Below are 56,292 nucleotides of genomic sequence, written 5' to 3' on the forward strand. Positions count from 1 at the left end.
GCTGGACAGCTGGACACTGAGTTGCTCAAGCGCGCCTTCCTCGGATGGCTGCGCGGCGAGCCGAACCACTGCAGCATGGCGGCAATCCCGTCGCAGGATGATGAAGATGCTCGCCGACCGAGCCGCGAACGGGAAGCCCTCGTAAGCGAGTGCACGCGCATCGCTCAGCGTCACGCGGGCTGCGGCCCGCCTCGGCCTCGGGCAATCCGCCATGAGCCACAATCTTGCGCGCCTGCGTGCGCTGTTCGGCGACGAACTCCTGACCCGAGGGCCGCAGGGCATGCGTCCCACCCCCCGCGCCCTTGCCCTGATCGCTCCGGTGCGGATCACACTTGGGCAGATTGCGAGCCTCGTATCCCAGGACGTCAGCTTCGATCCCCGGACGGCCGAGCGGCTGTTCCGGATCGGACTGCCGGACGGCGCGGAGGTCATGCTCGGTCCGGCGTTGCTCGCCTGCATCTGCGAGGCCGGCCCCGGCATCCGGCTGCGTCTGCAGCCCGCCGATCAACTCTTTGATGAGCTCGACGCCGACCGCCTCGACCTCGGTATCGGCTTCGGGCCGCTTCCGGAGGGGCGGACGCACCACAAGCGGCGCGTGCTCGCCACGGACAGCTGGCTCTGCATGTTCGATGCCGACCGGCTCGGGATCACGTCGCCGAGGACTATGTGCGGCTGCCGCATGTGCTCACGAGCTTGCGCATGGGCGAGCAAGGCGCGGTCGACGAGGCGCTCGCGAAGTTTGGCCTCAGGCGATGGGTCGCGCTCACCACAACGCGCTTCGTCGCGGTCCCCTTTCTCGTGGCGGGCGCGCCGGTGATCACGACCATGCCCGCCAGGCTTGCCCGCTTGTTTGCTACGGAGCTCGGACTGAGCCTCAGCCCGGTGCCCTGCGCTTGCCGGAGCCAGTCGCCGCGCTCGTCTGGCACGCCTCCTACGACCATGACCCGGCGCATATCTGGCTACGAGACACTGTGGCGCGCGTCGCTGCAGACGTGGGATGGGAACGCCTCTCGGCGTGACGTCACGCTATTCGCAGGAACGACCGCTGCGATGCTGGGCAAGCACCGACTTGTTCGGGGAGCGCCGAACTGACCAGGCGCGAATGTTTGCTTTCGGGCGGCAACCCGACGTCCGCTCCTGGCGGATTGCGTTGAAAAAGTCCGACCCAACCGAAATGGAAGTCACTCCAGCATTCAACGGAGAATATTGTTCCCCGCTAGTTCCTAGAGTGCCTCTTTTGGCAGCCGATTACGCCCGCGCGAAGATGGAATATCTCCATTTCGGACGGCCGAACCCGCACCAAGTATTGCCGCGGACTTCTTCAACACAATCGGCGCGAGAGCGACGCGACTTCGGGTTCGCGGACTGCAACGGTAGAGCGCAATCTCAGTTCGAGGCCACAAGCCATCCCCTCGATTTTGGTAGAGGTCCGTCGGTCATCAGCCTGATCGTCATGTCGGCGCGCTCGTGGTTGCGGAAGAACCATAGCCCCATCGACAACGAACTCTCGGTCCCAAATACGCTTGGCTGAACCTGCCGCACATGGGCTTACCTCGTTCGATTGCCGTTCGGCCAGCCGCAGCCGCACCGTCGACCCTTGCGGGAATGCGTGGAGGTCGGGTGGCCGGCGCTAGGCTTGCACATGCCCCCTCTCGCAGTGTCCGCTAGCAACCTTCTCCCGACCCCATGCGTCCTCAAGGCCACGTAGCTCGGCAATTCAAGCGCGTTCCTCGAATTGTCCAATGCTGCCACGCATGCATCGCTCCTCTCTTGTACTTGAGGGTAGCAACGCCTTCCGAGAGGAAGGAGCCCCCGCCGTAGGGCAATCCGAGCGAGGCTATAGGCCGCGTGGCCTTCGAGGGCGGGTGGAGAAGGCCAGCACGCCGACAAAACGAATGAATCCGTAGCCAGTTCCAGGATCCGCAGCCGCTTTATCCCGCCTTAAGGTTCTCGGCACAGGCTTTTCCCGAGCGTTGGTCCGGCACAACCTCGTAATCGATTTTTTGTCCGTCGCGCAGTTCTCGCAATCCCGCACGCTCCAAGGCGCTGATGTGGACGAACACGTCCTGACCGCCATCATCAGGTTGGATAAAACCAAACCCCTTGCTGGGATTGAACCACTTCACAGTTCCCGTCGCCATGGATGTCTCCTCCTGACGGTGGATGATGCTAAAGCGATTACCTATCGCCGCATGCCTTCTGAGGCTTCCGACCGCCCGCTACTCAATCGCAATGACCGATGTGCTGCCCCGCCGCTCGCGAAAGAGCGACGGGGCGTTAGGCCGTGCAAGAGCGTTCGCGGCGTCCTTGCACCCGTCCGAAACCCTGCGGCCGTTTCTTTGTTCCCACGACCGAGAGATAGCGGCACGGCACGGCGACGTCCGCCGTCGGCCGTCGGCTTGCGACCGACGGTGCACCGTTGGGTTCACCGGAAATCACGCGTCTTCACCTTGATTGTATCGAGATGCAGGTCGGGAATGTAGATGTCGCGGGTTCGAAGCCCCTTCGGAGGAAGCCCACGCGGATCCGGCGCCAGCGAACCATGGTGGAACTCGTCCCCCCGGCCATGAGGCAGCGGGAAGGCATCGTCGCGCTCTCCGACGCTGGCGAGTTCTGCCGACAGATCGGTTAGACGCTGCGCGACCAGATGAACGACCTCGCCCTCGCGCTGGACGCGGCCACGCACCGCAATCATACCGGCGGAGAGGATGGTGCGGCGATTTTGCTCGAACACCTTTTGCCAGACCACGAGGTTGGCGATGCCGCTCTCATCCTCGAGGGTGATGAACATAACGCCCTTGGCGCTGCCTGGCCGCTGGCGGACGAGGACGATCCCAGCAGCCTCAAGCCAGCGGCCATCACGAGCTTCCATCGCCTCGGCGCAGGTAACGATCCGTCGCCTTCGCAGATCCCGTCGGAGGAAGGAAACCGGGTGGCTGCGCAGCGACAGGCTGACATGGCGGTAGTCTTCGACCACCTGGCTACCGGCCGTCATCGGCCGGAGGGAAACAGCCGGCTCATCCACTTCGGGGATGATCTCGCTCTGCCGAGCAGACGCCGCCGCGAAAAGCGGTAGCGGCTCATCGCGCAGTGCTTTGATCGCCCACAGCGCTTCTCGACGAGCTAGGTCAAAGCACGGTCGGAAGCCATCGGCCTCGGCTATGTGCGTGAGCGCAACCACAGGAACTCCGGCACGCCGCCAGAGGTCATCGACCGAAGCAAAGGGCTGATCAGCCCGGGCCGTGACGATGGCTGCGCCATGTGCGTTGGCGAGGCCCTTCACCATGCACAGACCCAACCGGACCGCGAATCGGCCGTCGTCGCGGGTCGGCTCCAGCGTCGAGTCCCACCTTGAGGCGTTGGCGCAGACGGGACGAACCTCGATCCCATGTGCTTGCGCGTCCCGGACGATCTGGGCCGGAGCATAGAAGCCCATGGGCTGGCTGTTGAGGAGTGCGGCGCAGAAGATGTCGGGATGCCAGCATTTGAGCCACGCCGAAGCGTAGGCGATCAGGGCGAATGATGCTGCGTGGCTTTCAGGGAAGCCATAGCTGCCAAATCCTTCGAGCTGCTTGAAGGTCTGCTCGGCGAACTCCTCCTCGTAGCCGTTGGCGACCATGCCCGCGATCAGCTTGTCCTTGAAGGACGATACGCCTCCGGAGAACTTGAAGGTCGCCATTGACTTCCGGAGCATGTCGGCCTCGCCCGGGGTAAAGCCGGCGCATTCGATCGCCACGCGCATGGCCTGTTCCTGGAACAGGGGCACACCAAGGGTCTTGCCCAGCACCTTCTCCAATTCGGGCTTGGGATAGTGGACCGGCTCCAGTCCTTCACGCCGTCGAAGGTACGGGTGGACCATGTCTCCCTGGATCGGGCCAGGGCGAACGATCGCGACCTGGACCACGAGGTCGTAGAAGGTCCGCGGCTTCAACCTCGGCAGCATCGACATTTGCGCGCGGCTCTCGATCTGAAAAGTGCCGAGCGTGTCTGCCTTGCGGATCATGGCGTAGGTGCGCGGATCCTCGGCGGGGATCGTTGCGAGGTCGAGATTGATGCCCTTGTGTTCGGCGAGAAGATTGAGCCCCTTCTTCATGCAGGTCAGCATGCCAAGTGCCAGCACGTCGACCTTCATGAACTTCAGGGCATCGATATCGTCCTTGTCCCACTCGATAACCTGGCGATCAGCCATGGCGGCAGGCTCGATCGGCACGAGATCGTCGAGCCGGTCATGGGTGAGGACAAATCCACCGGGATGCTGGCTGAGGTGCCGGGGCGCGCCCATGAGTTGACGCGCGAGGTCGAGTGTCAGCCGAAGCCGACGGTCCTTGAGATTGAGGTTCAGCTCTTCGACATGGCGCGGCTCTACGCCACCTTCCGACCAGGCCCAGACCTGCGAGGACAGCGTGCCGATCAAGTCGTCCGGCAGGCCAAGGGCCTTTCCCACATCCCGCAGCGCGCCCTTGGTGCGATAGCGGATGACGGTCGAGCACAACGCAGCGTGATCGCGACCATAGGTGTCGAAAATCCACTGCATGACGATCTCGCGCCGCTCATGCTCGAAATCGACGTCGATGTCCGGCGGCTCTCGGCGTTCCTCGGAAACGAAACGCTCGAACAGCAAATCATTGCGGCCCGGGTCGATCGACGTAATGCCGAGCACGTAGCAGACAGCCGAGTTCGCCGCCGAGCCGCGGCCTTGGCACAGAATGTCCTTAGATCGGGCGAAGCGAACAATCGAGTTCACCGTCAGGAAATATGGCGCGTAGCCCAGCTTCTCGATCAACCGAAGCTCGTGCTGAAGCGCCGCATCGACGCTCTCGGGAATGCCTTCGGGATAGCGTTCGGCGGCGCCTTCCCAGGTCAGTTTGTCCAGGGTCTGCTGGGGTGTGAGCGCCGGATCGTCTCGCTCCTCCGGATACTGATAGGCCAGCTCACCAAGCGAAAAGCGGCATCGATCAGCAATCTGTAGCGTCCGCGCCAACGCCTCGTGGTAGCGGCTGAACAGCCGATGCATCTCTTCCGGCGGCTTGATGTAGCGATCGGCATGCCGTTCACGCCGGCCGCCGAGGGCGTCGATCGTGACGTTTTGACGGATGCAGGTCACCACGTCCTGGAGAATGCGCCGCGCGGGTTCATGGAACAGCACGTCGTTGGTGACGACGGTCGGCACGCCCATCCGGGCCGCGAGGTTCGACAACTCGTGAAGCCGAAGCTGGTCGTTCGGACGTCGGCGCAGCGTCAGCGCGAGATAGGCACGGTTGCCGAACGCATCGCGAAGGCGCCGAAGGTGGAAGGCACATTCCTCGTCGGCCTGATCAGGCACGAGGACAGCGATCAGCCCCTCGCCATAGGCGACAAGATCGGGCCACTCCAGATGGCACTTTGCCTTGCCGCCGCGCTGCTTGCCGAGCGAGAGCAGTCGACACAGCCGCGAATACGCCGGTCGGTCAATCGGGTAGACGAGCACAGACATGCCGTCGACGAGATCGAGGCGGCAGCCGACAACGAGGCGAACACCGGTTGCCTTGGCCGCCTCATGGGCGCGGACGATCCCGGCCAGCGAATTGCGATCGGCAACGGCGACTGCTTCGAGGCCTGCGGCCGCCGCCTGCGCGAACAGTTGCTCACATGAGGAGGCACCGCGCAGGAAACTGAAATGCGAGGTGATCTGAAGCTCGGCGTAACGCGAACCGCTCATCCGAACACCCCGTGCAGAAACCAGCGATGGGAGCCGGTCGCAGCGTGCTCACCGTCACCGGCCCGATAGAGCCAGTAGCGCTCGCCTGCATCATCCTCGACCCGGAAATAGTCGCGAACCGCAGCCAGCTCGGCATCCCGCTTCCACCATTCGCCGAAAACTCGCTCGGGACCGTCCGCGCGCTTCACTCGCCGACGGATCCCCCGCCAGGTGAACCAAACGGGGGGCTGGTCAGGCAGCAGCGCCATGGTCTCGACCGGTTCGGGTTGAGGCAACAGACGGGATGGCCGCGGCCAATGACCCGGCCAACTCGCCCCCGTCTCGGCCGCCATCGCCGGGATTCGGCAGACGGAACGTTCAGGCACATCGCTTGCGACCGGAGCCAGACGATAGACGGCCCGCTCCCCAACACGGTTCGCCAGGGTGTCGACCAGGTCAGACACGTCCGGGAAGCTCGCTTCGACAAGCGAGTTGTGGGTTTGCTTGCGTTCCAGCGGTTCGGCGATGGTCGCGGCCAGAGTCATCACCTCAATTCCGAAACCCGGCTCGATCGTATCGATCTTCTCGCAGAGGAGCCGCGTCAGTCGCTTGACGTCGCGAACCGGCGTGGCCAATCCGACCCGAACCGCCTCTGCACGATTGTCGACGCGATGGCAGATGAGGTCGAGACGACGTGCGCCGAACCCACGTTCCTCCAGGCGCTCGCAGAGTTGCCCGACGAGCTTGGCGATATAGCGCGCGATCGTCTCCGCGGCGCCGATGGGCTCGGCGAAGGCTTGGCGAACCTCGATCAGGTCGGGCGGCCGAATGGCCTTGATCGGCTCCGCGAGGTCTCCAAGCGCCTGGTCGATGCGGCGGCCAATCTCCGGACCAAAACGCAGAGCCAGAGGAGCCCGCGGCTGAGCCAGCAAGTCACCGATCCGCTCGAAGCCCAAGGTGCGCAGCCCGGCACTAACCGAGGACGGAAGCCGCAGAGCCTCCAGCGGCAACGGGGCGATGATGGATGGTCCATGCCCTGGAGCGGCGACGATCGTCGAACGTGTCCGGTAACGAGCCAGTGCGTGAGCGGCGCCCCACGTATCAGCGATCGCCGCCCGAGCGACGATCCCCGACATGGCAAGGCGACCGATCACCCCGTCGAGCATAGCGTTCTCGCCGCCGTGCAAATGGTCTGCCCCGGTCGTGTCGATGACGATGCCGTCCGGCGGATCGGGTGCGACGACCGGTGCGATACGCTCCAGAATCCAGACAGCCAGCCGATCGAGTCCTTCGGCGTCAGCGGCCGGATCGGCATCCTCGACGATCAGACCCGGAACGAGTACCTGCGCCTTTGTCACGGGCATGCCAACGCAGAGACCGGAAGCCTGAGCCGCAGCATCTGATGCCAGCACCACTCGCCTGTTTCCGTCGCGGCCTATGAGGACGAGCGGTGCCTCAGGCGGAGGCGCTGCGTCGCCAGCCTTCCGCCGCGCCCGGTCGGTGGACCAGGTCGGCAGGAAGAGCGAGACAACCCGTGTCATCGCACGCCTCCAACTCGAAATCTGCACTATCGCCGGCGCGGGCCCGGATGAGCTCGACCAGCCAGCGAGGCCGACCGACGCCGGGGACCGGCAGCGCTGAGGATGGCATCACCGAGACGCGCCAGCGCGTCATGGCGGCTGTTGGCTGACCGAAATCGGCGGCCTCCGTCTGACGCCGCCAACGGCGAAGGGCAATTCCGACCGACCCGGTCCCCTCCGCGGCCAGTTGCAGCCGACGAGAGGCGGTCATGGATAGGCGGGCAACTTCCCCGACGACGGATCCAAGCCCACCGTGGCGCAGCCCTTCCTCCATGCAGGAAAGCACGGTCTTGTCGTCGCAGGCTTCCACATAGATCACCCGATCGGCGGCTAGTCCCGCTTGCGCGATGGCGGGCGCGAAGAGATCCGGCCGCGTGATGCACCACAGGACCCTCCCCCGGGTGCGGGCTGCGACCCCCGCGCTGAACAGCGCGGCCGCGGCACCGTCGATCGCACCGTTGCCGCCGCCAGCCACTTCATGCAGCGCCCCGAGCGCCAATCCGCCGCCGGGGAGGCGCGAGTCCACCTCGGCGATTCCGAAAGGAAGCACCGATTTCGCGCGCCGGTTCGTGCCTTCGATCCTTGCGATCTGCGCGCGCAGAGAGTGTATGGCGAGCTCGGGCCGCACAATTGTTGGTGTCCTCTGAAAATGGGCGGGCCGCCATGTTCCTCTTTTGTTCCTATTTCAATGCCCGGGAGTCAAGATGAGAGCATCAATGCGATAGCCGCCTCGCTGACGGATCAGAGTGGTCCGACCACATCCGGGTTCATGGCGATAAAGAGTTCAGCCTGACGCTGAAACAACGTCCATGCCGGATCATTCTCCGACCGTCCGACTTGGCAGTGCATGACCTTGAAGATCGCAACCCCTCCGGCTGGCTGGTCGGGGTCTATCCGCGCGGCGCGACACATCGCCCTAGCAATTCTCTGGATACGCGGATCACCCGAATAATCCGCGGCGGTCACCGGTGCGTCCACCGGGTCGGCTTCAAATGTCAGAGACATAGCGGACCTCCACGACTCGCCCCAACCTCAGCCAGTGGCCTCAAACGATTGGATGGACCTGCCCCAAGGTTCGTTCCGGTAAAATGCGCGTCGTCCGCAAGCAAAATGACGCACTCTCGGCATTAGAGGATCATCGAGTGGGTGCCCCGTCGGCTCAGGCCGGCGGGGCTTCTTCACTGCAATAGCTACTGCCAAGTCTGACGGCCGTACCAGTTATCGACGTCCGACCGAACCTGATCCTTCGCGAGACCGTATCGCTCCTGGATTTTTCCCTCAAGCTGATCGCGCTTTCCCGCGATCACGTCGAGGTCATCGTCAGTGAGTTTGCCCCACTGCTCTTTCACCTTGCCCTTGAGCTGCTTCCAGTTTCCTTCGACGCGATTCCAATCCATGGGACCTCTCCGTTGGCGTGAATGGGATAGCGAAAGAACGCACGGGCCGTGTTTTTGTTCAGAGACACTGCGGGTCTCCGCGCATCTGTCTGCCGGTGACCACCCTTGCCACTGCGATCGCTTCCCGCGCCTGTAAACCCGAAAACCGCGGACTGTCCGCGCAACCTGTTCGAGCTTGGATTTGTTAACGGTAGGCGACCTTTGGAGGGGAGAAGCCTTCATGGATCTCATCATCAAGCAATCGAGCTCGACAAGGTGGGACCTGATCGACTTGCTCGGCCGTAACGCGGGGCATGTCGAACTGGCCTTGTCCGGGTGCTTCCGCATAATTCCGTCGGGCCGAGCGGTGGGTACTATGGCAACACTCTCGCCGGGGCCATATTCCTCGTTAGACGCAGCGCTCGCCGCAATCGAAACTCATACGCGAGGCGTGTGCAGACGCGAGCCAGAGGAGCGCGGGCAACAGACGCCTATTGGCCCGGGCAATGAGGACGCCTGAGGGCTTGTCTGCCCGCGGCTCTACCGCTTCGCTGGCGGAATCCACCTCCCGATGATCTGCGTGCGTGGCGGAGCCCCTTGAGGCGGCGATCCTACGAGATGCAGGGAACCCCCTCGCCAACGCGACGTTCACCAATCACTGGCCGCAGCTTTCGCACCGTCGAGCTGCATGCCGTACGCGCTGGCCGGATCGTCAGGACGGAGGTCTACTTCGGCTGGAATCTGCCCCACCCCGCCCGGCCGGGAGGCTTCGTCGAAAATGACCGAGCGGGCCGCGCCGGAGCGTGAGTTCCTGCCCGATCCGATTAGCGCGCGCCCCGAGAAGCACCCTTGCGAAGGAGCCAACATGTTTCGCAGCGTCAATCCTGCAACCGGCGACGAGATCGCCACCTATCCCGAACTGACCGCGCCGGAGTTGGAGAGCAAGATCGTCAAGGCGGAGGCGGCCTTCCGGCACTGGCGTGCGAGGCCGATCGCGGAGCGCGCCGCATTGCTGGAGAAGATCGCCGAGCAATACGAGGCAAACAGCGAGAAACTTGCTGTGATGGCGGTCCAGGAGATGGGCAAGACCCATGCGTCGGCCATCGCYGAGGTGCAGAAGAGCGCCGCGGCCTTCCGTCACTACGCGCAGAACGGCCCCGCGATGCTKGAGCCGACCGAGATCGCTATGGCGAGCGGCGGCCGCGCAGAGGTGCGCTACCTGCCGCAGGGGCCTGTGTTGGCGATCATGCCTTGGAACTTCCCCTACTGGCAGGCCGTCCGCTTCCTTGCGCCAACGATCCTGGCGGGCAATGTCGGCCTGCTAAAGCATGCCAGCATCGTCCAGGGCGTCGCCGGGCTGATGGAGGAGATGGTGATCGCCGCCGGAGCACCCGACGGCGTGTTCCAGAATCTTGCCATCAAGTCCTCCGCCGTCGCCGGCCTCATTGCGGACAGGCGCATCGTCGCGGTTACGCTAACGGGCAGCGAGGCAGCGGGACGCGCAGTGGCCGAGCAGGCGGGCGCGGCGTTGAAGAAGGTCGTGCTGGAACTCGGGGGATCTGACCCCTTCATAGTCATGCCCTCGGCCGATCTCGACACGGCAGTGAGGCAAGCCGTAACGGCTCGCATCCAGAACAGCGGCCAGTCGTGCATTTGCGGCAAGCGGATGATCGTCCATGCCGACATCTACGAAGCATTCCGGGAGAAATTCTCGGCGGCGATGCAGGCCGTGAAGGCCGGCGACCCGATGGATGCGGCTTCCAACATGGGCCCACTTTCGAGTTTCGAACAGCGCGAAACGGTCCTCGACCAGCTCGCCGCGGCGAAGGCGGTCGGCGCCAAACTACTATTCGGCGGCCAGGCGCTGCCCGGCAAGGGCGCCTACATGTCAGCGGGGATATTGGTCGACGTGCCTCTCGAGGGCGATCTCATGAAAGAGGAGATCTTCGGCCCCGTTGCCATGCTGTTCAAAGCTGAGGACATCGGCGACGCGATCCGGATCGCGAATGCCATTCCCTATGGACTGGGCTCGTCCGTCTGGACGAATGATCCCCAGGAACAGGAGCGGTTCGTGCGCGAGATCGAGGCTGGCATGACTGCGATCAACCAGATGCTCGCCTCCTCGCCCGAGGTGCCATTCGGCGGGATGAAGACGTCTGGTCACGGCCGAGAGCTTGGCACTCACGGTCTGCACGAGTTCATGAACCTCAAGTCAGTCATGCGGCCGAACTGAGCCCACTTCGCTCTTTTCATCGATGAGCATTCCGGCACGGGACCGATAGGTAAGGCCCACGCGCCCGCTCACGCTGTCCTTTCAAGACCGCGGCGTCCGCGACCACCGGCGCACTCTTCCGTCCGCTGCCGGGCCATTCAAACTCTTCGCGTCAGGTTCCGAGCCTGTCGCGCTGGATGACAAGCTCGATGACAACACCCAGCGGGTCCCAATCCCTGCTGACCCGACCAAGCTGACTGGCCGTCGCCTTGATCAACCGGCTGCCGAAGCCGTCGCTTCGTGTGATCGTCGGCGATGGTCCCCCGCGCTCACGCCAGACGAGTACGAATTCGGACGATCGATCCGAGCATGTGATCTCAACCTTGCCATCCGCGGTGGAAAGACTGCCGTACTTTGCAGCGTTGGTTGCAAACTCGTGGAGCAGCAGCGAGAGCGATGTGACCAGAGCAGAGGGCACTGGAATATCGGCACCGCTAACCTCGCTGCGTGGCCGTTCACCGACGTCATACGGCGCGAGTATTGCCGCGATCAGGGCGTGCAGCGTGGTGGCCGCCGGTTCGCCACCAGCGGCCATGGCTGACATCGTAAGCGCGTGGGCGCGTGACAAGGTCGCGAGTCGCTCAGATACCGTTGCGGCGAGCTCAGCCGGGCTGGAAGCCGAACGCGCGCTGAGATTAACGATACCGCTCGTGAGCGCGAAGACATTTTTGACCCGGTGGTTCATCTCGCGCAGGAGCATTTGCTGCTGCTCCTGCGCGCGCTGTTGATCGGAAATGTCGCGGGCGATCTTGGACGCACCCACGATCTCGCCCCGGGCGTCTTTGATCGGCGAGATGGTGAGCGAGATCGCGACAGGCGTTCCGTCCTTACGTCGGCGGATCGTCTCAAAATGCTCGATTCGCTCTCCAGCACGAATGCGCGCCAGAATTTCTGGCTCCTCGTCCCGGCGGTCCTCGGGAATGAGCAATAACACCGACTGGCCTAGGACCTCCTCGGGGCGATACCCGAAAAGCCGCTCGGCGCCCGGATTCCAGTCGGTAATAAGGCCGTCGAGATCCTTGGCGATGATCGCGTCTTCAGACGATTCGACGAGCGCCGTCAGACGCCGGGTCGAGGCATCGTTGCTATGGCGTTCGATAGCAAAGCCAAGCTGGCGCGCAATGATCAGCGCGAGATCGCGCTCGTGATCGGTGAAGACCCGCGGCGTATCGTAATAGACCATGAACTTGCCGACCAGCTTATCGGCCCCGGCGAGCGGAATGAAGGCCAGGGCATGAATGCCTTCGCCGATGACGGTCTCAATCAACTTCTGAGGCTCTCCGCTGAGAGCGACGTCCGAAACGAAGATCGGGTCGGCCTCGCGGTCCTGACGCTGCCAGGGCGAGTGGCCGTCGATGGCCGCACGATATCCGTCTGAAAGTCCGCGCCAGGCGACGAAACGCATCGTTCCGCCCTCGTCGAAGCGCAGGATGGAGGCACGGGGGCTCGCGAGCGCTGCGCAAATGGCGTCGAGGGCCGCTTCATAGATATCGACGAGCGTGCGAGCGCGAAACAAGCGATCGGTGAAGTGGAAGAGTGTGGTCTGTTCCCGGACCTGGCGCGCCAGGTCGTTCGCGGCGTCCGTGGTTTTGCCCCAAACCGCGGCGCTGGGATGACGGTCAGGGCTTCTTCGCACCATCGGCGGCCTCGCAGCGTAGCCAGTTCAGATCATCTCACAACGAGAGATCCCGTCTGGCGAGCCAATCATTCGAACATCAAATTCGGCTGGTCTCAATGTCAATTGTTCATAGGCCGTCGCATATTTTGACCCGAGTTCTGCGCAGCGCCTATGGGAGTGAAACGGGCCAGCGCTCCTAATTCCGACCTGCTCCGGCATCGTCCTCGACCGTCGCGGCGTTCGGCAACTTTTTTGAGTGCCCGAAGTTCCCTCGCTTTGGGAGTGACCGAATTGCGCGCTCAACGTCTGCTTGCCCAATTGTCATTGGCGGCCCTGATCGGGGTTGGGGGATCGATCATCGTCAGGCAGTTCGAGGGGCGCGCCAAGGGGCCCGCAAAGGGTGGCGGACACACGGGATTTCGCGACGGGGGAGATGCGAAGACACCGACCGAGATTCCCCCTGGGGGCTGGGCAGCGATCCTCCGACGGACCTATGACGAGGTCGGGAAGGACCGGGTGCTGGCCGTAGCCGCCGGTGTCACCTTCTATGGGCTGCTTGCGCTGTTTCCGGCCATCACCGCCTTCGTTTCGCTGTATGGGATCATTGCCGATCCGGCCACTGTCGCGGGTCAATTGGCAATGGCGGAAGGCCTATTGCCATCCGGCGCCCTCGAGGTCGTTCGCGATCAGATCACCCGGATCGCCACAGGCGATGAAACGAAGCTCGGAATAGCGTTCCTGATCAGCCTCGGTCTGTCGGCATGGAGCGCGAATGCTGGTGTGAAGGCGCTCTTCGATGCGTTGAACGTCGCCTACGGCGAGGAGGAGAAGCGCAGCTTCCTCCGCCTAAACCTGACCACGCTCGGCTTCACACTTGCAATCCTCCTCTTCGCCTTGCTGGCACTCGGCGCCATCGCCGCCGTGCCCGTGTTGCTGGATTTCCTGTACTTGGGTCCGGCAGAGGAATGGATTCTCTGGCTCGGGCGCTGGCCGGCCCTCATCCTCGTCCTGATGCTCGGGCTTTCAGCTCTCTATCGGTTTGGACCCAGCCGCGACAACGCACGTGGAAATGGGTCAGTCCCGGCGCCATTCTGGCCAGCGTGACCTGGCTGATCGGCTCGCTCGCGTTCTCCTGGTACGTCGCGACTTTCGAGGATTACAACAAGACCTATGGCACCCTCGGCGCAGTCGTCGCGCTGCTGATGTGGATGTGGCTGTCAGCGACGATTGTTCTGGTTGGAGCTGAACTGAATTCAGAAGCCGAACGCCAGACCTTGCGGGACACGACCAAGGGCCCGCCGGAGCCAATCGGGTTTCGAGGTGCTGACGCAGCGGATAACAAGGGGTGACGGCTACCGCGAATTGGGCCACGAAAGTTCCGAAACGACTCTTGGCCGTCACGTCTCGCGGGTCAATGTCGTTCCATCTTCAGTGATTTCAAAGGTGTGAACGTCAACGAGACGCACGTCCCGTCCATCGGCCAAGCCGTATGATATGAGGCCTCGTTCAGCGCCATCGCTTTTGAATGAGCGGGTTAGGAGTGGAAGCTTTCGCCTGACGATGACGATGAGCAACCGCCCTCACCCATCACGGCATTCTACCCGCTAGACTTCCTTCATACCGACTCTCCTCGGCAGCCTCCCACGCGTTTCCCTTAGCGGTCCGCCGGTCCGCTGCGTTCCAGTCTCCCTCGCGGATGATCCGGGTGAAGGTCGGGCCGAGCGTGGCCCGCTGCCGGAGCGCCAGGGCGACGCCCAGCGCTCGTCGATCAGCGGAAAGTTCGCGACGCTGGATGGGCTACCTGATATGGATAAGGCGGGGCTGTGTGATCGACAGTGGTGGTCGTGATGCGCGAAGAGTTTCCAGCTCATCCGCACCCTCATCGCAGGCTTGCGGCTATCCTCGCGGCGGACATCGTTGGTTACAGCCAGATGATGGGTCACGACGAGGAAGGAACGGTTCGCCGGCTGAAGCAGGTTCGCCGCGAGATCGTCGATCCCACACTTGAAGAGCACTACGGGAGGCTCATAAAGAACACCGGCGATGGCTTCCTCGCTATGTTCGAGAGTCCGCTCGAAGCCGTGAGATGCGCGATTGTCATTCAGCAGTCCGTGACGGCAAGGAATACCGATCTTCCGCGTGAACACAGGCTTCAATACCGGATAGGGGTGAACCTAGGTGACGTTATCGTTGAGCCGGACGATGTCTTCGGCGATGGCGTCAACATCGCCGCCCGCCTGGAGGCGCTAGCGACGCCCGGCGGCGTCTATATCTCAGGCGGCGTCTACGAACAGATCAAGAATAAGCTGGTCTGCGGATATCAGTCGCTTGGCGACGAGAAGCTGAAGAACATTACCGATCCTGTTCGCATCTATCGGGTGCTTCCCGATCCAGCTTCCTTCACTCGCGCGACGAAAAAAAGACGCCTATTTTTGATACCTGCGGGGATCGCGGCAGCATTTGCGCTGCTTGCCGCAGACCTCTACTCCGCCGGCTACTTGGTCGGCGGAAAGCCAAGTCTGGTGTCAGTCGAACAGCGCCCGCAATGGGTGCCCGTCCCCCTCGTCACCGTGACAAACCAACCTACCCGTCCCCCACGGGTTGAGCCGCCGGCAAGCAACAATGCGGATGCGGCCAGACCTTTGGCCCCATTGGCGGATCCCACGCCTGGCGCCCCAGCTTCAGATCCGCAGGTCGCGATTTTGACTCCGAACCTTCCTGCGGCACGGATGATCCAAACCGCTTCCGGCTTCCGGGACTGCGAAACCTGCCCCGAAATGATCCGCATACCCGGCGGGGCTTTTCGGATGGGTAGCGACGAAGACCCCTCAGAACAACCGATCCGGACCGTGACCATCTCGCCGTTTGCAATCGGTCTGTCGCCCATCTCCGTCGCCGAGTGGAACCGATGCGCGGCCGCAAAGGGCTGCAACTTCTCGCTCGACGGAAGCGACACAACGCCAGCCCGCAATCTGAGCTGGCTCGATGCCAAGCGATATGTGGACTGGCTCGCGCAATTGACCGGTAAGCCATACCGTTTGCCGAGCGAAGCGGAGTGGGAATACGCCGCAAGGGCGGGCACCTCGACCCGCTTTTGGTGGGGGCGGGAGCTCGAACCCGGCAACGCCAATTGCAGGGACTGCGGCGGGCCTCAAGATCCGAAGGCTCCGATGCCGGTCGGCAGTTTCGCACGCAATGCATTCGGGGGTGCCGATTTCGGAGGCGGCGTCGCGCAGTGGGTGGCCGATTGCTGGCTGCCCAACTACCGGGATGCGCCGTTGGAGGGCTCCCCTCGGACGGCTGAGAATTGTCGCGAGAATGTCTTGAGGGGCGGCTCCTGGCGAAGCAACGCTGCCTCGGTGAGGCCAGCGAGCCGGACCCATTACGATACGGGCGTCCGTTACCCTGCACACGGATTCAGGATAGCTCGCTCGCTCTGACAGGAGGGTTCCATGGGCCGATCCGCCAGCGGCATCTTTCTCGCCTTTGCTGTAGTCAGCCTTTTCACGCTCGAAGCCTTGGCGCAGACAGCGCCGGCCCCAACACCCTCCACACCGCAACGCGCGCCATCTCCGGATGCGCGCCTTTACATCATCTATCCTTGGGACGGAGCGCAGATCCGCGGCGAATTCTGGGTGCGGTTCGGCCTACGAAATATGGGCGTGACGCAGGCCGGCAGCTCCGCTCCGAATGCCGGACATCACCACCTTCTGGTCGATGTCAGCGATGAAATTGTTCCGGACGAGCCGCTTCCGTCAGACAACAAGCATCTTCACTTCGGTGCGGGGCAGACGGAGGCGAGGCTTGAGTTGCCGCCTGGAAAACATACCCTCCAATTGGTGCTCGGCGACCCCGACCACCGGCCATTCAAACCAATGCTCATCTCGAAGAAGGTGACCATAACCGTGTTGCCAGCGGCGCCGGCGAAAACATCGAAGAAGGCCATTGGAAAGGGTGCTTAAGGTGAAGGGAGCCCACTCCTGTGCTCCGGTGGCCCCATCCGCGACCCGCACTTCTTTTCATGGTTCTGGTGGTGGGCGAACACAAACTCGAGCCCTCGGCTTCGAATTCCAGATGGCCGAGGGCCGGCACGCCGGACATGTCATTGTTCCCCTGACCGCTGCTCGCGAGCCAACAATACGCGCTTGCGCCGGACGCCCCAGCGATAGCCGGAGATCGAGCCGTCCTTCTTGATGACGCGATGGCATGGGACGATGACCGCGATCGGGTTGTTGGCGATGGCCTGTGTGAGGTCTCGCGGGTCCCGCGTGCCGAGCTTGGCTGCCAGCGCACCGTAGCTGGTCGTCTGACCCGCGAAAATCTCCCGCAGCATCGTCCAGACAGTCACTTCAAAGGGCGTTCCCCGCATGTCGAGCGGGAGATCGCAATTACGTGCGGGATCGTCGATGACGCCCGTCACTGTCTTGATCGCGTCAGCCAGCTTGTCCTGATGAGCCTGCAAATCGGCGTCCGGAAACCGATCTCGCAGCGCATCTTCCATCAGGCTGCGCGATGCGCCGAATTCCAGCGCCACGATACCCTTGTCGGACATGGCGAGGATAAAGTCGCCGAGGGAACCGTTCCCCCACGCAAAGCGGATGATTTCATGCATGTTGTTTGCCTTCGTAGCTTCCAACACGAGGAGGTAGACGGCAACAGGATCACATGCGCTCCGATCCTTGCTTTTGAATTGGAAATCGGAGTTCCGGAGCTAACGAACCCGCCCCCCGGGACGCCGAGCGCAAAATCCAACGGGCGTCCTTCATTTTCGAGTTTGAAGGCCAAAGCCGGAGTGTTGTTCCCCGTGCGCTCATACCTCGCGGAAATGGTGAGCATGCAGGCGACAGAGCCGCGCTTAAGTCACTCCGCAGCTTCACGCATGTTCCATTTCTTCTTGGACAGGTCGTGACGCGCCGCGTCGCCGACATAGTCATTATAGGTCATGTCCTTGCGGATCGGATGCTGGGCGAGCTCCAGATGGGGAGTAAGCGCGCCGTCCCTGAACACCGCGCTGCCGATGCCCGTGCCAAGCGTCAGGACCACTTCGAGAACCTCGTCCGGCGATGATTCCCAAACCCTGTACCTCGGCATCGTTGAGCAGGCGCGCGGGCTTGCCGAAATGACGGGATATCGCTGGCCAATCCGCGTTGGAGCCACGTCTCGGGTGCCACCATCCCTGTGACCGGTGGTCATCCGATCATTTGACTGAGAACGGCTCAGTCCTTCCTGAGCTTCCCGAGATTGCCCGGCAGCCCCGAAAAGGGAAGATCGTCCGGCGTGAGCAAGCTGTGGGACGGGGCCGGCCCGTGACTGTTCTCGTCCTTGTCCGCCTCATTCCAGCGGCGGATCTCAGCGGTGAGCTGACGGAACTCGGCCGCCTGCGGAGATCCTTCGGGCGCGTCGCTCAACGCGGCGGCGCGCTGTACGGCAGCCTCATATTCCTCGTGGTTTCTGAGCGTCATGTCCGGGAATCCACTTGAGAGTTGTCGCTGGCGGCATTCTCGTCGAGCAGGCCTGAGGCTGCGCGCAACAGCGTCTCCGGAGGTGCGATGTCTTCTTGAAGATGCCATTCCACGAACTCACGACTCTCTCCCGACCGTTCCGCCAAGAGAGCAACCCAATCGCGGCGCGGGAACGCTGCATTCATGCGCAGCGCAAGATCCTGGCCGGAAGCAACTGGCTCTGAGGGTCCCATGTGAGCCTCCCGTGTTTCCTGAGATGAAGGGGGCCTCGCGAACGAGCACGGCTTCGTCAACGACTTCAATGAGTTCGCGTCCATCCGTTTTGCTGCGTGAGCCCATGCGGCTGAAGCAGTCACGGGGAACGGCCTTCATGTCCCCCGCCTCTCGCGCGGGGTGACCTCAATGACCTGCCGGCGGCCATTGCGCAGCAGTCCCAAGGCGGTGGGCCGGCCGATCTTATCCTCGGCCAGCAGGCGCACGAGGTCGTCGGCGCCGGAGACACGGGTGCCGTCGACCGCCACGATGATGTCTCCTGCCCGTATGCCGGCCACATCAGCCGCGCCTCCGCCCTCCACGGAGTCGACCATGACGCCAGCCGCCTGATCCACGTCAGCCGCAACCTGGATGCGACGGGCGATCACGGCCGGGTGCGCCGCGATGCCGATCGAGGCCCGGCGGACCCGGCCGTGGCGGATGAGGCCGCCCATCACGAAGCTCGCCGTGTTCGACCCCACCGCGAAGCTGATGCCTTGCGCGCCCATGATCATGGCGCTGTTGATGCCGATGACCTCGCCCCGCGATGACACCAGCGCGCCGCCCGAATTGCCCGGATTGAGCGCAGCATCGGTCTGGATCACATCGTCGATCAGCCGGCCGTTCTTGGCGCGCAGCGAGCGGCCGAGCGCCGAGATCACGCCGACCGTCACCGTCGCCTCGAACCCGAGCGGGTTGCCGATGGCGACGGCGATCTGTCCTCGCTTCAGCAGCCCGCTGTCACCGAGACGGCCCGTCGGCAGGCTCACGGGCGGTTCGGCATGGACGAGCGCCAGATCGGTATCCGGGTCATCGCCGATCAGACGCGCATCGAAATGCCGTCCGTCTGGCATCTGCACCCCGACCCGCGCCGAGCCTTGCACGACATGGCTGTTGGTGAGAATGAGCCCGTCCGGCGACAGGATCACGCCCGAGCCGGAGCCGGAGGGGCGCCCGTGCCTGCGGACATCAAGCCTGACGACGGCCGGGCCCACCCGCTCCACCACGTCGGTGACGGCAAGCGAATAAGCATCGAGCAGCGCGCCATCGCTTGCTGGTGAGAGCGGAGGCGTGGACGAATCGAAGTCGTCCTCGTTGAGGACGAAGCGAGGTGTAACGTCGAGCATTGGTGGAACCGCCCTGCGTTGTTTGCCAGGATATGGCGACGCGGCCCCCGCCGAAGAAGGGCTGAGCCCGGCCAGGTCCCGGACACGAGGAACCATGGAGCGATACCGCGTGAATTCTTACTTTCCGCCCGGACCAGTCGAACGGAAAATCAATGCAATCTCACCAGCAGGCGGCTCCGTTCGCACGCCCAACCGGTAAGCCGCCCGCTCCCGCCCTCGCCTGCCCATATGGCTAGTGGACGAGATCCAGGTCCCGGCGCATCTCTATTCCATGCCCTTTCGCCAGCATGCATTCCGGAGGCCCCATGAGCACAGACATCCAGGATGTTTCCACGGCGCTGGAAGGAATCGTCCAGCGTCTGGCGTCGAGCCTCGTTTCGGTCATATCTCATCGCACGCAGGCATCAGGCTTCGTCTGGCGCGACGGCCTCATCGTCACGTCGAATGGCTCGCAGTCACCCCCTATCGGGATTAGCCGACACCTTCGGCTATGGGGTGCGGGCGGCCCGAGCGCGACGATACTCGCTCGGCAACGGACCAAAGGCGTGCCTGAACTTCCGACCAAAATGAGTCATGTCTGAGAACCCCCATGCGTAGGCAATCTCGCTCACCGAGCGATGGGCTTGGGCCGGATCTTCCAGCGCCTTTCGGCAGCGCTCAAGCCGCCTCTCCTGGATCAGGCGCGAGATGGAGGTATGTTCGTCAGCCAGGACGGAATTGGCATATCGCACCCTCACGCCTGCGGTCGAGGCGATCGCTGACGCGTTGAGCCGTGGATTTTGCAGACCCGCTTCTATGGCCGCGCGCACTCGCATGCGGGCGAGCAATCGTGCCGTAGAGGCATTCGGAGGCAGGTCGCCCATTGCCGTGCCGATAGACAGTGCAACGAGGTCAAGGGCCTGATTTCTGACCAGCCCCTCCGCCAGCGAATCAAGCCGCCCCACATAATTGGGCACCGCGGCAAGAAATTCCCCGGTCAAACCGACCGTCGGCTCCGTTGAGCGGAGATTGTACGCAACGATGGACCGCATCGAACCGATGCGCCCCTCGAGTTCGCGTCGCGGCGCCTTGACGACCAGCAGGTGCGAGTTGGGCGAGAATTCCGCGACATAGGGCGAGCGCGGATCGAGAAGCGTGATGTCCCCTGGTTCCAGCAAGACCTGACGACCTTCCTGCTCCACAATCAAGCGGCCCGCGCCCTGTCTACAGATCAGAACCTCTTCAGGATCCGCCTGCGCTGCATGGCCGGCATTATGGGCGACGGTCATCGCAGCATTGCTGAATTCCACGAGCTTGAAGTCAGCAAGCTCGCCCGCTCGCAGTTCGGCGTGAAATCTCGGCCGGCAACTGGGACTTGAATCGTGATTGGTCACGTTCTGGCATGCAACGCTGTGCCAGTAGTCAAAGCGATCGCGACCGGGGACGTCCGTCGTCGAGAAGACCAGCTTCATTCGTATCTCCCGGCAATGCCGAATTGCCGATCATCAGTGCCTGCCAAGCCGATTGCCCGGAACCTCTCGCGGCTAAGGTCCAGAGCGAACGATCCGGCGAGAACAGGTCCGCATGAGCCATTCACCGCTAATCTACTTCGGCAAACTCATTCGATTAACGAAGTGCCGAGCCCCTCGTCCAACCAAAAGATCCCCTGGGCGGTGGTCAGGAGCGTGATTGATCTGTCGCCGGATGGCGTCCTCGTCAGCGATCTGGGGGATAAGGACTGCGGGTTGACCTATGTCAATCGGGCATTCGAGCGCATCACCGGCTACTCCAGCAGCGAAGCGATTGGAAAGAACTGCCGCTACCTACAGGGCGGCGATCGCCTACAGCCCGAGATCCGGGACATCCGCCGGGCAATCGAACGTCGTCGCAGCATTTGCGTGACTCTTCGCAACTACCACAAGGACGGTACGCCGTTCTGGAATGAGTTGAGGCTCGAACCGATCAGTGCCGCAAACGGCCAGCCGACACATTATCTCGGCCTGATGCGTGATGTGACAACGCGCAAGCGAGCCCTGGACAAGATCGAGCGCAGCGCGCGCTTCGATCTGCTGACCGGATCGCTGAACCGCAATGCTTTCGCCGAGGAGGTGGCAGGCCTCGCTGCCACGGGCAAAGGTCCTGTGCTGATCGCAAAGCTGGATGTCGCGGGCTTTCATGACATCAACTCCGGCTATGGCTTCGACGTCGGCGATCAGGTTCTCGTCCAAATCGCCGAACGCATAGGCAGCGCCGGCATCGGCGTCGTGGGACGCATCGACTCGAATGAATTTGCGCTGGTAAAGCCGCTCGTGAGCTCCGATGAAGGCCCTGAAATCATCAAGAGGGTGATCTCTGCATTGTCGGCCACCTTCGTCGTTTCCGGAGCGACGATCACCATTCGGTTTGCCACCGGCTTCGTGGTCGCCGAGGCCGGCTTCGACACGAGGTTGGTGCTCGGTCGGGCCGGAGCCGCCCTCCGGCGCTCGAAATCCTCTCCATCCCGCGAGGCGTGCGAGTTCAGGGCCGAGGACGAAATTCAGAGTCGCAACCGCATTCGCCTGACGAACGAAATGCAAAAGGCGCTGGCGAACGACGAGTTCGGATTTCAGTATCAGCCCAAGGTTGATCTTTGCACAGGTGCGGTCGTTGGCGCAGAAGCCTTGCTGCGCTGGCGGCACGGATTGTTCGGCACGCAGTTGCCTGGCCGCTTCATCAACCATGCCGAGGACACCGGCCTGATCCTTGAGATCAGCGCCCGAGGCCTGGGTGACGTGGCGGCGCTTGCCGCGCAGATGAACGAGCGCCGTGCCGAAAAGCTCCATTTTTCAGTCAATGTCTCCCCGGTCGAGTTCAAGTTGCGCGACATGCCAACCTTCGTCGCTGAGATCATCGCGGCCAGTGGCATCGACCCTAGCTGGCTCACCCTGGAGCTGACCGAAGATCAGATGACGGAAAATTCCCCAGCCATGATCACGGTCATGAAGCGCCTACGCGAGCTTGGCGTCGGCCTGTCGATCGATGATTTCGGGACTGGTTACGCGAATTTGCGGTATCTGGAGGACTTCCCGATCACGGAGCTTAAGATCGATCGCAGCTTTGTTCAGGGCCTGGATCAGAGCCGGTCCAAAACCATCATTGTCGAGGCTATCGTTCGTCTCTCGCAGGAACTTGGCTTCAAGATCGTCGCCGAAGGAATCGAGACCCAGGAGGAGCGTATTCGGCTGAGGGACATGGGCTGTGAACTGGGACAGGGGTACCTGTTCGGCAGGCCGATGGATTCCGAAGAATTCGCGAAAATCGTTGGAAGTGAAGAGGATTAAGCGCCATTTCGGACGAAAGATTGCCGCACAGAACGCTTAGGACCACATTCACCGAACATCCTCAGTGAGTGATCGGCGAATGGCGCTCCCACCCAGACCATAAGCATTGCGATCGCTCCGCGATTGCCGCTGCCGCGCGAACGTTCAGCTCAGAAACTTGTTCCAAGTTCAGGGCAGCGTACCGATGATAGCGTCAGGCCGGCGCGGCGAAGGCCAAAGCCAAAATGATGGAGTGACTGGCTAAATTGCCGAGTGAGGCCGGGCCATGACCGCGCGCCTCACTCCTTGTTCGGTTGGCAGGCCTACCCTGCCGAACCCTACTTGGGCTCGATGATAAACGGACTAGTCGAGTGTGTCGGCTTTCGTGTTTCCAGATGCGCCAGCAGCACCATTGGCCTTCTTCCCAGCCTTGGCTCCAGCACTGCCATTCCCGCTGACGCCTGCCTTGGTGCGTGGGGCCACGACCTCAGCATCGACGCCGGCATTTCCGCTGGCCGACGTCGCGGGACCGCCGATTGTGCCTTTTGTCTTGCCGCGAGTCTGGGTATCGACCGAGAGGCCCTGCGCCAGTGCAGGCCCCGCAAGTGCGGCAGACATCGCAAGTACAGTCACGGACAGTTTCACGCCATTCATAGGCTTCTCCTAGTCTGATTGCGCGACGGTATCGGGCAATCTCAAACGCCACTCGCCTCGAACAATTGGACCGCCGCGCTAGGTCGGAACGAGCGACGCAGACCCATGCAAACGGCGCAGCATGAACATTCTTCGGAGTTTCTGAGGTGATTTCGCGAGTCTTGTGCCGTATTGCGGCCCCGCATGTGGCAATCATGAATGCGTAGCCCGCAAGAGGGCCGGCGCTTCAGATTGTCACCGTTCGGATAGTCCCTTTCCGAAATGGCTATGCGGCTCGCGACGCCGCATAGCCAGGATGCGCGCCATACGGCGGTCAGCTCGCCCGTTTCGCAACGATGGTCAGCTCGCCGTCTTCATCGAGCTGGGCAACGACCACGTCCCGTGAAGTGAAGCCCTTCGCCGCAAGCGCCGATTTCAGCTCCGGCTCATTCTCTATAGCCGCTTGCATTTTCTGGATCTCGTCTGCCGAACGGTTGGTCACGACCTGATTCACCTGCACTTGGGCCGCAGCCGGGAGTGCATCGAGATCGACGACGCTCACCGTCTTGATAGTTGCACCGTCCCGCTGCGGTGATGTGGTTGGAGGCGTGGATTGTGACAGACCCTGCGCATTCGCGCTCCCTGCCAGAATGAATGTAGCGCCGACCATAGCTGTTATGAACTTTCGCATCGGATTTCTTTCCATGAGCGGTGGATAGTCGAATAATTCCACAATGCGAATGCGGTCAGAGACTGAAGCTGATCTGATAATTTAGCGACCATATGGTGGCAGATTTGCGATTCTAGGAACTATCTATCCTTCAAGGCAGGCCTCTAGCCGTGTTGATGCCAAGAACTCGTCCGATGCCTCGCGCGGCTTCGGCGAGGAGGGCAACGAATGCCCGGCGTGGTCGGGTCCAGTCCGCGGAGGGTCGATGTCGATCCTTAGGACAGCTACGCCGCGTGGGTCCGCCTTCGAGCGGCGAGCCAGAGTCAGCTCCTGGAGCTCCTTGCGCATGACCGAATGGCGCGAGGCAACGCAGCAACTACGTTGGTAGGATGACCAAGTGAAATTCGGCGACTTCGGTAAGACGTCCGCCGCGACGGGAACCTTCTCCTCAACCGGTTGTTGGTATTGATCTGTTCGCTATGAGCGGACTTACGAGGCGGCTGTTCGCGCGTCAGCAGAATGGACACGATCCTCATCAAGATCTTCGCCACGGCGCTTACGTTCAGCCAGGTTACTACCCGGCCGGATGCGGTGAAGACCGAGTTCGACACCGTGAGCGGCCGCGCCGAGGTGGCGCAGCTCCTGAATGCCGGCTGCGTCCACATGCGCAAGGCTTTTGACATCGAGGACATCAACCTCGACGATTTGATCGCCACCGCGACGGATGACAAGGAGGACCTGAGCGCGGAGATCAAGGCGCTCAAGGGCTTGAAACTGGCCGACCTGCACGGGGCCTATCGGCAGTTCTGCAAGCTCGAGAACGTGGAGAACTCGTCCGTCGATCTCGGTCAGGTCATCACCTTCTACAACGACTCGGTCAAGGACCTGCCCGACGTTGCGCAACTCAAGCATCTTCAGCCGGGCATGAGCGTGATCCTCGGCAGCAAGGGCGAGCGCTTTGCGGAGGTTTACACGCCGAACAACCGCCGTCTCCCGGTGCCGCTCGTCGAGATCCCGGACGTAGTCCGCAACGCCTTCATCGCCGCCGAAGACAAGCGCTTCTATCAGCACGCAGGCATCGATGAGCGCGGGCTGGTGCGCGCGTTCATCGGAAATTTGGCGCAGCCGGGACGGCCGCAGGGCGGCTCGACCATTACGCAGCAGGTCGCCAAGAACCTGCTTGTCGGGAACGACGTCACCTACGAAAGAAAATTGCGCGAGATGATCGTCGCCTCCCGCATGGAGCGCGCCCTGACCAAGGCGGAGATTCTCGAGCTCTATCTCAACTCGATCTATCTCGGTCGCGGAGCATGGGGTATCGAATTGGCTGCGCAGAGCTATTTCGGTAAACCGGCGAAGGCGCTATCCGCAGTCGAGGGTGCGCTGATCGCCGGGCTCGCCAAGGGACCGAACGCCTTCAATCCCGATCGTCACCCCGCGCGTGCTCACGCGCGCATGGCTTACGTGCTAGGGCGCATGCACGAGGACGGCATGATCGACGCCGCCACGGCGCAGGCGGACTTGCCGCAACTTGTCGCATACAAGCCGATGCGGCGGGACCTGGGGTTCCACTTTGTCGACTACGTCGCCCGGGAGGCAAAGGCGGCCGCCAAGCTCGATACGCTCACACAGTCGTCCTACACGGTGCGCGCGACCATCAATCCGGCCTTGCAGCGTGTCACGGAGTCAGTGTTGCAGGAAGGCCTCGCGCGGTACGAGTTGAGCACCGTTCGTTCCAAATTCACGGGACCCGAGGCGAACATCTCCGAAGCCGTCCGTCTTGTCGCGGCGGATCCGACGCTCGTGGAGCCGGCCTGGCTCGCGACGCTGAAGACGACAAGACTGCCGCTCTACGATGTTCACTGGGAATCGGCGGTCGTGCTGGACAATACGTACGGCAAACGCGGCAACGCGATCACGATCGGCCTGATCGACGGACGCATCCTGCCGCTGAACACCTGGAGCGCCGCGATTCGGCGCAATCTCAAACCGTACGACGTCGTCTACGTGCAGGTGCCCGACGCCAGAGGCAAGCAAACGGCACGGGCCGATCTCCGCGTTCGGCCGGGTGTGCAGGGGGCGGTGCTCGTGCTTGAGAATCAGACCGGCCGTATTCTCGCGATGGCCGGCGGCTTTTCCTATCCGGCAAGTCAGCTCAACCGTGTCGTTCAGAGCGCGCGGCAACCCGGCTCGACCGTGAAGCCCCTGACCTATCTTGCCGCTCTGCAAAAAGGCTTGCAACCCAATACGCTGGTGATGGACGCACCCATCACGCTGGCGCCGATTGGCGCAACGGCCGACGCGCGCCAGCGCGGTTTCTGGTCGCCGAAGAACTACGATGGCGGCGCTTTGGGCGCCATCACGCTGCGCGGCGCGCTGGAAAATTCCCGCAATCTCGCTACCGTGCAACTGCTCGCCACCGGCCTCGCCGACAGCGCCGAGCACGGCCTCGACCGCGTCTGCGAGCTTGCAATGGAAGCGCAGCTCTACAAGGACTGCATGCGCTACTATCCGTTCGTGCTTGGTGCCCAGGCCGTACGGCTTATTGATCTTGCTGCGTTCTATGCGGCAATCGCCAATGAAGGCGCCCTGCCCCGTCCATATGCTATCGAAAGCATCGAACAGGGCGGCCGCCCGATCTACCGGCACGATTCGAATGCCCCGACCTGGATCGGCTCCGCCGATCGAGCCTCGTTCTACCAGTTGAAATCGATGTTGCAGGGCGTCCTCGCACGTGGAACTGCGCGCGTAGTGAAGCATCTCTCACCCTATGTCGGCGGCAAGACCGGGACCACCGACGACACGGCCGATGCTTGGTTCGTCGGCTTCAGCAACGACATAACTATCGCCATCTGGGTGGGCTACGACAACGGCGACGGCGAACGCCGCACGCTCGGGCGGGGTCAGACCGGGGGCAAAGTGGCGCTGCCGATATTCGAGCCGATCATGCAGGCGGCCTGGGAGGTGCAGGCCCCCAAGACGGCGTTGCGGGGACCATCGCGCGACGCCATGCGTCAGCTCGCTACCTTTGCGATCGACCCTTACACTGGTGATCCGGCGCCGGCCGGCTCCAAGCACGCTTTCACCGAGTATCTCAGGAGAGACGCGTCAGGCAGAATCGGTGACACGCAATTCCAGATCGTCTCCCGCGCAGAGAGCTACGCCCGACATCGCAGCGACGACGGCGAAGACCATGAGCCATTCGAGCAATGGTCCCCCGACAGGCCTCGCTACGGCGACAACCGCCCGTTCCCGATCGCGCCTTGGCGTCTTGTTCCACGCGAAAATCCCCCTTGGGGCGGATATTTCGATGACGATGACCGGCTTCCGCGACCGCCGCGACGCGTTGACCCCGACTATTTCTGGCGGCGGCTCCAGTGAGCATTGCCATGAGAACCAGCCGCACCGCTCTTCTCCTTACCGCCTGGCTGGTCGCGCACACGGGCGCGGACGCGCAGGAGTTATGGCTGGAAGATGTACCGGCCGTCGCCGGCGTTCCAATTGCTCATATCAAGCCGCGCAGCGTTATCTTTGCCGACCAGGGCGACGCCAAGCTCGCCGATCCCTCGACCGGTCTCATTGCCTTCGAAGCGTGGGCGCGCGCGCGCCCGGTTCAGCAGCGCTTCCTCTCGCTTTTCCCGACCTTCCTCGAGCCCACCGGCAACGAGCAGGCAAAACTCAGGCTTTCGATTTACCTGGCGGAAGCCCGCTTTCGACTAACGAGACCGGCGGCGGCGCTGGATCTGTCGCGCTATGCCAATATCGCGTTCCTCGAGCGTGTCGATCCGGCGGTCAAGCACCAGCCGATCGCGGCAGCCGACGCCATTCCCAATAAAGCCGCGGGCGCCGCACGCAGCCGCCCGCCCGATCGCCGCTGGTGCGAGGAGGCTACGGCGACCTGCACACAGTCTCGCTATGTGTTCGAAGGAAAAATCCCGGCTGGCATTCAGCTCGCCAACAAGCTGCGCGAGGAGAGCAAGAAACCCATTCCGGATTTCGTCGAGTTCCAGAGCGAGATCAGGATCCTCGCCGGACCGGACCTCGCCGAACTGCCGAGCCTAACCGGGCTCGATTCGCAGGTTACCAGTGCCCTCGAGCAAAACATCTTTTGGGCCAACCAGGTCATGCAGTTCGGCAAGCTTCTCGCCGTGGTGCAACAGCATCCAACCGAGCCGAACGCCGCCATTGCGACGGTCTACATCGTGGTCGCGGTCAGGAACGACGTGCTGAACAAGCAAAGGGAATACAGCAAGACACCGGTCCTTCGGAACCTCGTGCCCGGCCAACTGCTCATGGGCAACAGCTCCTTCAACAGCGGCAACTCGCTGAGCGCCGGTCTGCCGAAATACGCAAGAACCCGTATCAAGGCGATCGCCGACATGCTGGATCGGGAATGAGCGGTTGAGCCACCGATACATGCCACCACTGCTGGATCCGCGGCTTATTGGTCCTCGTCCAATTTCTTGTTCAGCTCAGGATCGAGCTTGTTTCGATCGACCGACTGATAGAACGCCACAGGTCTGCATCGCCCCTCGACATCCGCCAGGACAATGGCCGTCCACGGACCCGTGGTTTCGCCCGAACTGTCGCGCGAGTCGGGGCGGGCGTCCGGCATGACCTTGCGCGGAACGATCACATACCACGCGCGATTATCCGCTGCGGCCTTTGCCGCTGCCGCATACTCGTCCAGGATTGCGCGCAGACTCTTGCGCATTTCTTCTTCAGTTTCCCCGCGCAGGTATTTTCGGGCGGATTTTCCGGCCTCTCCGTACTCATGGTGAATGTTCAACTGGAGTCGCGCGTCATCCACTTCGATCTTCGTGGCCAGGATCACCGCTCCGCCCTCGCGAAGATAGTCCCGAACCCGCACGTCGCAGGCCAGAAATCTATCTGCGGGAGGTTGCGCGGCGGTCGCTGCGGGAGGGACGGCGGTAAGAGGCCGGGTCTTCCTTCTTCGGGCGGCATCCGCAGGCGTCGCCGCCACGGCGACGCTCAGAACCGCCCCGATAAGCACAACCGGAAGAACGGCTTTCATGATTGTGCTGCCCATGCCCGTGTTGGGCATAAACGCGCTCGGCATGCCCCTGGTTCCACGGCCTGAGCAAGCAGAAATGACTACGAGATCCTAAGGTATCAGCGCCGGGATGACCCAGGACAACCGTCGTTAGAGCGTGAGCAACTCGCGGGCAGCATTTGAGGATTATGAGGACGAATTCGAGTTCATCCGACGGGTGCCCCATCCGCGGAGTGGCTCGCGGCCACGGCCCCGCCTCATGGGCCAGCGTCGCCCTGTTCTCTTCCCGTCGAGGGAACGTCACAAATGCCGATATCGACGGCCGAGCGCGGCAAGAGGCCTAGGTGATATAGGCATCGTGGGAACCGCAGCCGCCGTCGGCCAGGCGATCTTTCACGCGATTAGGCAAATGTGTACGCAGCCTGCCGATCACGATCGACAAGCTCATGGCCGAGTGAGGGTCCGGGTCTTCTTGGAATGTGCTTGGCGCCGCCTCGGCATCCTGATTGTGGCGCCCGGTTGTAGGCCGCAGTTTCCAGCAGCAGTGCGCCACTCAAGATGATGCCTATCTCACGGTTCCGTCTTGCGGGGCACCGTCTGCCGAAGTTGAGAGGGGGGAACTGGCGTTAGCCACTGGCTACTGAGCGTCAGCTTCGCTGCAAAAATGGGGGTTCCATCGGCGTAGCGGATTCTCATATCCACTCTCAGGTCGTCACTGGCCTGGATATGCTCGGCGATAATGTCGCCGAGACTTGAAAGCGCCGAAAGACGCGCGGCGACGTGATCTTCAAGGTCTATTCCTTCGTCGTCTACGACCAGTTCGGTGTTGATCTCGATGTCGAAAAAATACTGGGCCATGCATTCTCATCCGTGACGACGTCGCCAAGTTCCCGATCCCATCGGCACATACATTCGTGGCCTTGCGCCCACCGCTGAGAAGGTGATCGATCGAGATAGCGGCGCGGGGTGGCAGGCTGTTGGTGCAAACTCCTAGACCACCAGCCGCATGCAAAATTGCTGAAGGAGGCCCCGTCATTGCTGATGGGGGCTCCTGGTCAGTTAAATCGAGGGCCGCACATACGGCGGAGCTTCGGGATCGAACTGTGTCCAGCCCTCCCTCTCATAGGCAGCGCGCCGGTCGATTGTGTTGATGGGTGTCGCGCCGTCCATGATTGCCACGACCGTAGGTGCCTGTTCGTCGGTTGCCCGCACAGCCACAACGCTGCCGCCTCGCCTCACCGCCTCTGCGTAGTAGTGGGCGTCCTTTTCATTGACGCCCGAACTCGTCAGGGCGCCCACAAGCCCCCCGGCGACGGCGCCGGTCGCGGCTCCCGCGGCGGTAGCAGCAAGCCAGCCAGCGGCCACCACAGGGCCGATGCCGGGGATCGCAATCAGGCCGAGGCCCGCCAGCAATCCGGCGGCACCGCCGATCAAGCCGCCGACTCCAGCCCCCTCGCCCGTGTGGCTTTCATCGACATCGGCGTGGCGGCCGACAAGGCTGATATCGGAATCCGCGACGCCAGCGTCCTTCAGCTTTCGCACCACGGACTCAGCCTGCTGATAGGTATCGTACGAACGCGTGATTGTCTGGGTCATCTGCGAGATCCTCAGTTGCGCGTAATGTTGCCGCGGTAATCAACGCTCACGTTGACCGGCTGGCCATCGTGCGTCGCCCTGCCCTTCCAAACGCCGTTGTCGTCCTTCTTCAGTTCGGACACTGCGGTGTAGCCGTTGGCCTCGAGGCGGCTCTTCGCCTGGCCTTCGGTGAAGCTATTGGCACCGGGCAGCGGCGCATTCGCATCGGCGGGCGCATTTGGGGAAGGAGTAGGTGCGGTCGTCGACGTCTGCGCCTGAGCAGCCAGGACCGTCGCCCCGTAGAACGCAGCGGCGATGATCATTCGTTTCATCGGTATCTCCCTGAAACAGTTGCCATATATGCACAATCAAACCGCGCGCTCGGGCACTTGTTCCAGGGACGTCGACAGGTGCTGGCCTCCGGGCCGCGGAGGGCATGACGTCGGCGCGCGAAGCTTGGATTCCGCGGCCAGGTGCGCCACTTAGGCTCGGCAGCGAGTTCAGTGAGGCGCAAACCGAGCGCCTCGTCGACGAGAAGGCTTCCGCCGAGCTGGCATGACGGCCTTGCCGCCTCAAGATCGATGAGGAAATCGTGCCGACGATCGCGTCGTTCGGCGCGTGATCGCAACTAGTTTGGGAGGCCGATCAATCGAGCGTACTCGCACTCAGCCGCGCCGTAGGCTTTACCCGCAAAGTCTTCGAGGCCTGCACGATCTCGGAGGCTTCGCATGGAACACCTTAGACAGATGAATCCGCCTGCATGACGGCGAGGCTATGCCACTTCAAATCGTGTCTGCCCGGGGCAGGATTTGCTCCTAAGGGTAGAATTGGCCCGATCTGAATTCTCCGGCGGGCCAGCCTCACGGGAAGAGTTCTCGGTACTCTCTGGCGGCTTGAGCAGGTTGCTGCTCGCGGCGCGCCGGGGGCGGGTCCTATCGCGATTGCGCGGAACCTCGGCTTTCCAAATACGTTTCCCAGAAGGACTGCCCATGACCCCTGACTTGGCCCGCGAGGACGTCGCGGGCCTTTTTTGTTCCTCTATTGTCATTTGATGGAACAGCGAGAGGGATCTTCTACTTTTATCTGAGAGCCCGTACCCTGGGGCGCTGCCCTCGCCGGGGAGCAGGCGGATGGACCGTTCCGAAGTCTCAGAGACGTGGATTTACTACGTCGTAATCCCGATCGGGGATAGCCAGTTGCTATCTCGACTTCATGTAATGGATAGCTGGCTGAGCGAGTGGCAAATCCCTTACGAGGTCCTTTCTTCATTTGATTATTCCGCCCTACTGATCCGGTTTCCAACCGAACTCTTCGCGCATGCGTTCATCGCTGCGGACGATGCAGGGGGCACGAGTTTTCCTACCAGCCAACAATAAACACCATCCCTCACGGTTTCTCAGGGAAGGAGAGCCAGCAGAGCCAGCAACTTCACCAACTCCGCCTGACGCCGAGTACTGGTCTTGGCGAAGACCGAGGCCAGTTGCGAGCGAATGGTAGTTCGGCTGACGTTGCAGCTTCGGGCGACATCGGTGGGCTGATCGCCGCGCGCCAATTGAAGCGCAATTCGGGTCTCGGCCAAGGTGAGCCCGAACATGCGCTGAAGCATGTAAGGATTGGGTTGCAGGTGAGCCTCAAGATCGACCAGCATCACCACGCTGATACCGGGTGTAACAGCATCTGCGGGCTGAGCCTGGTTTAATATGAACGGCGCATCGTCCTTGTTCCCGATGACGATCCAGCTCATCGACCCGAGGGCCGGTCGGTTCGGCGCCCGCGCGATCAATCGCTTGAACGCGCCCATGAGTTCCGTGAGACTCTGAACTGAGCCCGTCTCGCCGCCGAGGATCAATCGGGCCGTGGGATTTGCCTCGATGATGTGCCGGTGTTCCTCTATGGCGAGGTAACCACAACCGAGGCGGTCGAGCATGCTCAAGGGCACAACGCAGTGACCCCTGTGGTGCGATGTTGCGCCCTCCTGTTGATCGAGTGCTGCTGCGCTCCAGGTTTCAGCCTTCCTTGTGATCATCGATTTAGCCCAGCCTCGTATTGTCTGTGGCAGCCCCCAATTTTCCGACGCTCTGCGAGATAAAACTCATGCGACGCCCCCCTGTTCCCTTGTTCGGTTTCCATTGCGAGCGCCGCCACGCCGTCATTAAACCGTTATAGACGCCCCCAAAATTCGGGAGTGAGCAATATGTTCCCTCGGCCGCGTGCGTCGCTGGGGTTTGCCCATTTTCCCTCCGGTGCTAGCATTCGCGGAGTCACGCCCGCCCCCGGAGGCGGGGCACTGAACGGGCGGGTTTGCAGGTGCGGTCACCGAGGCGCCCTTCGATGGCTCCTGCGCGTCCTGGCTTCGTTCGGGACTGGACATCACGCGCATCTTTGCTCAGACGACGAGGGCGGGCAGGCAGCGACGACAGAGGCTTGGCAATGTGATGAGTGCATTCCCGGCTGAAGGCTCCCGAGTGTGGAAATACGAGATCCTCATCCCCATCGGTGGGCCAGGTTTTCTATCTCGCCTTGACGAAATTGATGCGTGGCTCACTGAAGGGGATGTCGCCCATCAGGTGAAGATTATTGTTGGCTCCGGAATCGTGATCCGTTTCACAGACGAGGACTTCGCCCGGGCTTTTGCTGAGGCTTTTGCCTTGGACCCGCGCAAGCTTCGCGATGTGACGCAATCGACGGACGCGTGCCGCTGCTATCCTGACGTGGAAGATCACTGAACGGGGTCTATGCTGCTCCTCACGCCGCGAGCAGCTTGTCGACGGTGATTGGCAGGCTGCGGATGCGTTTGCCGGTCGCGTGATGAATGGCGTTGGCGATGGCCGCCGCCGTGCCGACGACGCCGATCTCGCCCAGCCCCTTCACGCCGATCGGATTGATCAGGTCGTCATGCTCCTCGACAAAGAGGACCTCGATCCCGCCGATGTCGGCATTGGCTGGTACATGATACTCGCCAAGGTTCCTGTTCATGAACCGGCCGAAGCGATGGTCGGTCAGCGTCTCCTCGTGCAGGGCCATGCCGATGCCCCAGACCACGCCGCCGATGATCTGGCTGCGCGCCGTCTTGGGGTTGAGAATGCGCCCGGCGGCGATGGCGCTCACCACCCGGGTGACGCGCACGATATTGAGCTGCTCGTCGACATGGACCTCGGCGAAGACGGCCGAATGCGTGTAGGAGGCGCGGCGCAGCGGCGCGATCAGACCGGGGCTGGCGGTTTCCTCTGCCTCGATCCGCTCGACCTGCGCGGCACTCAGGGCATCGACGATAGAGACGGCGCTTGATTGCTCCTGGCGCAACCGAACGAACCCGCCATTGAAGACGACGTCATCGATCCTGGCGCCGGACAGTGGCGATCCTTCGATGGACTTTGCGTGTTTCAGCAGGGTCTCGCACAGGCTTCGGCAGGCTACCGTTACCGCGCTCCCAGAGGAGGCCGCCGTCCAGGAGCCACCCTGGATCGGGGCTGGTGGAAGCGATGAATCGCCGAGCTTCACAGTGACGGCCTCGAGATCGAGCCCGAGTGCATCGGCCCCGATCTGGCTGAGGATCGTGTAGGTGCCCGTTCCGATATCGGATGCGGCGCAGGCGATCTCAAGCCTGCCGTCGCGCGTCAGCGTCGCGCGGGCGGAGGATTTCATCATCATCGCTTCCCAGACGCCGCTGGCCATGCCCCAGCCCACCAACTCCTTGCCACTTCGCATCGAGCGCGGCGCCGGCGTGCGCCTGTGCCAGCCGAAGCAAGCGGCGCCTTCGGCATAGCAGGCGCGCAGTTCCTTGGAGGTCAGCGGCTTGTCGTCGTTCTCGTCCCGTGTGGTGTAGTTCCTGAGCCTGAGCTCGATCGGGTCGATGCCAGCGGCACAGGACAATTCGTCCATGGCACTTTCCAGCGCGAACAGGCCTGTCGGCGCACCGGGCGCCCGCATGTCGCCGGGCGTAGGAATGTCCAGCTTGGCGAGTTCGTAGCCGAGCTTCGTCGTCCCGCTGTGGTAGAGCATGCCCGACCAGTTGACGACGTTCTCCTGATAGTCCTCGTAGGCTGAGGTCGCGGCGACCGCATGATGCCGTAGCGCGCGAATATGCCCCTCGGCATCGGCGCCGATCGCAACAGAATTGATCGTCTGCGGACGATGCGCATGGCTGAACATCTGGGCGCGGGTCATCTCGACGCGCACGGAGCGCTCAAGTGCCAGCGAAGCCATCACCGCGAGGAACAATTGGTGGTGCGGCCGCAGCGCGGAGCCAAAGGCGCCACCGACGAAGGGAGAAACGACGCGGACATCCTCGGTTGCCAGGCCGAAGACCGACGTAACATAGCCTTGCGTGTTGAGCGCGCCCTGCGTCTTGTCGTGGACGGTGATCTTCCCGTCGCCCTCCCAGACCACCGTCGTCCCGTGCAGTTCCATCGGATTATGGTGCTCGGTCGGGACGCGGTACTCGGCGCTGACCTTGATCGGGGCGTCTGCGAAGGCAGTTTCCGCGTCGCCTTTCGGATCGGGCGGCCGCGCGATGCCTGCGCGCTTCTTCGGCGGCTCATAACTGTCCCGGCGGGCGCGCTCGAGATCGGTTTCGTGCGGTTCTCGTTCATAGGACACGCCGACTAGGGAGGCTGCGTCACGGGCGGCCTCGAAGCTCGACGCGACGACCAAGGCTATCGGCTGGTCGCTGTGCTGGATGGTGGCGTCGTGGAGCGGGCGGAGCGGCTTGCCGGGCGGGGCGACCTGGTCCCGGTAGCTGCTGTCGAACCAGGCGGTGTGAGCGCGGTTCTCATGGGTGAAGATCGTCACCACACCCGGCACGGCAAGCGCTGCCGTGAGATCGAAATCGCGGATCTTGCCGCGCGGAATCGCGCTGCCGACGATGCAGCCATGAAGCAGGTCCGGAGCAACGAACTCGGCTGCATAGGTCGCGCGGCCGGTGACCTTGGCTACGCCGTCGACCCGGCTCCGCGGCGAGCCGACATGGGGATCGTTGCTGATCATGGCCGTGCTCCCTCAGGCGATGCGCTTGTCGGATTGCGATTGCGGCGTCCCGGCTGCGGCTTGGGTCAGTGCGCGAATGATGGCGCGGCGCGCGAGCTCGATCTTGAAGGCATTGTGCTCGCGGCCCTGTGCTCCTTCCAGCAGAACGTCCGCCGCCGCGGCGAAGCTCGCATCGTCGGGCTTACGGCCAATCAGCACCTCTTCTGCCTGCGGCCGACGCCAAGGCTTGTGAGCAACGCCGCCAAGTGCCAGCCGCGCATCGCGGATCGCACCGCCACTGCCCATTTCCAGACAGGCCGCGACGGAAACCAACGCGAAGGCATAAGAGAGCCGGTCGCGCAGCTTGAGATAGCTGTGGTGCTCGGCAAAACGTTGCGCCTCGGCGGGCAACTCGATGCCGGTGACGATCTCGCCCGCGCCGAGCGTCGTGTCGCGATCCGGTGAACCGTTCGGCAGCCGATGATAATCCGCCATCGCGATCGTCCGGGTGCCCTGCGGCCCGGCGACATGGACGCTCGCCGAGAGTGCGGCAAGCGCGACGCACATGTCGGAGGGATGGGTTGCGATGCAGTCGGTGCTCGCGCCGAGAATGGCATGATTGCGGTTCACGCCCTTGATCGCCGGGCAGCCGCTGCCAGGTTCGCGCTTGTTGCAGGGCAATGCGGCATCGTAAAAATAATGGCAGCGGGTGCGCTGGTTGAGATTGCCGCCGGCCGTCGCGGCGTTGCGAAGTTGTGGGGTCGCGCCCGCCAAGATCGCGCTTGACAGCAGCGGGAAAGTCCGGGCAACCAACGGGTGATAGGCGATCGTCGTATTAGAGACGAGCGCCCCCACCAGGATGCCGCCGTCCGCGGTCTCGGCGATCGTATCGAGATCCCCGAGGCGGGTGATGTCGATCAGGCGGTCCGGCTGCTCAACATCATATTTCATCAGATCGAGCAGGTTTGTGCCGCCGGCAATCAGTCGGGCGCCGGGGTCGGCTGCCAGCGCGCCGAGCGCGCCTTCGAGGCTCTCGGCCCGGAGATAAGAGAAGCGGTTCATTCTGCGGCCTCCCGCACGTGCCCTGTCTGCTGGGCGATGACGTCCTCGATGGCGTCGACGATGTTCGGATAGGCGCCACAGCGGCAGATATTCCCGCTCATCAGCTCGCGGATCTCGTCGCGGCTATGGGCGCGGCCTTCGGCGACGAGCGCCACGGCCGAGCAGATCTGTCCCGGCGTGCAATAGCCGCACTGGAATGCATCGCGCTCGATGAAGGCGCGCTGCATGGGATGCAACGCGCCATCCTCCGCCAGGCCCTCGATCGTGGTGATATCGCTGCCGTCCAGCATCACCGCGAGTTTCAGGCAGGAATTCATGCGCTCGCCATCGATCAGCACCGTGCACGCGCCGCATTGACCGTGATCGCAGCCCTTCTTGGTCCCGGTCAGTGCGAGATGGTTGCGCAAGAGATCGAGCAAGGTCGTTGCGGCATCGACCTCGATGTGAACGGGCCTGCCATTCAGGCCGAGGGTGATCTCGATTTGTTCGTCGGGAGCGAGCGTGCGGAGTGTCACGGCGATCTCCTTGGGCGCATGGTTCCGGGCGTGGTTCTGGGTGGCGCGGGCGCGCAGGTTCATCTCGACGACAACGGCTTGTGAGCACGATGTGTTCCTTCGAACAGGAACGGTTTGATCAAGCCCTAAGTTCGGCTGCTGCTTCGGGGCGGACCGTGCACCTGACCAACCCTTATGAGGCCTGCGCGCGGCGACCGAAGCGTCATGGGGCAAGGCAGGAAGCAGGCTGGAACCAACCGGCCGGCGCGTTGCAGCCTCGACCGCACTCGAAACGGGAGCTCAAACCATGATGTTCGTAGATCAGATCCGGGAAGGCCTCGAAGTCGTCGGCTCGGACCGCGGCCATGTCGGCACCATCGATGGGCTGGCGGGACAATTGCTCAAATTGAAGAAGAACGATTCCGCATCGGGTGGGACGCACCACTACCTCGATCTCGGGCTCGTCTCCGGCGTCGAGGGAAACACGATCACGGTGCTCGTACCTGCTGCTGAGGCGATGGAGCGATGGTCCGCAGAGAGCGACTAGCTCTGCTGACTGTGCAGGAACTCGATGGCTGCCAAACTGGCAGCCATCTCTCAGAGAAATTGAACTGGCTTACTCGGCCGGACGCCCGGGATACGTCCGACAACGGGGTTTGCCATTAGTGTTCACCGCCTGACGAGTTCGATCTCGCCCGGCTTCCAGGTCTTGTTGAACCACGGCTCCAGCGGGCCGTAGAGGCGAAGAATCATGAACCAGCCCTTGCCCGGAATCGTCTGCACCCAGTTGTTCTCCATTCCCGCCGGGGCCTTGGGTCCGAAGTAGACATCGACCGAACCATCCGCATTGACCTTGCCCCCCTTGTCTTGGCTGCTGACGCTTGGGGCTTGCTGGTCGGTTTGCACCATCGAGCGGGTCTGGTTGTCGTAGGCGATGACCGACCAGAAATCCTCGACCGGGATATTCGGCGGCAGGCGCAGCTTGTAAGTGTTGCCGCCATCAAAGGGATTGCCCTTCGAATCCTGAACCGAGCAGGACATTCCCAGTCGATTTGGACAGAGTCCGAGAAGGGTCGAGAGCCGGCCTTGAGCAGATCAATCGGGTATGTCCGCTTCCGGGCGATGGGCCAGAGTCGGCTTTTGGCGCCAGGCGGACGGGTAGCTGCATTGCGAACGCAATGATCGAGATGGGTGGCTTCCGGATATGTAGCGACTACCGAAAACCGGTCGCTGCCGCCAGAATAGCAAAACCGTCAGGTTTGCCTCACACCAGGACCCAACTTTGCGCGGGGCATCATGCGCTATCGTTTCCCAGTGCTAACTCTGCTTCTGTGGGCGACATTCCCGGCTTGTGGGGCGGGAGCGGCCACTCCAGTGGTCGTTGGATGCGGCAGCGGGGCCACTGATCCTGTCGCGGTCTATGCACCTTTCGGCGCCGGCCCGCTGACGCTTGCGAAGGTCCATTGCCTCCGATTTCCGCTAAGCAATTATCCCGTGTCTCCGCCGACACTGTCGCCGGACGGGAGCGCTGTCTTCGTTTTCAACAGCGTCAATGGTTTATGGCTCGCTGCTATGGAGGATGAGCCCGTTCTCCAGCGCTTCGATGGGCGCGTGACCGGCCTCATTCCCGGTGGCGACCTGCCGTTCGCGTGGTCGGAGGACGCGCGCTCGGTCCTGGGTGTCAGACAGGAGACCTCGAAACCTGGCGGCTTCGCCCTGGGGCCGCTCAAGCCTTTCCTCTTTTCGGTGGACGGCACGACGCGGCAACTGCCGGACCTCCTGAGCCCGGCCGGCCCCCTCGACGAGCTATACTGGGCGGGGCAAGCTGGAATGGCCGTGGCCGCTTTCGGGACCAGGGGCGCCTACTACCAACCAGAGCATGCTGATCCACAACCGACCATCGCGTTCGTGAATGCGCGCACCGGGCAAGTCATACAATCAATCGAGAAGAATGCTGTGCCCGGCCTCAGCGGGAATGCCAGAACCAATGCGATCGCTTCGGTTCTGGGCGCCGATGGCCGTATCCATGCCCTGATCGCCTTCTCACCCAATCAATGGGTCCTGTGGGTTCAAGGTGAGCGGCCCCAGATCGTCCCTGTCGGCGTCACGATCTGGCGGACAGAGTTCGCGCTCAGTCCCGACGGCCGCAACGTGCTTGTAATGAAGAATTTGCGCGCATTCGGCGGAAACTGCGATCGCAGCGGCTCGGACTGTTCCCAATGGACGCCTGACACAGGCACCAGCGCCGAACTGCGTGAATTGCCAAGCGGAAGGCTGATCTGGTCCGTCAATGGGACAGCAAAGGCATCGTCGAGCTACGGCGTGCCTGCGATCAGCCGGGATGGCCGATACGCGCTGATCTTGATGCTCACAGAAGATCGAGGACCAACCGCTGCCCTCATTTCCATGGAAACGGGCGAGGTGCTTCAAGAGATACCCAGCCCTGGGATCAGCGAATGTGCGATTGGCTTTTCGCGGGATAGCAGTGCTGCGTGGATCAGCTGCCGCTCACGTCTTGTGATGTATGACATCGGACCGTGATGGCCCTCCGCACAGACCTTCGCAACTTTCGCATCGGTTCCTCCTCATGACCATGCAGCGGGCTTTGGTAAGCACCAATACTCCCGCTGCTTGGTCGCCAGGCGTCAGTCGCAGATGCGCATCCGGCGCTCGACAAGCTCGCCATAGCGATTGACCCGACGCTTTATGACAGTGCGGCAATCGTCATCGTCGAGAACAGCGTGGCCTCGGAAGCCACGCCGTTCCCCGGCAAAGCGGTAGCCACGGGGCTCGTGATAGCGCGGACCATCATAGCCCGGCCGGTCGATTCCGAACTCTAACTGGACCTGCGCTTGCGCCGGAGCGCTGAAGGCGGCGGTAGCCGCGACAGCAGCGGCGAACAGGATTGGCCGTAACATGGCGCTGTCTCCTTGGTTGATCAGTGTGAACCCGATCGAATGGAGCCCACCCTGTCGGGGGTGGGCTCCATTCGATCATTCGATGATCTGCACGATCTTGCGTGTCTTCGGCTCGACCAGGACGGTCTGGTCATTGACCACGGTGTAGCGATACTCGGTCTTGCCGTAGCGAGCCGGAACCTCGCGATAGGTGACCGTGTCTGGCAGCGTTGCGCCGACCACCACCTTCTCGCGATAAGCCACCGATGGCACCTTCTGTTCCCTCACATAAGTGCGGAATTCGGTGCGCTGGTCGGCCGCTATTCCGCCGACAATCGCGCCCGCAGCAGCGCCGCCGACTGCACCCACCGCTGCCCCCGCAGGTCCGCCGACGATCGCGCCGCCGACCGCACCTGTGGCCGCGCCGCTAGCGGCTCCACCGGCCGCGCCAGAGTTCGACTGCGAGAACGCGGTCGCCGGAACGACGGCGAGCGCGGCGACCAGAACAAGATTCTTGATCATGGTTCTTCTCCCTTGATGGCCCCCGCCGCAAATCTAAACGGCTCGCCAGATCGCCTGTTCCATGAATAGTCGTTCATAAATAAAGGAATTAGAGTGTATCTACGCACACAGACTTGCTTAGGGTTGTGCCGCCGCCGCGTTGTTTCTCGTTATGCGAGCGGATGCTGGCCAGCGGAACCTTGTTTCGGCCGCGACGCATCGATTGAACTAGGCATGGATTTGAAAAGCCGCAATGATTTCGCATTATTATAGCGCTGGTTAGTGGTGATCGTGCTCGGTCAACCACAGGTGGGGCTTGCGAAGCCAACGCGATGAGCACCAATCCGGCGTGGTGCCGTTAGCGCAAATGCCGTGCAGCCCCCAAGCCGACCGCCGCCACGGCCAACATCCAGACGAAAACAATGACCGCGGCCGCTACGACGCTGCGCGGACGATCCGCACGTTCGTCGGCCTGCCTCCGGAAGTCGGCCATGATTGCCGATGGGATCAGGTGGACGGCCAGGGCAATACCGGCCGGTACGATTAGCAGGTCGTCCAGATAGCCAAGTATCGGGATGAAGTCAGGAATTAGGTCGATCGGGCTCAGGGTGTAGGCCGCCACTGCTGCTGCAACCACCTTCGCAAACCACGGTGTTCGCAGATCGCGGGCAGCAATCCATAGCGCGACGACATCACGCTTTAGCCGCCGAGCCCAGTGCTTCATTCGTTCCAACATGAGGTCCCAACTGGCAAGCGTCGGTCGGCATGCGTCCCGGAGCCTGGTGCCCACCGTTCGGGCAAGTGATGACGGATATGAGTTGCGTCATGTGGATCGCATCAGTCATTGCGAATTTAAGCGACTACCGTTCCAGCCCCATTGATCGCCTGCGCTCGCCGCCCTGCCGATGCCGGCGAAGCCAAGTATGCGCCGTGCGGCCCGAGACGCCCGCCGCCAGTGCCGCCGCCTTGACCGACCAGCCCCATTCGACCCGCTCTGCCAGCAGGGCTCGACCGCAAGGCGTCAAACGGGCATTCTGATGGACGTTCATCCGGGCACCTCCGGCGCAGGCGTTGGAGCTTCGCAACCCCCGCCTCTCAGCACCGGCCCGGATGAACAACCTTCATAGCTTCGACACCTAGGTCACGGGCCAGATGGGCGATGAACCATTTCTGCAGTCGTCATGACCTTGTCGCCGATCTCAGGGATGCTCGTCGGGTGGTGAAGGACGCCAAGCACGGAAGCGGGGACCTCAATGCCGCCCAAGCCGCGGTCGAAGCAGCCAAGGTTGCACTTGGCGAGCGAGGCCCGGTCTAGCGGGACGACGACGGCGGTTCTGACTTTATTCGGCCCTTGGCCAAGAACACCCCGGCAACTTGAGCGCCTCGATTGAGCAAGTCGGCAGAGAGGGCTAAACTCATGGGAGTTCGTCCTGTGGCGTAGGAGGGCGGCATGCAGAAATTAGACGTCGCTATGGGGCTCCTGGGCACCGCGGGCTCATTGTCGATCGACCTCCCCCTCGAACCTCTCATGCTAAACGAACGCCTGTTTGACATCGGGCTTTGGTTGATTGAACGCAAAATTCCTCATCATGCTCGCATTGTCATGCAGCCCGAGCACCGACGGATCCGCGTCAGTTTTCCCGATGCGGAAGACGCAACGGCTTTCAGGGAGCGGTTCGGCCCGCGTTTGAACTAGTCGTCTCTGCCCCAACGGAAGAGTCCTGATTGGAATTCCGATCGGACGCTCCAACACGAAATGGCCGACCGGCATCTCTATATCCGTGAACAAAACCGCAATGTCGTTGCGGGCTTTCAAAATGGCGATCGCCTCATCGGCGTGGGCGGCTTCGATGAAGTCGACCGCGTTCATCCGGAGCAGCGGCTCATCTTCGACGACCACGACAACGAACTTCGACATGACGTGCTTTCGGGTGTGACCCTTGGCTAAATGCCGCTGGCGGCATTTGTTGCGTCCGATTGAAGAAAATTGTGCCCATTATCCTTAGCGCTTCGTTACCCATGTCCGCCGGCCTGCTGACATGCTGCCGCCATCCATCGAAGTCCTAGGAAAAGAACCGGATTGGCCGGAAATGCGCGAGTTCGGGGCGTGGTTTGCCACTTATGATCTCGTCTGCCGCCATCGCTCCGAGCGCAGGCGAAAGCGTCGCACCGCTATGGGTGACCATGACATAGTAGCCTTCGAGGTTCGGTACGGGGCCTATAGCTGAGAGGCCGTCCTTTGGAATGGGACGCTGGGTGACGCGGCTCGCTTCCGGTTTCACCGGCGCGATTCCGGGCAGGATCCGTGTCAGCCGCGCGACGAGATCGGCCGCCTGGTCGAGGCCGGGACGGTTAGTGACCTCGGGCGTAACCAGGGCATCGGCCGGTCCCCAGTGCAGCATCAGCCTGCCGGCGCCATCCGGACGAAAATCGCAGACCGGTGTGGCCACGACGCGCTGGATCGAGGCAGGAACCGGGGGCGTGAAGACCAGAAATCCGACAGTCGGCGCCAGCGGCACATTCGGGGCCGTTCCGGCAATCGTGTCGTTCGACCAGCGCCCGGTGCAGTTGACCACGAGATCGGCCATCAGGGTGTCCCCCGCCTCGGTGTGCACACCCTTGACCTTGCCGCCCTGCACAAGCAGCCCGGTAACCTTCGTTTGGGTATGCAACTGCGCGCCCTTGCGGCGTGCAGCGCTCATCATCGCATGGGAATAGACGACAGGATCAAGCCATCCGTCCTCCGGATACCAGGCGATTGGGGCATCGCCCACCGCGGCAGGATCGATATCGGGCTCAAGCTCAACCAGCTGCTGGCGATCGATCCATTCAACCGCATAATCCCATTCCTTCAGGCGAGCCACCTTGGCGCGGTGTTCCTCCCGCCCCGCCTCGTCCCTCCATTCGACCCGGCCGCCGGCATGCCACCACGGCGTCGCACCGAACTCGTCCTTCAGCGCCGCGTGCGCCCGCATGCCCGCGACATTCAGATCGTGATAGGGGCGCGGCGCCTTATTACTGGAATTCGTCCAGGCGAAGCTGATGCCGGAGGTGCCGCCGCCGACGCGGGTCGCTTCCAGCACGGTGACCTTCGCGCCCGCGAGCGCAAGACGATAAGCCACCGACGTCCCCAGGACGCCGGCACCGACAACGATGATCTCAGGCATAACCGTATTTCCGATCGAATGAGGGGCGATTGGGATGGCGCCGGAACTACTTCGCCTGCGACGCGGACCAGCCGTCACGAACCAGGGTCTTGAGCTCGGACAGTGACATGGTCTCGAGCCCGATATCGTTGAGCAGGTCGTTCTCGGCCGCGAAATCGCGGCCGTAGAGGGCCGAGAAGACGTCGATGCCAGCCTGGTGCAGCGTGGCGGGCCGATCGGTCAATTTGCCGAGCAACACGGTCGGATGCAGGCCGAAGGGCGCATCCTCCAGCACATAGCGCGTGTCGATGCTGTCGGGGCCATTGCCGCCATTGCCGCGCGCGGCGAGCGTGCGGGCCATCTCGCCGACCGGTCCCGGCTCGACATGGAAGGATAGGTTGTAGTGCTCTCGAATGGTGCGCACCTTGTAGCCGGCCGCCTCGGCGATCGCGAGGCGTTCGGCATCGAGCGCTTCGAGCAGGCGGCCGACAGAGTCGGTGTTGTTTTCGTTCTGGCCCCAGGTTTCGCCGTGCTCCATGCGCGTGAAATTGCATAGCGCGATGCCGAGATGGTTTTGCGGATTGAGGTTGGAGAGAGAAATCGCCAGTGCGTCGGAGCGCTCGACGAAGCGGTCGCCGAACAGCTCCTGACAGATTTTCAGCCCGCGTGCGCCAGCCGAGGCAGGGATGGTCGCGATATCGACCTTGGAACGGATCGTCGAGACATTCACACTCGCGTCCCCGGTGCGGCGCCCTGCCGTCACAGTGGTCCCCCAGACAACGACAGGGATATCGAGCCCGCGCTCCGCGATCTTCTTGGCGATATAGAGGCCGCTGAACGAGGTGTGCGAGCTGATGATGACGATCTGACCGCTGGCAAGGTGGGGAGCGGCGGCATCCATCGCCATGCGATGGCCATTGGCCGGCAAGGCCAGCAGGACGGCGTCAGCGCCGGCAATCGCATCACCCGCGCTGGTCGCCATCGTGACCTTGAACGAACCGTCGAGCGAGCCAGTCGCCGCTAGTGGCCTGCCCGCTACGATGCTTTGCCCGGTTTTGCCGGAGGGCGACCACAGCACAGGCTCATGGCCGAGTGAGGCGAGCAGCGCAGCATTGCCATAGGCTATTGAGCCTGCACCGAGTATTGCGACACGCATCGTATGATTCCTTGGGAATTTTAAGATTTTCGGAGCGCCGGACCAACAGCCCGGCGCTGATGGCGACATCGAAATCAGTATTTGTAGCCGGCCTTTTCCATATATTGCTTGGCGAGGTTCATGTCGTAGGCGATCGGCTTGAGCAGATCGTGGTCATAATCTTCGGAAGTGAAGGGAATTGGCACCGTGCCCGGCTTGCCGAAACCGGCAACGACGTTCTTGATGATCTGCTCGCGCGGGATCATGTGGCTCATCGCCTTGCGGACATAGGCCGCAGCCTCTGCCGCACGACTGGGATCCTGCTTGCCGAGCGGGGTTTCGACCCCGGTTCCGAACACCGGATGGTTCATGTTCAGGCAGGTCTGCATCCATTTGAAGGAGTCGAAGCGATTGACGGTGCCCCATGATGGATCGATCGTCTCGAGCAGCCCGCCGACGTCGTACATCGGATCATGCGCATCGATAGAGCCAGCCTTGATCGCGCTGAGAACAGCGTCGGCGCCCTGGATGTTGACCACATAGAAGGTCTTCACATTGCCTTCGGTCTTCTTCCAGTAGTTCTCGTTCTTGATGTATTTGTAAGCCTTGCGGGCCGGATCGAACCCCTGCGGAATCCATGGCCCCGTGCCGATACCGCCCTTTGCCTCGAAGGTCTTGCCGTCGGAGGTTTTGACCGGAAAGGTGCCGAGCCAGGTGCTGATGACATGGCCACGCAGTTCCTCGGGCTTGAGGCCCTGATACGCGTGTTTCGGCATGATCGCGATGACCGGCAGGACGAAATCGCGGAACATCACGTTCGGCTCCCGCAAGGTCACGGTGATCTCATGCGTGCCGGTTATCTTGTAGGCATCCCTGCTGCCCAGGACGGTTTCAAGGGGTGACTGGAAGACGCTGGCATAGGTCTTGTCGATCACCGTATCCCAAGTGAACTTGACATCTTCGGCTGTGAACTCCTCGCCGCTATGCCATTTCACGCCCTTGCGAAGGGTGAAAACCCAGGTCTTGCCGTCGTCGGAGGTCTTCACCGACTCCGCCAGCGCCGGGACGAGCTTCTTGTTCGCCCAACTGTCGTATTCGAACAGCGCGTTGTAGACGGGGCCAAAGATATTGGCCTCGTTGTAGCCACTGCCATACATCGGGATGAGCTGGCTCGGCGGCTGCCATGAGGCGAAAGTGGCCGTGACGTCGCCAGTTGCGCCCTCGATCGTCCAGTTCTCCGGGCGCGGATAGAAGACCGGGTTGTAGGTCGTCGATTCCATGCCCTTCAGCTTCGGATTGGTGATGATCACCTCTTCCGGATAGAAGACGACATGGAGCGGCTCGATCTCGTACCAGCGCTTCATGAAGGCCGTGATCGCCGCCTTGCGGTCAGCCGGCGAGACGGCACGTGAATATTTCTCGATCGCCTCATCGATCTGCTTGTCGGCGATACGGTAGTAGTTCTGCCCGTTCGGCGGAAAATTCTTGCTGTGGAACAGCGTCTCGGGCAGCGGCACCAGCCCACTGTAGTAAATCCGCTCGGAATACATATCCCAGCCGCCATCGACATGCGTCTTGCCGCTGTCATTGGCGCGCCGGGCGATCACGACTGAAGGCGGCTGGTAGCTCGACACGATATCGATGCCGAGGCGGGCGAACTGCTTTCCGATCAGATCGGTCCAGATCATCCGCGACTGGAGGTTGTTGAAGATCATCAGGTAGAGCTTGAAGAACGGCGGCTTGGCCAGCGCCGCCTCCGGAATCCCGCTGGCCGCGAGCGCGGCCGCTCCGGCTCCGGACCATTTCAGCACATCGCGTCGCGTCGATTTCCTGGACATCGATTTCCCCTTGTTTCTTGGTGGTGCGAAATGAACAGGCCGAGAGCGTCCGGCGCTCAGGCCCGGAAGCGCGAAGGACGAAACTGCGCCAGTTCCGGACGCTCCCTGCCCCGCAGGACCTCGTCGGCGACGGCCTGGCCGAGGAAGGGAGACAGCGTCACGCCGCTATGGGTCACGACGACGTAGTAGCCGTCGACGCCGCGGGCTGGTCCGACGGTGGAGAGCCCATCGGCGGGGATCGGTCTGACGGTCGTGCGCACCGCTTCGGCCTCGACGCCTGCCAAGCCGGGCAGAAGTTCGGTTGCGCTTGCGAGCGCGATCTTCGCCTCCTCGCAATCCGGCAGGCGGCTTTCCAACCCGGCGAAACGGTCGTCGAGCGAGTCCTTGCGGATCATCAGGCGGCCTGCCCCGTCCGGGCGGACATCGACGTCGGGCGCATGGAAGGGCCGGCGCAGATCGACTCCGACCGGAGGCGTGAAGACGAGGAAGCCCACGGTCGGAGCGAGCGGGACATTGGGCGCCGTCTCGCTCACCGTATCGTTGGACCAGCGTCCTGTGCAGTTGATTACGAGGTCGGCTGCGTGGACAGCGCCCGTATCATCCCGAGCGCCGACGACACGACCATTGCGGGTCTCTACCCCGGTCACCTTCACGCCCGTCTTCAGCGCCGCTCCATAGTGCTGACGGGCAGCGCGCAGCATGGCTCCGGCGTACTGGACAGGGTCCACCCACCCTTCTTCAGGGCAGAATACGATCTGGGCCTCGTCCGAAACTGCGTCGATTGCCAGCTCCGGCTCAAGCTCCTGCAGCCGCTTCTTGTCGATGAACTCCGCCGCATAGCCCCACTCGCGGAGCCGCTCGACCTTCTTCGCCTGAGCCGCGATCTCCGCCGGATCGACGCGCCACTCCAGGCTACCGCTCTGATGGAACCAGGGTGTCGAGCCGAACTCATCCTTCAACGCGGCATGCGCGCGCATACCTGCGACGTTGAGGTCGTGATAGGAGCGCGGCGTCTTGTTGTTCGCATTCGTCCAGGCGAAGCTCACCCCGGATGTTCCGGCGCCGACGCGAGAGGCTTCGAGGACCGTGACTTTCGCACCGCCCTGGGCGACGCGGTAGGCGATGGAGCTGCCGACAATTCCGGCTCCGACGACGATAACATTCATCATGGCGTTTCCTGTGGTCTCTCCCCGCACTCAGCGCGGGTTGTGGCAAGCGAAGGCGTGGGTGGCGTCCGGTGCGGACAGCGGCGGAATCTGTTGGGAACAGACAGGCAGAGCGGCGGGGCACCGGGTGTGAAAGACACAGCCGGAGGGTCGCCGGACGACGCTGGGAACTTCGCCCTGGATCGCCTGGCGCTGCGTCTGGTTTGACGGATCGGGCACGGGAATGGCCGAGATCAGGGCGGCCGTGTAGTGATGGCGCGGCCGTGCGAAAATCTCGTCCACCTCGCCGATCTCGACGAGATTGCCGAGATACATCACCGCAATGCGGTTGCTCAGAAAGCGCACCGAACTCAGGTCGTGGGAGATGTAGAGATAGGAGAGTCCCAGGTCTTCCTGCAGGTCGGCCAGCAGATTCAGGACCTGCGCCCGCACCGAGACGTCGAGCGAGGAGACGGGCTCGTCGCAGATCAGTAGCCTCGGCTCGACCGCCCGAGCCCGCGCGATCCCGATGCGCTGGCGCTGCCCGCCGGAGAATTCGTGGGGATAGCGATCGGCATAGTCCGGCGGCAGCCCGACCCGCTCCAGCAGGCCCTCCACCGTCGCGTCCCAGTCGTCCTTCGGGGCATGACCATGGACGCGCAGCGGCTCCGTCAGGATCTGCCTGACGCTCCAGCGCGGATTGAGTGAAAGATAGGGATCCTGGAAGACGTATTGCATCTGACGGCGCAGCGCGAGCACGTCCGGCCGCCGATCCTGAGTGAACGTCGCCCGGATATCCGTGTCGCCGAGGCGGATCGCACCGGCAGTCGGTTCGACGAGGTGCAGGATCGCGCGGGCCGCCGTCGTCTTGCCGCAGCCGCTTTCGCCGACGATGCTCAGCGTCTCGCCGGCCGCCACGCTGAAGCTGATGTCGTTGACGGCGCGGATTTCGCCGGTGACGGTCTGGCGGAAGAGGCCTCGGCGGCGCAACGGGTAGCTCTTCACCAGCCCGTCGACGGTCAGCAGGGTCCGTGGCGTGACGCCTTGGCGGAGATTCGGAATCGGCTCAATCATGGCTGGCCACTCCGGCGCTGCCGCGCTTCAGGCAATGAACGACACGGCCTGGCTCGATCGCTGCGGCCTGGGGCACCAGCCGGGAGCATTCCGGCGCGGCTTCGGGACAGCGCCCGGCGAAGCGGCAACCGCCACCGAGTGATTGTCCGGGAGCGACGGCGCGCCCGACCGTGGGCAAGCGCTCGCGACGCCCCTCACCATCGACTGCGTAGCGCCGGTCGATGCGCGGCGTACTCGCCAGAAGGGCCTGCGTGTACGGGTGCGAGGGCCGTGCGAAGATGGCGTGCTTGTCGCCCGTCTCGCAGACCTGGCCCGCATACATGACGGTAATGCGATCGGCGATGCGAGCCACGACGCCCATGTCGTGCGTGACGAAGATCATCGACATGCCGAACCGCGCCTTCAGGTCTTCGAAGAGATCGAGGATCTGGGCCTGGATCGTGACGTCGAGCGCCGTCGTCGGCTCATCCGCGAGCACGAGCGCCGGGTTGCAGAGCAGAGCACGGGCGATGCAGACACGCTGCTTCATGCCGCCGCTCATCTCATGCGGATACTGCGACAGGCGCGAGCCCGGGTCGGTGATGCCGACGAGGCGAAACAGCTCCTCCACCCGCTGCAGAGCCACGCTGCGCGGCATCTTATCGTGAACCTTCAGGATCTCGCCGAGCTGCGCGCCGACCGTCATCAGCGGGTTCAGGGAATAGCCGGGGTTCTGGAAGACCATTGCGAGTCTGCGACCGCGCAGTTTCTGCATGTCGCCCTGCGACTTCGCGGCGAGGTCCTCGCCATCGAACATGATGCGGCCGCCGGTGATCCGTGCGGGAGGCGGCAGAAGGTTCAGAATCGCGAGACTCGACAGGGTCTTGCCGCTGCCGGATTCGCCGACGATGCCCATCGTTTCGCCGGCGCGGACCTGAAAGCTCACATCCTCAACGATGCGAACGGGCGCATTCCAGGGTGGAAACTGAATCCGCAGGTTCTCGACGCGGACGAGGTCATGGACAGGCGGCGTCAGCACGCTGCTATCGTCGATCGAGATGGCGGCGACTGGCTTTGCGGTGGCGAGGCTCGACATCTCAGCGCTTCGCCCGTGGGTTGAAGGCATCGGTCAGGCCGTCCGCCAGAAGGTTGAAGCCGAGCACCGTGATGAAGATGGCGACACCCGGGCTCAACGATGCCCAGGGAGCCACTTTCAGCGCCTCGTAATTGAAGTAGAGCAATTGCCCCCAGCTCACCGCGGCCGGATCGCCGAAACCGAGGAAACCGATCATCGCCTCCGCCAGCACGGCCCCGCCGATGCCGAGCGCCACGATGACGACAAGGGATGGCAAGGCGTTCGGAAGAATGTGGCGGAAGAGGATATCGCCCGAAGTAGCGCCGATGCAGCGCGCAGCCTCGACGAATTCCTGGTTCTTCAGCCGCAGGAACTCGGCACGCGTCATCCGAGCGATCGGAGCCCAGGAGAAGACGCCGATCAGCAGGATGATGACGCCGAGATTGAGATACGGCACGCTTTCGAAGGGCGTGTTGACGACCGCCACGCCGAGCAGGCGAATGACGGCGAGGATGACGACAAACATCGGAATCACGAGGAAGAAATCGGTGAAGCGCATCAGCACCTCATCCGTGGTGCCCCCGCGATAGCCGGCAACGCCGCCGACCAGAACACCGATCAGCGAGGCGATCGACATGGCTCCAAGCCCGACGGCAAGTGCCGTCGGCGCGCCGTAGATCACACGGCTGGCGACATCATAGCCCATGCGGTCCGTCCCCAGCGGGTGGACCCAGCTCGGCGGCGCCTTTGCACCGGGGTCGATCATCGGGCTCTGGTCCTGCGGATCGAAGGGCGCAATGAATGGCCCGATGACGGCGGTCGCGACGACTAGCAGGACCAGGATGAGTCCGAGCATGCCGGTGCGGCTGCGGGCGAAGCGCTGCCAGCCCTGCCGCCAGATGCCCTTGACCGGACGGCGGGCCGGCCTTGCGGAAGACGGCGGATGAGCCGTGATCGTCTGATCGCTCACGTGCTCACTCCAGGCTGATGCGGGGGTCGATGAGGACGTAGATGACGTCCGTCAGCAGGGTGGTGCAGATCAGCATGAAGGCGATGACCGCGCTCGCCCCCATGATGACGGGATAGTCGAGCTGATGGATCGCGGAGATGTAGAGATATCCGAGCCCCGGCCAGGTGAAGACGGATTCGGTTACCGGCGCCGTGCCCAGCATCAGGCCAATCAGGAGGCCCAGATAGGTCAGCATCGGGATGAAGGCGGCGCGCAGTGCGTGCACATAGATGACGCGCCGCTCGGGGATGCCACTCGCGCGCATCGCCGCGATGAAGTCGCTCTTCAGCACATCGACCATATTCGAGCGCATCAGGAGCGTAAGCGTCGCGGTGTTGAAGAAGGTCAACATCGTGACCGGCAGGACCATGTGCCAGAGCGCATCGAGCGTCGGGCTGCCCCAGAGAGGATTGCGGGTCGAATAGGCGCCGTAGCTCGGCAGCCAGTCCAGGCTGTACGAGAAGATGAAGATCAGCAGGATGCCAAGGAAGAAGGCTGGCAGCGACTGCCCCAGCAGCGCCGTGGCCATCACCGCGAAATCGGAGCGCGAGTGTTGTCGGCGCGCCGCCGTGACTCCGAACAGGATCGCGATCGCAAGGGCGATCAGGATCGCGGGAAGCTGAATCTTGAGGGTCTGCCAACCCCAGGTCAGGATGAGCGAACCGACAGGCTGGTTGTAGACGATGCTCGTGCCGAAATCGAGTTGGACGATCCGGCTCAGCCAGAGCAGGTAGCGCGTCATCGGCGGATGATCGAGCCCGTAATAGGCCTTCATCCGATCGATCACCTCGCCGGTCATGCCGGGTGTTTCCGCCATCATCAATTCGATGGGGTTGCCGATCGAATTGACCAGAAAGAAGATCGCCGCACTGACGCCCAGCATCAGCAAGGCTGCAAAGATCATTCTTCTCGCCAGGAAGACGAAAATCCGCATCGGCGAATATTTCTCCAAGTCAACGGGACAGCAGATCTCATTCGCTCCACAGCGTTGTTAGGCGCGAATGGAACGGGCGGGCTCTGTTTGATCTACGTCAATGACAAGGAGCGTATGGGCCGAAAAATTGGCCGTCAAAGAATATGTTTTTGCTAGTTCATTCCTTCAGGTTATGAACTCGGCCTTCGACCGGCGCAGCCTCCAAGCGGTGCTTAAGCTTCGGCCCGATAGCCAAGCCGCTCGAATTCGTCCTCGAGATCGCGGGTCAAGGCCTCGGCAAGGGAGGAGCTGCTCAGGCTGAGTGGCCGCAGGTGCCAGACGGGGAAGGAAATCTCCGGCAGAAAGGGCTTCACGACGAGGCCGCGGCCGCGAAAGGCCCGCGCATTGATCTCGTCGACGATGGCGACACCCGCCCCGTTTGCGACCAGAGCGCAGGTCAAATGCGCCATGGGGGCTTCGATCATGATCCGCAAGCGCACACCGGCTGCATCAAAGGCCTTCTCGATGATCGTGCTACGCTCGATCGCCCCGATCGAGACATAGTCCTCACCGTCGAGATCCTCAGGTCGCACGTCGCTGCGGCCCGCTAGCCGATGCTGTTCGGGAACGATACAGACGCCAGGTATGCGCGCCATGACGCGGCAGGCGACGTTCGGGTGCGGCGTCGACGTATTGGTGATCCCGAGATCGATCTGCCCGGCGATGGCCCATTCGATCACGCGCTCGGAACTGCGCGAGTGCAGCGATATCGTCGTATTCTCGTGCTTGCGGCGGAAATGTGCGATCAGCGGCGGCATCAGCGTACCAGCCAGTGCCGGTTTCACGCCCAGATTGAGGCGGCCGAAGCGCATCTGGCTGATGTCCTTCGACATCCGCTCCAGCCGCTCGATGCTTTCCCAGGTCCGCTGGACCTCTGCGAAGAACAGTTCGCCGTCGCGCGTCGGCTTGAGCCGTCCCTTGGTGCGCTGGAACAGGGTGATCCCCGTCGACCTCTCAAGCTGGAAGAGCATCTTGCTCGCCGCCGGCTGCGAGATCGCCATGATCTCGCCCGCCTGCGTCAGCGTTCCGAACTTCATGATGTGACGGAAAAGCTCGACATGCCTGAGATTCATCTAGGCCCAACCCCTCGCTCGTGATCGCAAATACCGACAGCACCGCGCGTCCGCGCCGGCCGTATCGAATCTAGACTGCGAACCTTTTCCGGCCATGGATAGCCACAACCCGGCTCAGCCGATCGTCGGGCACGACGAAGCGTGAAGGACGCCGTCACTCGTCCCCGCCATCGTCCCCTCGAAAGGACGACGGCGGCAACAGGCTGGCACTGAACGCCTCCACCAATTTGCTGGTGGGGCGACCGCGCTGGCGGAACAGATAGATCGGCACGCGTATCCTCGGGCTGAAGGCACGAAACACAAGCCCCTTCCCGGCCTGGGTGCGGGCGGCCTCGCTGTCGACGATGCCCACGCCACATCCTGCGGCGACGAGGGTGCAAACCGTGACGCCCAGGCTTGCATCGATCATCGAGCGGTATCGCACGCTCGCGCCATCGAGCGCCTGGGATAGCCGGCGCCGGAATTCGTCATCCAATCCGAGCCCGACAATGGCCTCGTCGGCGAGGTCTTCCGCCCTGATTTCCGACCTGCTCGTCAATCGATGCCTTTCCGGCAAGGCGATGACGCCTTCGAGGTCGAACAGCTTGCGGCGCGACAGATTGTATTCCTCGCTTCGCAGCTGGGCGATGCCGAGATCGATCTCGCCAGTACCGACAAGCCGGGCGGCGTCGGTGGAATTGCTGGATTGCAGCGAGATGGTGACATCCGGATGGGCTGCGGAAAACCGCGCAACCATGGCCGGGAGCCAGGCGAGCCCCAGCGCTGGAATCGTGCTGACCACGATGCGACCCTGCTTGCGGTCGCGCAGACTAGCTGCAAAGCGCGCCAGATTCTGCATACCGAAATAGGTGCGCTCGACTTCCGTGTAGAGCGCCCGCGCTTCTTCCGTTGCAGCGATCCCCTTCGTGGTTCGCGAGAAGAGCCGCAACCCGAGTTCGTCTTCGAGCAGTTTCAGCGCCTTGCTGACCGCCGGCTGCGAGATCCGCAGCATGGTCGCCGCCTCCGTGATGGAGCCGGAGTCCATGATCGCCTTGAAAACCTCCACCTGCCGATAATTCATGCGACCTCGCCATAACCTCAGTTCATATACATCGCATAATTATGAATTTGAGGCAGATCAATGCGTGTGGTTCTCTAAAGGCCGTCGCTGACTTTGCTGCGCCCGATCCAATCGCGGCGCGAAAGCGACCAAGGAAGCAAAAACAGCAATCCCTCCATAGCGTTGGGCGGGGCATTCGCCCGGCTGCGCCGTCATGGAACGATATCTTTGCGAGCTTGGGGAACAGTCGAACATGCGCAACCTTCGTCGATCCTGCTACGTCGCCGCCCTCTCCGCCGGCGTGTCGATCATGGCCCTCCAGGTGCAGGCGCAGCCGGCCGGCACCCTTCGCATCGCGGTCGGTGCGGACCCGGCTACCTTCGATCCTGCCTTCAATGATCTTCCGGTCGGGAATGCGGTTGATCTGGCCGTCATGGAGGGCCTCTTCCGGCTCGACCCGCAGAACAACGTCCAGAAGAATCTGGCGACAGACTATGCCTTCTCGCCCGATGGGAAGGTCTTCACGGTGAAGATCCGGACAGGCAGGAAATTCAGCAACGGCGACCCGCTGAACGCCGAGGCCGTTGCGGCAAGCTTCAACCGCATGCTCGACGAGAAGACCGGCTCGATCTATCGCGGCCTCTATGCCTCGCTCGGGACGATCAAAGCGGTAGGCGAGGATACCGTCGAGTTCCACCTCGCTGAGCCGAACGGGCATATCCTGATGCTGCTGTCCAACACGGCCGCCAGCATCGTCAACGTCAAGGCGCTGCAGGCCATGGGCGCCGAATATGGCCGAAAGCCCGTCGGCTCCGGCCCTTACATGGTCGAGAAATTCATCGGTGGCGAAGGCTTCAGGCTCGTCCCCAACCCTTCCTATTCCGGCGACTATCCGGCGACGCTCAAGGCCATCGACTTCACTTTCGTTCCCGAAGACGGCTCCCGCATGGCGCTTCTGGAGACCGGGAGCGTCGATGTCGTCGAACGCGTACCACCTGAATCCATGCCGGCGATCAACGCGTTGAAGGACGCCAAGGTCATCAACCCACCCAGCATGTTCTCCATCAACATGGAAATGGTGCTGCGCGGGCCACTCGCCGACCCGCGCGTGCGCAAGGCGTTGAACCTCGCGATCGATCGTGAAGGCATCACCAAGGGAATTCTTGGCGGGCTAGGCACGCCATCGGTCGGGATGGTCGGCCCAGGCACTCAGGACGAACTGCGCAAGACCTTCCCGCCGATCGCCTTCGACCCAGAAGGCGCCAAGAAACTGCTCGCCGAGGCCGGCTACAAGCCGGGCCAGCTCACGCTCAGCTTCACCTGCCCTACCGGTCGCTACATCAAGGATTCGCAGGTCTGCCAGGCTCTCGCCGGTTCATTCGAAAATATCGGGATCAAGGCGACTCCCATCGTTGTCGACCGCGGCACCTGGACCAAGGTCGTCGGCATGGAGCCGGCCCAGCGCACCGACAACATGGGCATGGTCGGCCGCGCCACCGCGGGCATGGACTATACGCTCTACCGCCTGTTCTTCACCGGCGTCGGCGCGAACCGGACCGGCTACACAAATCCGCGCGTCGATGCATTGCTGAAGGAGGGACGCATGGCGACCGACCCGGCAAAGCAGAAGGAGATCTATGGCGAGATCCAGAACATTGTCTGGAGCGACCAGCCCTTCCTCTTCCTCTGGTACCAGACCCAGGCGCTGGGCGTAGCCAACCGCGTTCAGGGTCTGGCGATCCAGCCGAACGAGACGCTGGTCTTCGACAAGGTCACGCTGAAGTGAGGCTTGCATAGCGGAGAAGCGGCAATGTTCGTTCTCAAACGCCTGGGCAGCGCGCTGCCGACGCTCTTTGCGGTTTCCCTGCTCGTCTTCCTCTTCGTCGACCTGATACCGGGCGATCCGGCCCAGATCCTCGCCGGGCCGACCGCCTCGAACGAAGAGATCGAGAGCATCCGCAAATTCCTCGGCCTGAACGAGCCGCTTCTCACGCGGTACGGCCAGTTTCTGCGCGGCATCTGGGACCCATCCGCTGCGACGTCCTTCCGCACGCATCGCCCCGTCGTCGTCGAACTCTCGGAGCGTCTGCCGAACACGTTGATCGTCTCGATCGGCGGGCTCGCACTCGGCCTTGTCGTCGGCACGATTGCCGGCATCGTCTGCGCCATGCGGCCGGGCGGCCTCGCCGATGCTGCGATCACGGTGCTCACGCTCGCCGGCATCTCGATGCCGATCTATTGGCTGGGCCTGCTTTGCATCTGGCTCTTTGCGGTCAATCTCGGCTGGCTGCCCGCGGCGGGCGCCTCGACGCCCGCCCATTTCGTCCTGCCGATCCTCGTCATTGCGACGCGC

At 62.7% G+C, this 56,292-nt stretch carries 53 protein-coding genes and 1 pseudogene (1 of these 54 only partly in view); 15 read left to right on the plus strand and 39 right to left on the minus strand.

Features of this window, described 5'->3' with window-relative positions:
- Positions 1 to 211 precede the first annotated feature (211 nt).
- Complete coding sequence (locus tag AC1DW9_RS26360) at positions 212 to 817, plus strand: LysR substrate-binding domain-containing protein (protein ID WP_476777064.1); 606 nt, start codon at positions 212 to 214, stop codon at positions 815 to 817.
- A 1,114-nt stretch (positions 818 to 1,931) separates the two neighbouring features.
- Here AC1DW9_RS26360 and AC1DW9_RS26365 read toward each other — a convergent pair.
- The 6 genes from AC1DW9_RS26365 to AC1DW9_RS26390 all read right to left on the minus strand — a co-directional run bounded on the left by AC1DW9_RS26365 (position 1,932) and on the right by AC1DW9_RS26390 (position 8,654).
- Positions 1,932 to 2,141 carry a cold-shock protein gene (locus AC1DW9_RS26365; RefSeq protein WP_476777065.1) on the minus strand — a complete coding sequence of 70 codons (210 nt, stop codon included), beginning with the start codon at positions 2,139 to 2,141 and terminating at the stop codon, positions 1,932 to 1,934.
- A gap of 284 nt (positions 2,142 to 2,425) precedes the next feature.
- Complete coding sequence (locus AC1DW9_RS26370; protein ID WP_476855222.1) at positions 2,426 to 5,698, minus strand: error-prone DNA polymerase; 3,273 nt, start codon at positions 5,696 to 5,698, stop codon at positions 2,426 to 2,428.
- Entirely contained in the window at positions 5,695 to 7,218 is a 1,524-nt protein-coding gene (locus AC1DW9_RS26375) for a DUF6504 family protein (RefSeq protein WP_476855223.1), read from the minus strand. The genes AC1DW9_RS26370 and AC1DW9_RS26375 overlap by 4 nt, the downstream gene beginning before the upstream one ends.
- Entirely contained in the window at positions 7,133 to 7,885 is a 753-nt protein-coding gene (locus tag AC1DW9_RS26380) for an ImuA family protein (RefSeq protein WP_476777068.1), read from the minus strand. Before AC1DW9_RS26380 ends, AC1DW9_RS26375 begins: the two co-directional genes overlap by 86 nt.
- A gap of 113 nt (positions 7,886 to 7,998) precedes the next feature.
- Positions 7,999 to 8,262 (minus strand): hypothetical protein, encoded by a 264-nt coding sequence (locus AC1DW9_RS26385; RefSeq protein ID WP_476777069.1) that lies wholly within the window; start codon positions 8,260 to 8,262, stop codon positions 7,999 to 8,001.
- 185 nt (positions 8,263 to 8,447) lie between these two features.
- Complete coding sequence (locus AC1DW9_RS26390) at positions 8,448 to 8,654, minus strand: CsbD family protein (RefSeq protein WP_069880139.1); 207 nt, start codon at positions 8,652 to 8,654, stop codon at positions 8,448 to 8,450.
- Positions 8,655 to 9,411: 757 nt separating this feature from the next.
- Between AC1DW9_RS26390 and AC1DW9_RS26395 the strand changes: the two genes are divergently transcribed.
- Positions 9,412 to 10,866 (plus strand): NAD-dependent succinate-semialdehyde dehydrogenase, encoded by a 1,455-nt coding sequence (locus AC1DW9_RS26395; protein ID WP_476777070.1) that lies wholly within the window; start codon positions 9,412 to 9,414, stop codon positions 10,864 to 10,866.
- A 151-nt stretch (positions 10,867 to 11,017) separates the two neighbouring features.
- On the opposite strand, the gene AC1DW9_RS26400 is transcribed toward AC1DW9_RS26395, so the two are convergent.
- Entirely contained in the window at positions 11,018 to 12,544 is a 1,527-nt protein-coding gene (locus tag AC1DW9_RS26400) for a PAS domain S-box protein (RefSeq protein WP_476777071.1), read from the minus strand.
- 270 nt (positions 12,545 to 12,814) lie between these two features.
- Between AC1DW9_RS26400 and AC1DW9_RS26405 the strand changes: the two genes are divergently transcribed.
- From AC1DW9_RS26405 to AC1DW9_RS26420, 4 genes are all read left to right on the plus strand, one after another.
- Positions 12,815 to 13,627 (plus strand): YihY/virulence factor BrkB family protein, encoded by an 813-nt coding sequence (locus tag AC1DW9_RS26405; protein WP_476777072.1) that lies wholly within the window; start codon positions 12,815 to 12,817, stop codon positions 13,625 to 13,627.
- Positions 13,624 to 13,872, plus strand: coding sequence for a YihY/virulence factor BrkB family protein (locus AC1DW9_RS26410; protein WP_476777073.1), 249 nt, complete (start codon positions 13,624 to 13,626; stop codon positions 13,870 to 13,872). The genes AC1DW9_RS26405 and AC1DW9_RS26410 overlap by 4 nt, the downstream gene beginning before the upstream one ends.
- A gap of 498 nt (positions 13,873 to 14,370) precedes the next feature.
- The gene (locus AC1DW9_RS26415) at positions 14,371 to 15,963 is read left to right on the plus strand and encodes an SUMF1/EgtB/PvdO family nonheme iron enzyme (RefSeq protein ID WP_476777074.1); all 1,593 of its coding nucleotides are present in this window, start codon (positions 14,371 to 14,373) and stop codon (positions 15,961 to 15,963) included.
- A 12-nt stretch (positions 15,964 to 15,975) separates the two neighbouring features.
- Positions 15,976 to 16,485, plus strand: a complete 510-nt coding sequence (locus AC1DW9_RS26420; RefSeq protein ID WP_476777075.1) for a DUF4399 domain-containing protein — start codon at positions 15,976 to 15,978, stop codon at positions 16,483 to 16,485.
- 140 nt (positions 16,486 to 16,625) lie between these two features.
- Here AC1DW9_RS26420 and AC1DW9_RS26425 read toward each other — a convergent pair whose 3' ends face one another.
- The 6 genes from AC1DW9_RS26425 to AC1DW9_RS26450 all read right to left on the minus strand — a co-directional run bounded on the left by AC1DW9_RS26425 (position 16,626) and on the right by AC1DW9_RS26450 (position 20,815).
- The gene (locus AC1DW9_RS26425; RefSeq protein ID WP_476777076.1) at positions 16,626 to 17,135 is read right to left on the minus strand and encodes a methylated-DNA--[protein]-cysteine S-methyltransferase; all 510 of its coding nucleotides are present in this window, start codon (positions 17,133 to 17,135) and stop codon (positions 16,626 to 16,628) included.
- Positions 17,136 to 17,383: 248 nt separating this feature from the next.
- Positions 17,384 to 17,566, minus strand: coding sequence for a hypothetical protein (locus tag AC1DW9_RS26430; RefSeq protein ID WP_441492987.1), 183 nt, complete (start codon positions 17,564 to 17,566; stop codon positions 17,384 to 17,386).
- 173 nt (positions 17,567 to 17,739) lie between these two features.
- Positions 17,740 to 17,985, minus strand: a complete 246-nt coding sequence (locus AC1DW9_RS26435) for a hypothetical protein (RefSeq protein ID WP_476777077.1) — start codon at positions 17,983 to 17,985, stop codon at positions 17,740 to 17,742.
- Positions 17,982 to 18,218: a hypothetical protein gene (locus tag AC1DW9_RS26440; protein ID WP_476777078.1), complete on the minus strand. Its 237-nt coding sequence runs from the start codon at positions 18,216 to 18,218 to the stop codon at positions 17,982 to 17,984. Before AC1DW9_RS26440 ends, AC1DW9_RS26435 begins: the two co-directional genes overlap by 4 nt.
- A 135-nt stretch (positions 18,219 to 18,353) precedes the next feature.
- The gene (locus AC1DW9_RS26445; protein ID WP_476777079.1) at positions 18,354 to 19,364 is read right to left on the minus strand and encodes a S1C family serine protease; all 1,011 of its coding nucleotides are present in this window, start codon (positions 19,362 to 19,364) and stop codon (positions 18,354 to 18,356) included.
- Positions 19,365 to 19,852: 488 nt separating this feature from the next.
- Positions 19,853 to 20,815, minus strand: a complete 963-nt coding sequence (locus AC1DW9_RS26450) for an AraC-like ligand-binding domain-containing protein (RefSeq protein WP_476777080.1) — start codon at positions 20,813 to 20,815, stop codon at positions 19,853 to 19,855.
- 213 nt (positions 20,816 to 21,028) lie between these two features.
- Here AC1DW9_RS26450 and AC1DW9_RS26455 point away from each other — a divergent pair, with 213 nt between their 5' ends.
- Positions 21,029 to 22,663: a putative bifunctional diguanylate cyclase/phosphodiesterase gene (locus tag AC1DW9_RS26455; RefSeq protein ID WP_476777081.1), complete on the plus strand. Its 1,635-nt coding sequence runs from the start codon at positions 21,029 to 21,031 to the stop codon at positions 22,661 to 22,663.
- Between the two features lie 342 nt (positions 22,664 to 23,005).
- Here the strand turns inward: AC1DW9_RS26455 and AC1DW9_RS26460 are convergent, their stop codons facing one another.
- Together AC1DW9_RS26460 and AC1DW9_RS26465 are read right to left on the minus strand one after the other, a co-directional pair.
- A complete protein-coding gene (locus AC1DW9_RS26460) occupies positions 23,006 to 23,296 on the minus strand; it encodes a hypothetical protein (RefSeq protein ID WP_476777082.1) in 291 nt (96 codons plus the stop codon).
- 313 nt (positions 23,297 to 23,609) lie between these two features.
- Entirely contained in the window at positions 23,610 to 23,966 is a 357-nt protein-coding gene (locus tag AC1DW9_RS26465) for a hypothetical protein (protein WP_476777083.1), read from the minus strand.
- Positions 23,967 to 24,464: 498 nt separating this feature from the next.
- On the opposite strand from AC1DW9_RS26465, the gene AC1DW9_RS26470 reads away from it, so the two are divergent.
- Together AC1DW9_RS26470 and AC1DW9_RS26475 are read left to right on the plus strand one after the other, a co-directional pair.
- On the plus strand, positions 24,465 to 27,326 hold the full coding sequence (locus AC1DW9_RS26470; protein WP_476777084.1) for a penicillin-binding protein 1A: 2,862 nt from the start codon (positions 24,465 to 24,467) through the stop codon (positions 27,324 to 27,326).
- A gap of 8 nt (positions 27,327 to 27,334) precedes the next feature.
- Positions 27,335 to 28,342, plus strand: coding sequence for a hypothetical protein (locus tag AC1DW9_RS26475; protein WP_476777085.1), 1,008 nt, complete (start codon positions 27,335 to 27,337; stop codon positions 28,340 to 28,342).
- A gap of 44 nt (positions 28,343 to 28,386) precedes the next feature.
- On the opposite strand, the gene AC1DW9_RS26480 is transcribed toward AC1DW9_RS26475, so the two are convergent.
- The 5 genes from AC1DW9_RS26480 to AC1DW9_RS26500 form a co-directional block, all read right to left on the minus strand.
- Positions 28,387 to 29,025, minus strand: coding sequence for a hypothetical protein (locus AC1DW9_RS26480; RefSeq protein ID WP_476777086.1), 639 nt, complete (start codon positions 29,023 to 29,025; stop codon positions 28,387 to 28,389).
- A gap of 504 nt (positions 29,026 to 29,529) precedes the next feature.
- The gene (locus AC1DW9_RS26485; RefSeq protein WP_476777087.1) at positions 29,530 to 29,817 is read right to left on the minus strand and encodes a DUF6894 family protein; all 288 of its coding nucleotides are present in this window, start codon (positions 29,815 to 29,817) and stop codon (positions 29,530 to 29,532) included.
- Positions 29,818 to 30,018: 201 nt separating this feature from the next.
- Positions 30,019 to 30,555 carry a hypothetical protein gene (locus AC1DW9_RS26490; RefSeq protein ID WP_476777088.1) on the minus strand — a complete coding sequence of 179 codons (537 nt, stop codon included), beginning with the start codon at positions 30,553 to 30,555 and terminating at the stop codon, positions 30,019 to 30,021.
- Between the two features lie 11 nt (positions 30,556 to 30,566).
- On the minus strand, positions 30,567 to 30,866 hold the full coding sequence (locus tag AC1DW9_RS26495; RefSeq protein WP_476777089.1) for a PepSY domain-containing protein: 300 nt from the start codon (positions 30,864 to 30,866) through the stop codon (positions 30,567 to 30,569).
- 1,064 nt (positions 30,867 to 31,930) lie between these two features.
- Positions 31,931 to 32,461, minus strand: coding sequence for a helix-turn-helix transcriptional regulator (locus AC1DW9_RS26500; RefSeq protein WP_476777090.1), 531 nt, complete (start codon positions 32,459 to 32,461; stop codon positions 31,931 to 31,933).
- A gap of 508 nt (positions 32,462 to 32,969) precedes the next feature.
- On the opposite strand from AC1DW9_RS26500, the gene AC1DW9_RS26505 reads away from it, so the two are divergent.
- On the plus strand, positions 32,970 to 33,260 hold the full coding sequence (locus AC1DW9_RS26505) for a hypothetical protein (protein WP_476777091.1): 291 nt from the start codon (positions 32,970 to 32,972) through the stop codon (positions 33,258 to 33,260).
- Positions 33,261 to 33,279: 19 nt separating this feature from the next.
- On the opposite strand, the gene AC1DW9_RS26510 is transcribed toward AC1DW9_RS26505, so the two are convergent.
- Genes AC1DW9_RS26510 through AC1DW9_RS26520 form a run of 3 tightly spaced genes read right to left on the minus strand, consistent with a single transcriptional unit; the run spans position 33,280 to position 37,139 of the window.
- On the minus strand, positions 33,280 to 35,520 hold the full coding sequence (locus tag AC1DW9_RS26510) for a xanthine dehydrogenase family protein molybdopterin-binding subunit (RefSeq protein ID WP_476855224.1): 2,241 nt from the start codon (positions 35,518 to 35,520) through the stop codon (positions 33,280 to 33,282).
- A 12-nt stretch (positions 35,521 to 35,532) separates the two neighbouring features.
- The gene (locus AC1DW9_RS26515) at positions 35,533 to 36,561 is read right to left on the minus strand and encodes an FAD binding domain-containing protein (protein WP_476777093.1); all 1,029 of its coding nucleotides are present in this window, start codon (positions 36,559 to 36,561) and stop codon (positions 35,533 to 35,535) included.
- Positions 36,558 to 37,139, minus strand: a complete 582-nt coding sequence (locus AC1DW9_RS26520) for a (2Fe-2S)-binding protein (protein WP_476777094.1) — start codon at positions 37,137 to 37,139, stop codon at positions 36,558 to 36,560. Before AC1DW9_RS26520 ends, AC1DW9_RS26515 begins: the two co-directional genes overlap by 4 nt.
- A gap of 223 nt (positions 37,140 to 37,362) precedes the next feature.
- Between AC1DW9_RS26520 and AC1DW9_RS26525 the strand changes: the two genes are divergently transcribed.
- Complete coding sequence (locus AC1DW9_RS26525) at positions 37,363 to 37,602, plus strand: DUF2171 domain-containing protein (RefSeq protein ID WP_476777095.1); 240 nt, start codon at positions 37,363 to 37,365, stop codon at positions 37,600 to 37,602.
- A 122-nt stretch (positions 37,603 to 37,724) separates the two neighbouring features.
- Here AC1DW9_RS26525 and AC1DW9_RS26530 read toward each other — a convergent pair.
- Positions 37,725 to 38,081, minus strand: a pseudogene (locus tag AC1DW9_RS26530) (DUF1214 domain-containing protein); the annotation flags it as partial.
- Between the two features lie 585 nt (positions 38,082 to 38,666).
- Here AC1DW9_RS26530 and AC1DW9_RS26535 point away from each other — a divergent pair.
- Positions 38,667 to 39,596 (plus strand): hypothetical protein, encoded by a 930-nt coding sequence (locus tag AC1DW9_RS26535; protein WP_476855225.1) that lies wholly within the window; start codon positions 38,667 to 38,669, stop codon positions 39,594 to 39,596.
- A gap of 104 nt (positions 39,597 to 39,700) precedes the next feature.
- Here the strand turns inward: AC1DW9_RS26535 and AC1DW9_RS26540 are convergent, their stop codons facing one another.
- The 4 genes from AC1DW9_RS26540 to AC1DW9_RS26555 form a co-directional block, all read right to left on the minus strand.
- Positions 39,701 to 39,973 (minus strand): hypothetical protein, encoded by a 273-nt coding sequence (locus tag AC1DW9_RS26540; RefSeq protein ID WP_476855226.1) that lies wholly within the window; start codon positions 39,971 to 39,973, stop codon positions 39,701 to 39,703.
- Between the two features lie 75 nt (positions 39,974 to 40,048).
- Entirely contained in the window at positions 40,049 to 40,474 is a 426-nt protein-coding gene (locus AC1DW9_RS26545; protein WP_476776187.1) for a DUF1236 domain-containing protein, read from the minus strand.
- A gap of 337 nt (positions 40,475 to 40,811) precedes the next feature.
- Positions 40,812 to 41,177, minus strand: coding sequence for a YkvA family protein (locus AC1DW9_RS26550; protein ID WP_476855227.1), 366 nt, complete (start codon positions 41,175 to 41,177; stop codon positions 40,812 to 40,814).
- Positions 41,178 to 41,313: 136 nt separating this feature from the next.
- Positions 41,314 to 41,502, minus strand: coding sequence for a leucine zipper domain-containing protein (locus AC1DW9_RS26555; protein ID WP_476777268.1), 189 nt, complete (start codon positions 41,500 to 41,502; stop codon positions 41,314 to 41,316).
- Positions 41,503 to 41,612: 110 nt separating this feature from the next.
- On the opposite strand from AC1DW9_RS26555, the gene AC1DW9_RS26560 reads away from it, so the two are divergent.
- Positions 41,613 to 41,768 carry a hypothetical protein gene (locus AC1DW9_RS26560; RefSeq protein ID WP_476777269.1) on the plus strand — a complete coding sequence of 52 codons (156 nt, stop codon included), beginning with the start codon at positions 41,613 to 41,615 and terminating at the stop codon, positions 41,766 to 41,768.
- Between the two features lie 216 nt (positions 41,769 to 41,984).
- Here the strand turns inward: AC1DW9_RS26560 and AC1DW9_RS26565 are convergent, their stop codons facing one another.
- The 11 genes from AC1DW9_RS26565 to AC1DW9_RS26615 form a co-directional block, all read right to left on the minus strand.
- Positions 41,985 to 42,371 (minus strand): response regulator, encoded by a 387-nt coding sequence (locus AC1DW9_RS26565; RefSeq protein ID WP_476777270.1) that lies wholly within the window; start codon positions 42,369 to 42,371, stop codon positions 41,985 to 41,987.
- Positions 42,372 to 42,516: 145 nt separating this feature from the next.
- Positions 42,517 to 43,620, minus strand: a complete 1,104-nt coding sequence (locus tag AC1DW9_RS26570) for an NAD(P)/FAD-dependent oxidoreductase (RefSeq protein ID WP_476777271.1) — start codon at positions 43,618 to 43,620, stop codon at positions 42,517 to 42,519.
- Positions 43,621 to 43,666: 46 nt separating this feature from the next.
- Positions 43,667 to 44,755 carry an NAD/NADP octopine/nopaline dehydrogenase family protein gene (locus AC1DW9_RS26575; protein WP_476777272.1) on the minus strand — a complete coding sequence of 363 codons (1,089 nt, stop codon included), beginning with the start codon at positions 44,753 to 44,755 and terminating at the stop codon, positions 43,667 to 43,669.
- Between the two features lie 74 nt (positions 44,756 to 44,829).
- Entirely contained in the window at positions 44,830 to 46,572 is a 1,743-nt protein-coding gene (locus AC1DW9_RS26580) for an ABC transporter substrate-binding protein (RefSeq protein ID WP_441493735.1), read from the minus strand.
- A gap of 56 nt (positions 46,573 to 46,628) precedes the next feature.
- Positions 46,629 to 47,741, minus strand: a complete 1,113-nt coding sequence (locus AC1DW9_RS26585) for an NAD(P)/FAD-dependent oxidoreductase (RefSeq protein ID WP_476855228.1) — start codon at positions 47,739 to 47,741, stop codon at positions 46,629 to 46,631.
- A 27-nt stretch (positions 47,742 to 47,768) separates the two neighbouring features.
- A complete protein-coding gene (locus AC1DW9_RS26590) occupies positions 47,769 to 48,791 on the minus strand; it encodes an ABC transporter ATP-binding protein (RefSeq protein WP_476777275.1) in 1,023 nt (340 codons plus the stop codon).
- Positions 48,784 to 49,866 carry an ABC transporter ATP-binding protein gene (locus AC1DW9_RS26595; protein ID WP_476777276.1) on the minus strand — a complete coding sequence of 361 codons (1,083 nt, stop codon included), beginning with the start codon at positions 49,864 to 49,866 and terminating at the stop codon, positions 48,784 to 48,786. Before AC1DW9_RS26595 ends, AC1DW9_RS26590 begins: the two co-directional genes overlap by 8 nt.
- A gap of 1 nt (position 49,867) precedes the next feature.
- Positions 49,868 to 50,815, minus strand: coding sequence for an ABC transporter permease (locus AC1DW9_RS26600; RefSeq protein WP_441508812.1), 948 nt, complete (start codon positions 50,813 to 50,815; stop codon positions 49,868 to 49,870).
- 4 nt (positions 50,816 to 50,819) lie between these two features.
- Positions 50,820 to 51,788 carry an ABC transporter permease gene (locus AC1DW9_RS26605; protein ID WP_476777277.1) on the minus strand — a complete coding sequence of 323 codons (969 nt, stop codon included), beginning with the start codon at positions 51,786 to 51,788 and terminating at the stop codon, positions 50,820 to 50,822.
- Positions 51,789 to 52,000: 212 nt separating this feature from the next.
- Entirely contained in the window at positions 52,001 to 52,900 is a 900-nt protein-coding gene (locus AC1DW9_RS26610; RefSeq protein ID WP_441508814.1) for a LysR family transcriptional regulator, read from the minus strand.
- 154 nt (positions 52,901 to 53,054) lie between these two features.
- Entirely contained in the window at positions 53,055 to 53,960 is a 906-nt protein-coding gene (locus tag AC1DW9_RS26615; RefSeq protein ID WP_441508815.1) for a LysR family transcriptional regulator, read from the minus strand.
- Positions 53,961 to 54,192: 232 nt separating this feature from the next.
- On the opposite strand from AC1DW9_RS26615, the gene AC1DW9_RS26620 reads away from it, so the two are divergent.
- Both AC1DW9_RS26620 and AC1DW9_RS26625 read left to right on the plus strand, forming a co-directional pair.
- Entirely contained in the window at positions 54,193 to 55,725 is a 1,533-nt protein-coding gene (locus tag AC1DW9_RS26620) for an ABC transporter substrate-binding protein (RefSeq protein WP_476855229.1), read from the plus strand.
- Positions 55,726 to 55,749: 24 nt separating this feature from the next.
- Positions 55,750 to 56,292, plus strand: partial view of an ABC transporter permease gene (locus AC1DW9_RS26625; RefSeq protein ID WP_476769565.1) — the 5' portion only. The gene runs 384 nt beyond the window's last position; the window shows 543 of its 927 coding nt (coding positions 1–543); the start codon lies at positions 55,750 to 55,752; its stop codon lies off the right edge, out of view.

It is taken from the genome of Allobosea sp. P4_E12, from assembly GCF_056401655.1.

Excerpts from the sequence above, each read along its gene's own strand:
- AC1DW9_RS26360 (WP_476777064.1), top strand. The coding sequence starts at position 212 with ATGAGCCACAATCTTGCGCGCCTGCGTGCGCTGTTCGGCGACGAACTC.
- AC1DW9_RS26365 (WP_476777065.1), bottom strand. The coding sequence starts at position 2,141 with ATGGCGACGGGAACTGTGAAGTGGTTCAATCCCAGCAAGGGGTTTGGT.
- AC1DW9_RS26370 (WP_476855222.1), bottom strand. The coding sequence starts at position 5,698 with ATGAGCGGTTCGCGTTACGCCGAGCTTCAGATCACCTCGCATTTCAGT.
- AC1DW9_RS26375 (WP_476855223.1), bottom strand. The coding sequence starts at position 7,218 with ATGACACGGGTTGTCTCGCTCTTCCTGCCGACCTGGTCCACCGACCGG.
- AC1DW9_RS26385 (WP_476777069.1), bottom strand. The coding sequence starts at position 8,262 with ATGTCTCTGACATTTGAAGCCGACCCGGTGGACGCACCGGTGACCGCC.
- AC1DW9_RS26390 (WP_069880139.1), bottom strand. The coding sequence starts at position 8,654 with ATGGATTGGAATCGCGTCGAAGGAAACTGGAAGCAGCTCAAGGGCAAG.
- AC1DW9_RS26400 (WP_476777071.1), bottom strand. The coding sequence starts at position 12,544 with ATGGTGCGAAGAAGCCCTGACCGTCATCCCAGCGCCGCGGTTTGGGGC.
- AC1DW9_RS26415 (WP_476777074.1), top strand. The coding sequence starts at position 14,371 with ATGCGCGAAGAGTTTCCAGCTCATCCGCACCCTCATCGCAGGCTTGCG.
- AC1DW9_RS26420 (WP_476777075.1), top strand. The coding sequence starts at position 15,976 with ATGGGCCGATCCGCCAGCGGCATCTTTCTCGCCTTTGCTGTAGTCAGC.
- AC1DW9_RS26425 (WP_476777076.1), bottom strand. The coding sequence starts at position 17,135 with ATGCATGAAATCATCCGCTTTGCGTGGGGGAACGGTTCCCTCGGCGAC.
- AC1DW9_RS26435 (WP_476777077.1), bottom strand. The coding sequence starts at position 17,985 with ATGACGCTCAGAAACCACGAGGAATATGAGGCTGCCGTACAGCGCGCC.
- AC1DW9_RS26440 (WP_476777078.1), bottom strand. The coding sequence starts at position 18,218 with ATGGGACCCTCAGAGCCAGTTGCTTCCGGCCAGGATCTTGCGCTGCGC.
- AC1DW9_RS26445 (WP_476777079.1), bottom strand. The coding sequence starts at position 19,364 with ATGCTCGACGTTACACCTCGCTTCGTCCTCAACGAGGACGACTTCGAT.
- AC1DW9_RS26450 (WP_476777080.1), bottom strand. The coding sequence starts at position 20,815 with ATGAAGCTGGTCTTCTCGACGACGGACGTCCCCGGTCGCGATCGCTTT.
- AC1DW9_RS26460 (WP_476777082.1), bottom strand. The coding sequence starts at position 23,296 with ATGAATGGCGTGAAACTGTCCGTGACTGTACTTGCGATGTCTGCCGCA.
- AC1DW9_RS26465 (WP_476777083.1), bottom strand. The coding sequence starts at position 23,966 with ATGCGAAAGTTCATAACAGCTATGGTCGGCGCTACATTCATTCTGGCA.
- AC1DW9_RS26470 (WP_476777084.1), top strand. The coding sequence starts at position 24,465 with ATGGACACGATCCTCATCAAGATCTTCGCCACGGCGCTTACGTTCAGC.
- AC1DW9_RS26475 (WP_476777085.1), top strand. The coding sequence starts at position 27,335 with ATGAGAACCAGCCGCACCGCTCTTCTCCTTACCGCCTGGCTGGTCGCG.
- AC1DW9_RS26480 (WP_476777086.1), bottom strand. The coding sequence starts at position 29,025 with ATGCCGAGCGCGTTTATGCCCAACACGGGCATGGGCAGCACAATCATG.
- AC1DW9_RS26485 (WP_476777087.1), bottom strand. The coding sequence starts at position 29,817 with ATGGCCCAGTATTTTTTCGACATCGAGATCAACACCGAACTGGTCGTA.
- AC1DW9_RS26490 (WP_476777088.1), bottom strand. The coding sequence starts at position 30,555 with ATGACCCAGACAATCACGCGTTCGTACGATACCTATCAGCAGGCTGAG.
- AC1DW9_RS26495 (WP_476777089.1), bottom strand. The coding sequence starts at position 30,866 with ATGAAACGAATGATCATCGCCGCTGCGTTCTACGGGGCGACGGTCCTG.
- AC1DW9_RS26500 (WP_476777090.1), bottom strand. The coding sequence starts at position 32,461 with ATGCTCGACCGCCTCGGTTGTGGTTACCTCGCCATAGAGGAACACCGG.
- AC1DW9_RS26505 (WP_476777091.1), top strand. The coding sequence starts at position 32,970 with ATGAGTGCATTCCCGGCTGAAGGCTCCCGAGTGTGGAAATACGAGATC.
- AC1DW9_RS26510 (WP_476855224.1), bottom strand. The coding sequence starts at position 35,520 with ATGATCAGCAACGATCCCCATGTCGGCTCGCCGCGGAGCCGGGTCGAC.
- AC1DW9_RS26515 (WP_476777093.1), bottom strand. The coding sequence starts at position 36,561 with ATGAACCGCTTCTCTTATCTCCGGGCCGAGAGCCTCGAAGGCGCGCTC.
- AC1DW9_RS26520 (WP_476777094.1), bottom strand. The coding sequence starts at position 37,139 with ATGAACCTGCGCGCCCGCGCCACCCAGAACCACGCCCGGAACCATGCG.
- AC1DW9_RS26525 (WP_476777095.1), top strand. The coding sequence starts at position 37,363 with ATGATGTTCGTAGATCAGATCCGGGAAGGCCTCGAAGTCGTCGGCTCG.
- AC1DW9_RS26540 (WP_476855226.1), bottom strand. The coding sequence starts at position 39,973 with ATGTTACGGCCAATCCTGTTCGCCGCTGCTGTCGCGGCTACCGCCGCC.
- AC1DW9_RS26545 (WP_476776187.1), bottom strand. The coding sequence starts at position 40,474 with ATGATCAAGAATCTTGTTCTGGTCGCCGCGCTCGCCGTCGTTCCGGCG.
- AC1DW9_RS26550 (WP_476855227.1), bottom strand. The coding sequence starts at position 41,177 with ATGAAGCACTGGGCTCGGCGGCTAAAGCGTGATGTCGTCGCGCTATGG.
- AC1DW9_RS26555 (WP_476777268.1), bottom strand. The coding sequence starts at position 41,502 with ATGAACGTCCATCAGAATGCCCGTTTGACGCCTTGCGGTCGAGCCCTG.
- AC1DW9_RS26560 (WP_476777269.1), top strand. The coding sequence starts at position 41,613 with ATGAACCATTTCTGCAGTCGTCATGACCTTGTCGCCGATCTCAGGGAT.
- AC1DW9_RS26565 (WP_476777270.1), bottom strand. The coding sequence starts at position 42,371 with ATGTCGAAGTTCGTTGTCGTGGTCGTCGAAGATGAGCCGCTGCTCCGG.
- AC1DW9_RS26570 (WP_476777271.1), bottom strand. The coding sequence starts at position 43,620 with ATGCCTGAGATCATCGTTGTCGGTGCCGGCGTCCTGGGGACGTCGGTG.
- AC1DW9_RS26575 (WP_476777272.1), bottom strand. The coding sequence starts at position 44,755 with ATGCGTGTCGCAATACTCGGTGCAGGCTCAATAGCCTATGGCAATGCT.
- AC1DW9_RS26580 (WP_441493735.1), bottom strand. The coding sequence starts at position 46,572 with ATGTCCAGGAAATCGACGCGACGCGATGTGCTGAAATGGTCCGGAGCC.
- AC1DW9_RS26585 (WP_476855228.1), bottom strand. The coding sequence starts at position 47,741 with ATGATGAATGTTATCGTCGTCGGAGCCGGAATTGTCGGCAGCTCCATC.
- AC1DW9_RS26590 (WP_476777275.1), bottom strand. The coding sequence starts at position 48,791 with ATGATTGAGCCGATTCCGAATCTCCGCCAAGGCGTCACGCCACGGACC.
- AC1DW9_RS26595 (WP_476777276.1), bottom strand. The coding sequence starts at position 49,866 with ATGTCGAGCCTCGCCACCGCAAAGCCAGTCGCCGCCATCTCGATCGAC.
- AC1DW9_RS26605 (WP_476777277.1), bottom strand. The coding sequence starts at position 51,788 with ATGCGGATTTTCGTCTTCCTGGCGAGAAGAATGATCTTTGCAGCCTTG.
- AC1DW9_RS26610 (WP_441508814.1), bottom strand. The coding sequence starts at position 52,900 with ATGAATCTCAGGCATGTCGAGCTTTTCCGTCACATCATGAAGTTCGGA.
- AC1DW9_RS26615 (WP_441508815.1), bottom strand. The coding sequence starts at position 53,960 with ATGAATTATCGGCAGGTGGAGGTTTTCAAGGCGATCATGGACTCCGGC.
- AC1DW9_RS26620 (WP_476855229.1), top strand. The coding sequence starts at position 54,193 with ATGCGCAACCTTCGTCGATCCTGCTACGTCGCCGCCCTCTCCGCCGGC.